This window comes from Amycolatopsis methanolica 239, assembly GCF_000739085.1.
Lineage (GTDB): Bacteria > Actinomycetota > Actinomycetes > Mycobacteriales > Pseudonocardiaceae > Amycolatopsis_E > Amycolatopsis_E methanolica.
The window spans coordinates 6,176,160-6,233,281 of the sequence record NZ_CP009110.1 but is presented as its reverse complement, the minus strand read 5'-3'; the positions used below and the strand labels follow the sequence as shown (position 1 = coordinate 6,233,281).

Genomic DNA, 57,122 nt, shown 5'->3' with positions numbered 1-57,122 from the left:
GCCCGGGCGTGCCTGGTGCTGGCCGTCACCGCGCAACGCCACGAGATCACGACGATCGAGGGGATCGCGCAGGACGGTGAACTCGACGAGGTCCAGCAGGCGTTCTCCGAGCAGCACGGCCTGCAGTGCGGGTTCTGCACGCCGGGCTTCGTCATGGCGACCCAGGAGTTCCTCGCCGAGGGACACCCCACCGACGACGCGACGATCCGCGACCAGCTCGGCGGCAACATCTGCCGCTGCACCGGCTACTCCGCGATCGTGCGGGCGGTGCAGTGCGCGGCGGACAAACGGGCAGCCTGCGGGTCCGCCTGCGGTGCCGCCGACAAGGGGACGCCGTCCGTGGACGGGGAGCGAACTGAACCGGAGGACGCAGCATGACCGCCACCCTGCCAGCCCATTCCGGCCACGTGGTCCCGGAAGTGGAGTCCGCGCCACCGCCGGGCACCTCCTGGGTCGGCCGCAGCGTCCGGCGTAAGGAAGACCGGCCGCTCGTCACAGGTACGGGCACCTACGTCGCCGACATCGAACTGCCCGGCATGCTCGAGGTCGCGATGCTGCGCAGCGGCGTCGCGCACGCCCGGATCGTCTCGATCGATACCAGCGCGGCGGAAAGCCTGCCCGGCGTGCACGCGGTGATCACCGGGACGGACATCGCGGACGCGGTCAAGCCGTTCAGCCGGTTCGTCGACCAGGAGCACACCCCGCCCGGACTCGCCGAGGCGGCGTCGCCGGTCACTCTCCCGTGTGACATCGAGGTGCTCCCGGTGGACCGGGTCCGCTACGTCGGCCAGGCGATCGCCGCGGTCATCGCGACCGACCGCTACGTCGCCGAGGACGCGCTCGGACTGATCGAAGTCGAGTACTCCGACCTTCCGGTGATCGTCGACCCCGAGGAAGCGATCGCCGACGGGGCCCCGTTGCTGCATGAAGACATACCCCGCAACACCCAGGCCTACTTCGAGGTCGAGGCGGGCGACGTCACCGCCGCCTTCGCTAAGGCGACGCACACCGACAGCTTCCGCTTCACCACCCAGCGGCAGGCCGGCGTACCTATGGAGACCCGCGGCGTGGTCGCAACTTTCGACCGAGTCGCCGACGAGCTGCAAGTCTGGAGCTCGACCCAGGCGCCGTTCATGGTCCGGACCCGTATCTGCGAGCAGCTCGACGTGCCCGAGCACAAGGTCCGCGTGACCGCGCCCGACGTCGGCGGCGGGTTCGGCCCGAAGGTGCAGGTCTACCCCGAGGAGGTGCTCATGGCGCACCTCGCCCTTACCTACCGCATCCCGCTGCGGTGGATCGAGGATCGCCTAGAGCACCTCACCTCCACCGCCCACTCCCGCGACCAGATCCACTTCGTCGACGTCGCCTACGAGCCAGACGGCACCGTCGTCGCCATCGACGACCGCTTCCTGCTGGACTGCGGCGCCTACAATCCGTTCTCCATCACCTGCGCGTACAACAGTGCCGCGCACTTCCGCAGCCTCTACCAGGTGCCGCACTTTCGCTCGCGCGGCGAGTGCGTGCTCACCAACAAGACGCCGAACGTCCCCTACCGCGGCGCAGGACGACCGGAGGCCATCTTCGCGATGGACCGGCTCGTCGTCGAGATCGCACGCAAGCTGGGCCTCGACCCAGTCGAGGTCATGCGGCGCAACCTCGTGCCCGTGGAAGACATGCCCTGCTCGCGGGGGATGCCGTACCGGGACGGCAACGAGATCGTCTACGACGCCGTCGACTTTCCTTCAGCCTTCGACAAGGCGCTCGCCGCCGTCGACTACGAGCGGCACAAGCACGACCAGCAGGCACTGCGCGAGCGCGGCGTTTGGCGCGGCATCGGTGTCGGCACCTACGTCGAGGGCACCGGCATCGGCCCCTTCGAGGGCGCCCAGGTCGAGCTCACGCCCGCCGGCGTCGTTCTGGTCGGCGCCGGCAGCGCACCGCACGGCCAGAGCCACCGCACTACGTTAGCCCAGATCGCGTGCGATGAGCTCGGGACGCACATCGACCAGGTCATCGTGCGTGCCGGGGACACCGCCGTGGTGCCCTACGGCTGCGGAACGTTCGCCTCGCGCAGCGCGGTGACCGCGGGCTCGGCCGTTCTGGTCGCCTCCCGCAGGCTCCGCGAGCGCATCGTCGCGATCGCCGCCACCATCCTCGGCGCGCCGCGGGAGACCCTCGAGCTCGCCGACTCGACGGTCTTCGTCGCCGACGAGCCCGATCGGATGGTGACCTTCGCCCAGATCGCCGCTGCCGCCGCGCCCGGCCCACACTCGCAGGTCCCGAAGGACTTCGAAGCCGGGATCAAGGAGACCTACTACTTCGTTCCGCCTACGGTGACCTTCGGCTACGGCTTCCAGGTCGCCGAGGTCGAGGTCGACGTCGAAACCGGCTTCGTGGACCTGAAGAACATGGTGATCGTGCACGACTGCGGGCGCATCATCCACCCCCAGATCGTTGACGGGCAGATCCAAGGGGGGGTCGCCCAGGGCATCGGCGCCGCCCTCTACGAGCAGCTGGTCTACGACCCGCAGGGGCAGCCGCAGACCACGACATTCATGGACTACCTGCTGCCCACGATGAACGACATCCCGGTGGCGCACCAGATCCACCTGGAGACCCCGTCCGAGCGCAACCCGCTCGGCGTCAAGGGAGTCGGCGAGGCGGGGACGATCTCCCCTCCCGCCGCGATCGCCAACGCCGTCGTCGACGCCCTAGCCCCGCTCGGCGTCTCGATCGACCGGCTCCCCGTCACCCCGTTCAGCGTGCACCAGGCCATCGAACGGGCACGCACGGCGTAGCTCGGTTCCTGAACCGACCCCAACCCCTACACCGACCAGAGGAGAATCATGGGTAAAGCATTCCACCCGCGTCCGCCGGACGTCGAGAAGCTCTCGCTCCAGGAGATCGCCGACACCTACACCGGCCGGTTCCGGGACAAGACCGCCGACTGGGACGCCTTCGCCGACGCCCGCATCGACGGGTATCGCCGCGCACAGCACCGGTTCATCGGCGCGGGCGGCTCGGGCAAGGTCACCGACCCCACCATCATCCCGGCCCGGGCGTTCACGCTCAGCATCATGTTTGTGCCGCCGGGTCAAGGCAACGCCCCGCACACCCACGAGGTGGAGGAGGTGTTCTTCGTCCTCCAGGGCCACCTCGAGGTGTTCGTCGAGGACGAGGAGGGCAACCGGATCACCCGCACCCTCGGCCCGTGGGAGACCGTGGCGTGCCCGCCAGGGGTAATTCACGGTTACGACAACACCAGCCTGGAGCCCGTGTACTTCCAGGTCATGCTCGGCAAGGGCAACCCCGAGCTGATGGGTTATGCCGACGCGGAAATGCTCAAGAACCGCGACGCGCACCTGACGACCCAGATCACGGCCTGAGACCACCGCCCGGGCTGCTTGACCGCTCCGGCGGCCCGGGCGGCGTTCCAGCCGCGGCCGCCCCGACCACCCCGCTCCCACTCTTCGTAGGGGCGCCCCCGGTCACCTGCTGTCAACGTCGACATTCCCGCTGGCCTGCGCCTGCCCCCGTTCGCGAAGAGAAGAGACGATCATGGCTACGATATTTCCCCATCCCCCGAACGACAGGCCGACGACGTCCGGCCTCGCCGACGCAGACCGGAGGGATGAGGCCCGGTGAGCACCAAGAAGACCGCCGACGGCGCGTCGGCCGCTGAGCCGTTGACGACCGACCCGGCCACAGAGCGAATGACCCCACAGGCCAAGAGCGCTGCGAAGGGCGCCTGGTTCGGCTTGTTCGTCGACTACTTCGACATCTATCTGCCGATCGTCGCCTTGGCCCCGGCCCTGGGCTACTTCATGGCGGCCGACCTGTCCGCGACCGAGGCGACCACCTTCGGGTTCGCACTGTTCGCCGCGGCCTTCCTCGGCAGGCCGATCGGTACGTTCGTCTTTGGCCACCTCGGCGACAAGATCGGCCGCAAGCGCACCACCCTGATCGCTGCGGGCGGTGTCACCGTCACCACGTTCCTCGTGGGGGCGCTGCCCGGCTACGCTGTCGCCGGCTTCTGGGCACTGATCCTGCTGCCCTTGCTCCGGCTCGTCGGCGGCGTGTTCATGGGCGGGCAATACACCAGCGCCAACCCCCTCGCCATCGAGGGTGCGCCGCGGCGGTTGCGTGGCCAGGTCGGTGGGATCATCGCCGGCGCCTACCCGCTGGCCTACGTGGCGATCTCGCTGGTCACCTTCGCCCTGATGCGGATGCTCAACGGGAGTAACGCCACCGGCCCATATCAGCAGTGGGGCTGGCGCATCCCGTTCGTCATCGGCGGAGTGCTCTCGCTGTGCTTCTTCTTCTACTACCGCAAGGAGGTCCAGGAGTCCGCGGTGTGGGAGGAGGCCCGCAAGTCTGGACAGAAGTCCACCGGGTCGCCGCTGAAGACACTGTTCTCCGGGGAGAACCGCAAGGCTCTCATCCAGGTGTTCGTTCTGATGACCGGCCTGTGGTTCGGCATCCAGATCCTGACCTCAGCCACCCCCACCCTGCTGATCTCCTACTTCAAACTGCCCGGCCAGTCGGTCACTTGGGGTCTGCTCATCGCCAACGTCGTCCTCGCGGTCGCCTACCCGCTGTGCGGCCTGCTCGGCCAGCGCTTCGGAAGGCGGCGGATGCTCTCGATCGCCGGCGTCGGTACCGTCACGCTCTCAGCGGGCCTTTATTGGCTGATGATCAGTGTGGTCAGCGGCGGCGGATCACTGCCGCTCACCATCCTGCTCGTCGGCCTGTGCCTGGTGATCACCGTCGCACCCAACGCGATGATCGTCGCGTACCTGTGTGAACGGTTCCCGACCAACGTCCGGTCCTCGGGCTACGGCATCGGCTACACCGTGGCCGTGGTGATCCCGTCGTTCTACAGCGCGATCATGCTCCAGCTTGGGGAGGTCATGTCCTACCGGCACGTGCCGGTACTCCTCCTCGTCGTGGCCGGGGTGCTGACCTTCGTCGGCGCCCGGATGGGTCCGGAGACCAACAAGGTTTCCATGGACGACTGACCCTGCCATCCCGACGTCGCGGTCGGCGGGCGCGGCGCTGTCGCGCCCGCCGACACGCGCCAGTGGCGCGACCCGACGACGAGAAACGCCGAGACGAACCCATCGCCCGTTCTCACTCCCGGCGACCGTGAGCTCATCTCCCTCGGCGAACGGTGGTCGCACCATGGCGGCGGCCTGCCGACCGAGATCGGCCCGGATCCCCGACGCACGAACAGGAAGGAACCAGCATCAAAGCCCGCCAGCTCCAGGACCCGGTGAGCACGCAGCCGAGCGCACGTTTCGCGCTGGCCTCGATGCTGGTCCTCACCTTCTCGACCGGGATCTCCGACGCCGTCGGCTACCTCGGCCTCGACAAGGTCTTCACCGGCAACATGACCGGAAACGTCGTCATCTTGGGGATGGCCGTCGCGAGCGCCGACGATCTCCCGGTGCTCGGCCCGCTCATCGCGCTCGCCGCGTTCATGGCCGGAGCGGCGATCGGCGGCCGCGTCCTGCGCGGCGCCGGGGCCGGCTGGGTCCCCCGAGCCACCGGCCTCCTCCTCGTCGTAGCGCTGACCTTCGCGGCCGGCGCCGGGCTCGCGGTCATGCCGGTCGAGGCGGGCAGTCCGCTGGGCCACGTCCTCACCGCGATGCTAGCCGCGCCGATGGGCCTTCAGGCGTGCGTTGCCCGTCACATCGGGGTCAAGGACGTTACGACGGTGGTCGTCACCTCCACCGTCACCGGTCTGGCGGCCGACTCATGGATTGCGCGTCGAAGCGGGCAGCCCTGGGTTCGCCGGGCAGTGGCCATCGTCGCGATCGGAGCTGGTGCCGGCGTGGGCGCCCTTCTCGTGCGGATCGGCCTGTGGCCGGGCATTGCGGCATCAGCGATCATCGCGCTCGCCGTCGGTGTCAGCCCGCTGCTGCAGCGGGCGGTCAACGTACGTCGAGCTCGGCGCCGCCCACCGGAGACGAGTTGACGCTTCATGCTCTCGCCTTGCGGTCGCGCGCGACGAGGACCGCCTGACTGGCACCTGTGTCGGGTTCGTGGGGCAACGCACCGCTCGCGATCTGGAGATCGATCTCTCGGTTCCGGACGAAGCGTCCAAGGCCACGGCGACGGAGCCCCTGGTGCCGTTGTCGCGGTCACCGGCGGCGATTCGGGTCGTGGACGTGGGCCAGCTCCCCGCCCCAGAAGGAGGAACTCCTGCGATCACGGGAGATCCCGCGAAGAGCACGACATCGACCAGGTGCTGGTTCGGGAGGCGTCGTTCAGGTGGTTCTCCGACCGGTTGACGGAACGTTGGAAGTCCCGGCCGCGCGACCAGTACCGCATGCTCACCGACGCCCGTGGATCTCGCCAACATGCGCGGAGACTTATCTGGTCGTCATTCCTTTTGCGTACAACGAGAGCACGATCTGAGCTGCGTTCGTTGGCCGACGTCGCCGGTTCTTCACGATCTGGCGCTCGAACGTGCCTTCCCGGTCCCGAGGTACGTCGATCCGCACTTCGCCGGCGGCCTCCGGCAACACTGTCTTCGGCCGAGTTCCGCTCCACGCATCGTTCGAATCACGGTCGGGGCCGGCCTTATTCTTCTCGTGACCGAGGTGCTCGGTCACTTCTTCGTTCACTGCCGTTTCCGGCGCGTGCTCGGTGAACAGCTTCAGCAGGCCGTCGGGGCCGGGCAAGGCCATTCCTCGCGCTCGGTCTCGGCCACCATCGCCGCCGCGGCGGCCTGCTCCGGCGACAGCCGCGCCGGCTTCTCGTCACGCTCACGTGGACTCACAAAGGCCGCTGTCATCACTCGCAGTGCCCATCCCGCCGGTCCTGTGCGCGTGCCAGGCCGGAAACACCGATCTTGAAACAGTCCCCAGGGTCGACGTAGCCGAGAATGCGCAGTACGCCAGTGTCGCGCAGGCGCTTCACCTGGGTCCGGACAGTCCGCTCTGCCACGTTCAGCTGTCGCGCGAGGTCTCGAAATGCCTTCGCCCGTCCAGCTGGAGTTGATCCAAGAGCCAGCGGTCCAGGGCATCGAGCTGCACCTGACCCGGAGGTCGTGCTGGACGGCCATCCCGCTCAGCCCGCACCTCGCTACTCATCGTCCACATTACGCCACACAACGGTGTTGTATCGGAGTCGTGTCGCGTACAGCGTACTCAGCATGAGATACGAATTACGACTTATAAGTGGACCCGATAGATATGCGTTGCGTACTGTCACCTCCAAGTTGTCCAGCACACTCTGGAAATCAGACTGAAGGAGACAGTCATGACCTTGCTGAACGTCGCTGATCAGGCGCGGACCGGCGAACTGGTCGAGACCCTGCCGGTGTCGTGGTACACCGATCCGGCGATCCTCGATATCGAGAAGAAGCACATCTTCGCCAGGACATGGCAGTACGTGGGGCCGGTGGACTCGCTGAAGAAGAAGGGCGACTACTTCACGACGAAGGTCGTCGACACCCCGATCATCGTCACCAAGTCCGCCGACGGCATCAACGCCATCGTCAATGTATGCCGGCATCGGTTCCACGAAGTCGCTTCAGGGAGCGGCAACACCCGCCGATTCAGCTGCCCCTATCACGCGTGGAGCTATGATCTGAGCGGAAACCTCTGCGCAGCACCGCGCGAAGACATGTTCGATGGTTTCGACAAGTCGGCCTACCCGCTGAAGAAGCTTCCCGTCGCGGTGTGGTCATCGATGATTTTCGTGAGCCTGGATCACGATGTGGAGCCGTTCGACTCCTACGTCGCCCCGCTCGAAGCTGTGCTCACCGAAACCGGCGTCAACCGGAGCACTCTCAAGTTCCGCGCGCGTAAGACCTTTGAGATCCGCGGCAACTGGAAGACCGCCGTCGAGAACTTCCTCGAATGCTACCACTGCACTCCCGCTCATCCGGCCTATGCGAAAACATTCGAGGTGAACACCTCCACTGGCTACCCCTTCGAGGTGAACGGAGCCGCATGCTCCGCACGGACACTCCCCCAGGAGCGATTCCGCGAGGATCCGCAGAGCGCCCCGTACAACATGGAGGGGGACATCAAGGTAAACCAGAATGACTTCCTGTGGCCCAACTTCATGACCGTGATCTGGCCTGGCGGAAGCAACTTCGCGGCACTGTCGTTCACGCCCGTCAGCGCCGACGAAACTCTGGCCCACTACGACTACTTCATGGGAGACGAGATCGACGAGGACACGGAGCAGAAGCTGGTCAAGTTCTTCAACGAAGTCGGCGAAGAAGACCTGTCGCTGATCGAGTCGGTCCATCGCGGGATGCGCAGTGGTGAGGTCGCCACCGGCGTCCTCGTTCCGGACGAAGGCCAGGTTGCCGCCTTCCAGAAGATGATCGGTGACGTCGTCCGCCATGCTACCGCGTAACAATGGTCACGCGTTCATCGATGGAGTGCCGGCTCATCACGTTCGGTGTCTGCGGTGAGTGACACCAGGAGCGACCTCCGGCTCACTGTCGTCGGTCTGACTCAGGAAGCCGAAGGCGTCGTTTCGGTTCTCCTGGGTCGCGACGACGGTTCGCCGTTGCCGAGTTGGTCCGCCGGCGCTCATATCGAGGTCCATCTCGCGCCCGGCCTGATCCGCCATTATTCGCTGTGCGGGCCCGCAGACGCGGCCGGCCTATGGCGAATCGCGGTGCTGCGGTCCGCCAACAGCCGCGGCGGCTCGGTGTACATCCATGATCAGCTGGGCATCGGCGATGCCATCGACGTGGTGGGGCCTCGGAACCACTTCACCATGGAGGCCGGCGCCAGTCAGCTGTTCATCGCAGGTGGCATCGGGATCACGCCGATCCTCCCGATGATCGCGGCCGCGGAGGCCGCCGGATCGGATTGGCGACTGCTCTACGGAGGTCGATGTCGGGCCAGTATGGCCTTTCTCAAGGAACTGGAGTGTTACCGCGACCGGGTCACCATCGCCCCTCAGGATGAGACCGGACTGTTGGACCTTCCGGCGGCCGTGCGGGCGATGCCAGGTGATGCCCACGTCTACGTGTGCGGTCCAGAGCCGTTGATCAACGCCGCCCAGCAGGCCTGTGCCCAATTGCCGCCAGGACGACTGCGTTTCGAACGCTTCACACCGGTGTCCACGGAGTCGGCCGGTCCGAGCACGGGCTTCGAAGTCGAACTCGCGCAATCGGCCCAGACCCTGTACGTGGCACCGGAACAGTCCATCGTCGAAGTCCTCGAAGCCGCGGGCATCGACATTCCGACCTCCTGCAGAGAAGGCATTTGCGGGACCTGCGAGGTTGCCGTTCTGGACGGAACGCCCGATCACCGTGACAGTGTCCTTGATGACGCCGAGAAGGCGGCGAACGACTGCATGATGACTTGCGTCGGCAGAGCGCTCACCCCGAAGCTGGTCCTCGACCTCTAGCAGGAATCCCGGCCTGCCATCCCGGCCGACCCGGTGGATCACCAGGCCCTCTGACGGTTACGGAAGATCACTCCGCCACCACGCTGACCATGACCGATGAGTCGGTGGCCCCAGTGCGCGCGTCGCACGATCTGCGATCCCGCACGCCTCCATCCGGTCGGGTCAGCGACCGGTACTCGCTGCAAGGGATGGCCACCGTCGACCATCCGATGGCGCCTCTGTCGAACACATCCTTTGAAACATCTGTACGGAGACACCATGACCGATACACCGGATACGCTCACCCAAGTCTCGCCGACCAGCCCGACACACCCTACCGCCAAATTGTCCGGGCGGCTGAACACGCCCAAGCTCATCCTCACCGTCTTGGCGTTGGCGTCGCCACTGGCGTCGGTGTCCGGCTGGATGCCGCTGGTGATCTCGGAGGGCAACGGAGCGGGATCTCCGCTGGTCTTCGTCTTCGTGACACTGGCCTTCCTTCTCTTCTCGGTCGGGTTCACCACGATGGTCCGCAACTTCCCGCGAACGGGAGCGTTCTACGCCTACATCACCGGTGGGCTCGGTCGTCCAGCTGGTCTGGGCGCCTCCTTCATCGCCATGCTCGCCTATCTGGCGCTCTTGGTCGGCAACTACGCCTTCTTCAGCACTGCTTTCGCAACACTGCTCACGTCGTTTACGAGCGCATTGGAATTCGTTCCGTGGTGCCTCTGGGGCCTCCTTCTCTGGTCGATTGTGTCGACCCTGGGCCACTTCAACGTGGAACTGTCCGGGAAGGTGCTCAGCATCATGATGATCATCGAAGTCGTCCTCGTGATGACCTTCAACGTCGCGGTCGCCGCTACCGGCGGCCCGAACGGGTGGCAGGTCCAGTCGTTCACGCCTGGAGCATTTCTGTCCGGGTCGCTCGGTATCGGAGTCCTGTTCGCCTGCGCATGTTTCACCGGCTTCGAAGCGACGGCCATCTACCGGACCGAGGTCAAGGACCCGCAGCGCACCATTCCACGCGCCACGTACCTGGGTGTGGCCCTGATCGGCATGTTCTACGTAATGTCGTCGTGGGCGCTAGTCACTTTCTACGGTCCCGCCGATGCGGCCGGCGCCGCGACCGACAACCCCTCGGGACTGTTCGAGGCCGGGCTCCGTTTCTACACCGGAAATGTGATGGCGGAGATCATGATCTGCATGGTGGTGACCAGCATCCTGGCGTCGACGCTGTCATCGCACAATCCGTTGGCCCGTTACATCTTCGCGCTCTCACGAGACGGAGTCTTCCCCGCCCGGTTCGGGGCCGTCCACCCCAAGCACAAGTCGCCGGCGAACGCTTCCTTGCTCGTCGCGGCCGTCGGCCTGGCCATCATCCTGATCGCCTTCCTGTCCCGGGTCGACGCCATCAAGTTCTACTCGTGGATGTTCGGCATCGCGGCCTACGCGCTGTTGCTGCTCATGTCTGCGACCTGCCTGGCAGTCATCGTGTATTTCCGGCGCAATGCCCATGACGAGAGCATGTGGGCCACGACCATCGCGCCTGGACTGGGATTGCTGAGTCTGGTGTCGATGCTGTGCGTGGTCGCGGTGTACTTCCCGCTGCTCATCGGCGGCAGCACCGTTCTCGGGTCGCTCCTGCAGCTGGGAATCGCCGCTATCGCACTCTCCGGTGTCGGGCTGGCGGTGTACCTGCGTCGCGCCCGGCCGCACGCATACACTCACATCGGCGGCGAGACGCCCGAGCTCGCCGCGGATCCGGTGTAACGAACCCGGCGTCTGGTCGCACGCACTGCGTCATCGAAGCGGCACATTTCAGCGTGACAGGAGTCACGCGCTTCTCACCGTCGATCGACCTCGATCGCGTTATCCCAGCCCACGAAGGAGATCACTCATGACGACAGCACCGGCGCCTACCGACTTCCCGACGCTCTTCAGCCCACTGTCGCTGGGGTCCATGACGTTGAAGAACCGGATCTTCTCCTCGGCGCACGACACCGTGATGGTGCACGACGGACAGGTCACCGACCGTCTGATCGCCTACCACCGCGCACGCGCGGAAGGTGGTGTGGGACTGATCATCACACAAGTGGCCGGAATCCACGAATCCGCCCGTTACACCTCGCACGTACTGATGGTGACCGACGACAGCGCCATCCCGGGGTACACACGACTGGCCGATGCCGTTCATGCTCACGGATGCAAGATCATCTCGCAGATCTTCCATCCCGGGCGAGAGATCATGGAGTCGTCAGACGGTGCGCTGCCCGTCGCGCTGGCACCGTCGGCCGTCCCGAACGAGCGATTCCACGTGATGCCCCGCGCGATCGCCCAGGACGAGATCGACGAGATCGTCCGCGGCTACGCCGATGGGGCGGTTCGTCTCGCGCGCGCAGGCTTCGACGGCGTCGAGATCGTCGCCAGCCACGGCTACCTGCCCGCCCAGTTCCTCAACCCCGCCCTCAACCGGCGCACCGACGCCTACGGCGGCGATCTGACCAGCCGGATGCGGTTCCTCGGTGAGGTCGTGTCCACGGTCAGGGCTGCGGTCGGCGAGGGCTTCGTGGTCGGTGTCCGTATTTCCGCGTCGGACAATTCGTTCGACGGCGTGTCGGAGGACGAGGTGGTCGAGATCTGCCGCCGCCTCGACGCCGTCGGCGGGCTCGACTACTTCAACGTGACCCAGGGAACGTCGGCGACGTTGGCCGGCTCGACACATATCGTGCCGCCGATGAGTCACGAGGCGGCATACACCGCGCCATCGGCCGCGCGGATCCGTGCCGCCGTCTCGGTTCCGGTTCTTGTGGCAGGGCGGATCAACCAACCACACGAGGCCGAGGCGATTCTGAGCAGTGGCTCGGCGGACGCCTGCGCCATGACGCGCGCGTTGATCTGTGACCCTGAGATGCCACAGAAGTCCCAGGACCAGCGGGTCGACGACATCCGGGCCTGCATCGCCTGCAATCAGGCGTGCATCGGCCACTTCCACCTCGGTTACCCGATCTCCTGTATCCAACGACCGGAAACCGGACGAGAGCTCGACTACGGGACGTTGAAGCCTGCAGACACCAGCAGGTACGTGATTGTGGTCGGCGGTGGTCCAGCCGGGATGAAAGCGGCATCGATCGCCGCACAACGAGGTCACCGCGTTGTGCTGTACGAGGCGGGCGGGCGAGTCGGTGGACAGGTGCTACTCGCCGAGAAGCTCCCCGGCCGGTCCGAGTTCGGCGGCGCCGCGACTAATCTGGAGCATGAGCTCAAGAGATTCGGGGTGACCGTCAAGACGCGCGTCAGCGTCGATGTGGACCTGCTCGTGCAGGAGCAGCCCGATGTGGTGATCGTGGCGACCGGCGCATCACCGTACCGGCCGGACATGCTCGAGCTCGATGACGCGATGCCAGTGGTCACCGCATGGGATGTCATAACCACCAACGCCGCGGTCTTGCCGAAGGGCCACATAGTGGTCGCCGATTGGCGCTGCGACTGGGGCGGTCTCGGTGTCGCCGAGCTCATCGCGCGGAGTGGTGGACGTAAGGTCACGTTGTGCGTGAACGGCTACAGCGCGGGTGAGACCCTCCAGCAATACACCCGCAACTCGATGCTCGCGTCAGCGTTGCGCGCGCGGGTGACGATCGTGCCCAACGCCCGTCTGTACGGTGCCGATGACGACACCGTCTACCTGCAGAACACGCTGACCTCCGAGCCGGTCCTGATCGAGGATGCCTCCGGGTTGGTGCTCAACCTCGGCCATGCCCAGAACGATTCGCTCTTGGCCGAACTCCGCGCGAAGGCGGCGTTCGAAGTGCACGGTGTCGGTGATTGCCTGTCGCCCCGCACTGTCGAGGAGGCGACACTGGACGCCCTGCGCGTGGCCGCCGAGATCTGACTCGGGTGCCGGTCCTCATCCTCATACCCGGCGACTGATGCGATAGGCGACGAGCGCGCTCCAGAACGTCGAGATGTCCGCCGAGCTTTTCGTGCTCCGGCCGGTCAACGCCTCGATTTTCTTGAGCCGGTACCCGAGAGTCTGACGATGAATCACCAGCTTCTCCGCGGTGTCGGACCAACGCCGGTCGCAACTGAGGTAGGTGTCGAGGGTCTCCACCAGGCTGGACTGGTTCTCGGCGTCGTAGTCGATCAGATCACCGAGGACGGCACGTGTGGCGAAGTGAGCCTCGCTCAGCGTGCGCGGCAGGAACAGCGGCGCCGCTGAGGAGTATTCCGCGACGCCACTGCCGCTCGCCCGCGCTGCGTGGAGCGCCCACCGTGCCTGCCGCAGACAATCGGCGAGGCGAGTGATGGTCGATGTCTGCGCGGAGACCCCGATAGAGTCAATGGTCGGCCGAAGCGCCTCGATGACGGAATCGAAAGCCGCCTCGGGGAGCACCAGGTAACCCTCTTCACCGACCGACACCGTCATCTTCGGGATCGAGCGATCGCCGACGAGTGCTCGGACGAAGCGCAAGCTCTCGGCGCCGAAGCACACCACCTTCCACTGTTGGTCGGCCAATCCGATCTGCGCCAGGAGCGGCTGTGCCACATCGGACCCCATCGAGCCGTCCACGATCTGACGAAGGAGTTTCTCCTCGGCGGCGTCGAGGCGCTCCCGTTCCCGTGTGTGGCGCTCCACTTCGATGGCTACGAGGCTCTGGCTGTGGAGCAGCACGAAGGCGTCGGCGTCGACCTCTCCGGGACCTTCGGCGATCAGCATGCATTTCCGGTGGGTCGACAGCGGGAACCCGGTGGCTACCAGCGTGCCGTCCACCACCACCCGTAACCGGGTGGGTAGCCGGTCCACACGCCCGTCGACCTCCGCTGTCACCGCATTGAGGACGCTCTGGGGCAGAGTCGTGCGGCGAGCGAGAACCTCCGTCGCCATCTCGACATCGACGACATGCATTTCGATTCCGAGTTCTCGCGAGATTCGATCGAGCAGCGTGGTGTGCCTGGAAGGCGACTGAATCGCTTCGTACAGTTTGCTCAATCGCGCGATTCGCGCGATCTGATCACTCTGTGCGCCGACGGCCACCGTGCGCCCGATGGCCGAGAACGGTGTGGAGTGGCCGACCGTGAGAACCGGGAAACCGAGTTCGTCGGCTTCGGCGAACATCTCGGGGTGCAGCGGAGGTGCCTGCAGGTCATCGCCGATCGCGATCCCTGCGACTCCACGGTCGGACAGGTGCCGGATGAGCCTCCGCTGTTCCTCGGGGGAGGCCGGGATGCAGATGCCCGTGGTCATCAGCAGCTCGTCGGCGCCGACCCAGTTCCACGGATCCGCCAACTCGCACACGTGTGCCCACACGACCTTGCGATCCAGTCCCGACTCACCTGCCTGCGGCGTGGTCGAGAGCTGACGCATAACGACCAGATCGCCGACAGTCAGGTTCGACATGAGGTCACCTCCCCGTCGGCGCCGTACAGTCGCGGCGCCTCATAGTCGTCGATAGACACGAGCGAGTTTTTGATACGAGAGTAGGTGTTCACTCCGCCGTCTGCAGGTCACAGAGCGCCTCACCAGGTCGGACACAATGGTCCGCATGGACCGGACGGTAGGCAATCATACTGGGGTATGGTACGCGGCCGGTTTTCGCTACCGCAGTCATCTACCATTCCGCGCGCCGCGAAGATAGAAAGAACGCAGTGGCGTTCACTGTGATCGTCGACAGCCGACGACGGCGTCGCCCAAGGAGAAATTTTGAGCGAGTTCAGCGTGGTCGATCCGTCGAGCGGTGAGATGATCGCCAAGTTCGAAAACCCCACGGATGCCGATATCGAGGCCCAGCTCGGCGCCGCCCATGCCGCTTTCCCGGTCTGGGCTGCTCTGGATGCCGGACGGCGAGCAGAAGTCGTGGCTCGGCTCGGTGAACTGCACCTGGAACGACGGGACGAACTCGCCGCCATCATCGGCAGAGAGATGGGCAAGCCCGCAGAACAGGCCTTGGGTGAGGTCGACTTCTCGGCAGCGATCTACCGATACTACGCCGACAACGCCGAACAGTTCCTGGCCGACGAACCGATCGACCTGCTCGACGGCGCCGCCGGTTCAGCCGTGGTCCACCGAGAGGCTCTCGGCGTGGTCATGGGCATCATGCCATGGAACTACCCGTACTATCAGGTAGCCCGATTCGCCGCACCCAACCTCGCGCTGGGCAACGCAGTCATCCTGAAACCCGCACCGCAGTGCCCGGAGTCAGCACTGGCGATCCAGGAGATGGTGACCGAGGCGGGAGCCACGCCCGGCGCTTACTCCACCGTCCTCGCCACCAACGACCAGGCGCTCGGAATCGTCGCCGACCCGCGGGTCGTCGGCGTATCGCTGACCGGGTCGGAGCGGGCCGGCGCTGCCGTCGCCGAAGTCGCGGGACGGAACCTGAAGAAGGTCGTGCTCGAACTCGGCGGGTCGGACCCGTTCATCCTTCTGGGGACCGACGATCTCGACGCGACGGTCGACGCAGCGGTGGCGGCACGTCTCGAGAACGCTGGCCAGGCATGCAATGCCGCTAAACGGTTCATCGTCGTCGATGAACTGTACGACTCGTTCCTGACCAAGTTCACGGACAAGTTGCTGGCCGCGGAGGTGGCACCACTGTCCTCCGAAGCCGCTGCGCGCCGCCTCGCGGCGCAGGTGCGACAGGCTGTCGACGATGGTGCCGAACTCACCTGTCGCGGCCGTCGTGATGGAGCCTACCACCCGCCCGCCATCCTGACCGACATCCCGTCGTCGTCCTTGGCCTATCGCGAGGAGTTCTTCGGCCCGGTCGCCGCCGTCCACCGGGTCGATTCCGAGGACGCTGCCGTTGTGCTGGCCAACGATACCCCCTTCGGTCTCGGCTCGTACGTCTACACCCGCGACCCCGAACAGGGCCGACGCGTCGCTCGCCGCCTCGACGCCGGGATGGTCTTCATCAATGCGGCGGGTACCGAAGGCGCCGAACTACCTTTCGGCGGCATCAAACGTTCGGGCTTCGGCCGGGAGTTGGGGCGGTACGGCATCGACGAGTTCGTGAACAAGAAGATGGTTCGCGAGATCTGGTGACCGCCAGCCGATCGGCCGGTCGCATCATGTGCGTCCAACACGGCTTGGCCCCTGGCCGACGGTGGAGCCTTGCCAGCCCCCTGAGTTCCCCTGCACAACCATCGACATACCGCCCAAGGAGATCCGATGCCCCCAGCTGACGCGTCCGTCGTCATCCCCCCGGCCCCGTGCCCGTGGGCGGACGGGGCCGAGTACAGCCAGTCGTTGCGGGTCGGCGAGTTCGTGTTCGTCTCGGGGCAAGGCGGCTTCGACCAGTCCGGGACCGTGGTCGTGGGTGGGATGGCTGCCCAGACGCGCCAGGTGCTGGACAACCTGTCCGTGATCCTCGCACAACATGGACTATCACTCGCTTCCGTGATCCGGCTGGGTGTCCACATCGCCGATCCCGCGGACTACGTCGTGTTCCAGAGCGTCCGCCGGGAGTACTTCTCGCCGCCATGGCCGGTATCGACCGCCGTGTGCTCGGGGCTGTTGGTGGAGGGCATGCGGATCGAGATCGATGCCGTCGCCTCCGTCACGGCGGCTCGGCATGGGACCGCGGGCACGGAGGATCCGACTGCGGCGGGCGGGGCGTGACGCCTCAGGTGGTCGCGATCGCGCTGCTGGTGTAGATGATCTCGCGGACCTCCGGGGTGGGGCCGGAGGAGGGGAACGCGTCGAGCTCGAAGGCGGGCGGCCTCGGCGGAGGGCGCGGTGTAGATCGGTTTGAGCGCGGCGGCGATCTTCCTGTGTTCGGTGTAGGACACGACGGCGCGTTTTATCCTGGGCCGCGATCGCTCTGGCTATTCAGCCGCTCTGCCGTCATCCGGGACTGGGCCACCAGCCTTGACGTGCCTGGACGACCCTGGCGGATCGCTTCCCGGCCCTGCCTTGACGCTCTGTGATTGATCGCTATCCGCTGTCGAAACGGTCAAACGAACAGGTAGAGTATGCGAGAGCTGGGTGGGGACCGTCGCCGGAGGATTCTGGCGGCCGTCGTCACGCGGGGAGGCACGGCTCACCGACCTTGCCGCCGAACTCGAGGTCTCCGTGGTCACGGTGCGCCGCGACGTCGAAGAACTCGCGCGCGAGGGCAAGGTCCGGCGCGGGCACGGGGTGGCGAAGTCGCTGGTCCGGCCCAAGGCGGCGCGGCCGATACGTGAGGCGGACGGCGGCGCGGTCGCACTCGTGATCCCGGAGCGGCACGCGTACCTGAACGAGGCCGTGCACGGCGCGAGGTCCGTGCTCGAGGAGTCCGGGATGCGGGTGGTCCTGCACATCGCACCCAGGGTCGAGGGCAGTGCCGAGCATGCGATCGTCGAACGTGTGCTGACGGACGACGTTCGCGGCTTGCTGATCGCACCCCGCTGGCGGACGGCCGAGGCAGGAAGAGGCGGGCTACGGCTGGATCGCCGACATGCCGGTGCCCACCGTGGTGATGGAACGCCGGCCCCGATCAGGACATGCCACCGCTGACCGAGACGGAGCTCGCGGACCTCGTCGGCGGGCGCGGCTTCACCGGCGCCGTCCTGCATGGTGACGTTGACGCGCTGATGCTGGTCGAGCGGCTGGCCGAGGCCGGATTCCAGGTGCCGCGTGACTGCTCGGTGGTGGTTTACGACGACGTCGTCGCGGCACTCGGCAGCACACCGCTCACCGCCATCGCACCCCCGAAGGCCGAGGTGGGGCGCGTGGCGGCCGAGCAGTTGCTGCGCAGGATGGCTGGTGGAGGCCCTCCGCGGCGCGTCCAGCTGATGCCGGAACTGAAGATCAGCGGCTCGACCAGAGCCATCTGATCGTTTGACCGTGTTAAGCGAAACTATCGACCGTAAAACGCTCAGGTGATCTGAATGCGATATCCGAATCGCAGGAGGCATCGATGCCTGGTCGACCGAGCCGACGGTCTGTTCTCGCCGCGAGTCTGGCCATCCCACTGGGAACGGCGCTCGGCGCCTGCACGTCGACAACAGCGCCCAAGACGGCTCCGGGAGGGCCGGTCAGCATCGTCTTCTGGTCCGCGTTGCGAGGCAGCCAGCAGGTCGTCGACGCGTTCAACAAGTCACAGAACCGGATCCGGGTGGCCTTCCAACAGATCCCGTCCGGCGACTTCGGCGGCTACGCGAAGCTGAGCAACGCGGCCCGCGCGGGCAATTCGCCCGACGTCGCCACGATCGAGTACCCGCAGGTTCCCGGGTACGCGATCGACGGCGTGGCAAGGGACATCACCGACCTCGTCAGCGATTCCGTACGCGCGAAACTCCTGCCGCAGGCACTGGACCTGGCCACGTTCGCCGGCCGGGTCTACACCGTCCCGCTCGATATCGAGCCGATGGTCCTGCACTACCGCACGGACCTGTTCGACAAGTTCGGCTTCGCGGTCCCGCGGACTTGGGACGGCTACGCCGAAGTGAGCCGCAAGGTCCGCGAGAAGCTGTTCTCCGGCGACTCGCCGTTCGCCGTGCTGGTCCTCGACCTGACCCCGGCGGGCGTCCGGGTGTGCGGCATCTACTCGGTGACCAACCCGGACAAGCTCACCAGGATTCCGCGGTAGGAGAGTGCCCGCCCGCCGTGTCAGCGGGCGTGTCAGCGCGGTGACCGGTCCGTGTCAGGGCAGCCGCCGAAAGTGGTCGTCATGACAGAGGCGATCACGGCTTCCGGGCTCCGGAAGTCCTACCAAGACAAAGTCGTGCTCGACGGGATCGATCTCAGCGTTCCGGCGGGCACCATCTTCTCCCTGCTCGGGCCCAACGGCGCCGGCAAGACCACGACCGTCAACGTGCTGACCACGCTGATCAAGGCCGACGGCGGCACCGTCCGCGTCGCCGGGCACGACATCGCCACCGAGGCCAAGGCGGTGCGCGCGGCCATCGGAGTGACCGGTCAGTTCGCGGCCGTCGACGAACTCCTCACCGGCCAGGAGAACCTGCAGCTGATGGTGGACCTGAACCGGGTCCCCGCCAAGCACGGCAAGCGCGTCGTCGACGAGCTGCTCGACCGGTTCGACCTGACCGGCGCGGCCCAGAAACCCGCGTCGACCTACTCCGGCGGCATGCGCCGGAAGCTCGACCTGGCGATGACGCTCGTCGGCAACCCGCGGATCATCTTCCTCGACGAGCCGACGACCGGTCTGGACCCGCGCAGCCGCCGCACGATGTGGGACATCATCCGCGGCCTGGTGGCCGACGGCGTGACCATCTTCCTCACCACCCAGTACCTGGAGGAAGCCGACCAGCTGGCCACCCGCGTCGCGGTGCTGGACAAGGGCCGCCTGGTCGCGCAGGGCACCCCCGACGAACTCAAGCGCCAGATCCCCGGCACCCACGTGCGGCTCCGGTTCGCCACGGCGACCGAACTCGACTCGGCCGCCCGGATCCTGCCCGACGCCACCCGCGACGACGACGCCCTGACCCTGCGCGTGCCCAGCGACGGCGGCACGAAGTCGTTGCGCGCCCTGCTCGACCGGCTCGACGAGCACTCGCTCAGCGCCGAAACCTTCACCGTCCACACACCCGACCTCGATGACGTCTTCCTCGCCCTCACGGGCCACACCACGGAGGTGGTCGCGAAATGAACAACCAGTCGCTCGTGATGCTGCGCCGCAACTTCAAGCACATCGCGCGGAACCCGGTCACCGTCTTCAACGCGGTCCTGATGCCGATCGTGGTCATGGTGATGTTCGTGTACATGCTCGGCGACGCGTTCAGCGTCGGTGTCGACTACGTCGACTACGCCACACCGGGCCTGATGCTCCTGGCCGTCTGTTATGGACTCGGCGGCGTCGCGACCGCGGTGAGCTCCGACATGACCAAGGGCATCATCAACCGGTTCAAGGTCATGGACGTCTCCCGCAGCGCGGTGCTGAACGGGCACGTCATCGCCAGCGTGCTGACCAACCTGCTCGCCATCGCGGCGCTCGTCGGCGTGGCGTTCCTGCTTGGGTTCAGCCCGTCCGCGGACTTCCTCGACTGGCTCGGCGTGCTCGGTGTGGTCGTGCTGCTCGGTCTCGCGACCGGCTGGCTGACCGTGGCGCTGGGACTGGCGGCCAAGTCGGTGGAGACGGCGGGGATGGCGGCGGTGCCGCTGGTCATGCTCCCGTTCTTCAGCAGCGCGATCGTCCCCGCCGACAAGATGGGGCCGGGACTGCGCGAGTTCGCGGAGTACCAGCCGTTCACGCCGGTCATCGAAACCCTGCGCGGCCTGCTCAACGGCTCGCCTGGCACCGGTGACCTGATCGCCGCCCTCGCCTGGTGCGCCGGGATCGCGCTCGTCGGCCACCTGTGGGCGTCCGCCACGTTCAAGAAGCGAGCGTAACCGCGATCAGCTCGCGCCAGCTCGCCTCCCGCCCCTCCTGAGCCGCCTCGGTGAACCGCGTATCACCGAGGCGGTTCCACGTTTCCTGCTCGATCCGCTGCGCGTCCGGCTGCAAGCGGTCCGGCAGGCCGCGCAGCGCGTCGCTCGCCGCGAGCAACCGGACGGCCTGCTCGGGCTTTCCGCCGCGCAGCGCCAGGTCCGCGGCACCGACCAGCGTCTGGGCGATCATGAGCGGATGCCCGGCCTCGGCCGCCGCTTCGACGGCCGCCGCGCGGTGTTCCCTGGCCTCGTCGAGGTCCTCGGCGAGGTAGCCGAGGAGGTCGTGCTTCATCACGCGGACGGGAGCCCGTCCCGCGTTGTCGCTCAGCATCTCCGTCGCGGTGGCGAGTTCCCGGCGTGCGTGCTCGGTGTCGCCGCGCCAGCGCGCGAGGTCCGCTTTCGCCAGGGCCAGCTCGGCCAGCGCTTCCGGCCACGCGATCCGGTCCGCGTACCGCTGCGCCTCGGCCATCGCGGACGTGCTGCGCTCCGCCTCGCCGAGCACCCAGTACAGCTGGGCTTGCCGCGACCGCATCCGCACGACGTCTTCGACGGCGCCGACCTCCGTGACGACCGCGATCGCCTGCTCGTAGTGCTCGCAGGCGCGGGTGAACTCGCCGCGCGTGGCGATCCGCTCCGCGAGCTCGGTCAGGGCAAACGAAATCCCCCAGCGTTCACCGATCGCGCGGAACTCGGTGAGCGCCGCCTCCAGGTAGGTGTCGGCCTCCCAGCCGCCGTGGCCGAGCTGCACCCGCATCTTCCCGAGTTGCAGCCGGGCCAGCGCACGCACCCACGGGTCCTCGTCGGTGATCTGGGGCTCGAACGCGGTCAGCATTCCGTCGGGCCCCGCCAGGAGGCGTTCCATCGCGCCGGCGAACCGCAGCGACGGCGGCGGGTTCGGCACGCGCTGGCTGATCTCGTACGCCTTGTGGATCCATTCCACCGCGTCGAACTGGTCGCTGCCGCGCCCGGAGGTCATGAACCCCGACACGAACGCGTACACCACGCCGCGGGTGTCGTCCGCCACCTCGCCCGGCAACGTGGCGGCCGCGAGGATCAGCTCATTGCCCTCCGCCTTGTGCCCGGCGAGCCACCAGTACCAGCCCGCGGCCGCGGCGAGCCGCATCGCGCCCGCCGCTTCGCCTGCCGCGATCGCGCCACGCATCGCCGCGGCGATGTTGTCGTGCTCGGCCTTGAGCACGCCGAGCCATTCCAGCTGCTCGGCGCGCAGGAGGTGCGGCTCCGCGGTTTCCGCGAGTTCGGTGAAGTACGCGAGGTGCGCGCGGCGCGTCGCCTCGGATTCGCCCGCTTCAGCGAGCCGCTCGTCGGCGTACTCCTTGATGGTGCCGAGCATCCGGTAGCGCGGGGCGCTGTCGCCTTCGGTGACCACCAGCGACTTCTCGGTCAGCGCGGTCAGCAGCTCCAGCACCTCCCACGATTCGATCTCGTCGGTGGCGCAGACGCGCTCGGCCGCTTCCAGGCTCGCGCCGCCGGAGAACACCGAGAGCCGGCACAGCACGGTCCGTTCCGCGTCGCTCAGCAGCTCCCAGCTCCAGTCGATGAGCGCGCGCAGCGTCCGCTGCCGGGGCAGCGCGGTGCGGCTGCCGCCGGTCAGCAGGCGGAAACGGTCGTCGAGGCGGTTGGCGAGCTGGTCGAGCGACATGGTGCGCAAGCGGGCCGCGGCGAGTTCGATGGCCAGCGGGATTCCATCCACCGCCCGGCAGATGCGTGCCATGGCCGACAACGTCTGGGCGTCGGTGCCGAGGTCCTTGCGCACCGCGGCGGCCCGGTCGCGCAGCAGCTGGACGGCCGGGGCGGCTTCGATCTTGCCGAGGTCGGCGTCGTCCGCGGGCAGCGCCAGCGGCGCGACCGGCCACAGCGCCTCACCGGTGATGCCGAGGGGTTCGCGACTCGTGGCGAGAATCCGCAGCCGGCGGCACTCGCCGAGCACCCGGTGGGCGAACTCCGCGGCGGACTCGACCACGTGCTCACAGTTGTCCAGGACCAGCAGCACCGTCCGCTCGCGGAGGGCGGCGATCACCCGGTCCGCCGGGTCCGCGTCCGGCGCGTCGCCGAGCAGCGCGTCCCGCAGTTTCAGCGCGGCCAGCGCCGCCTGCGCGACGTCGCCGTCCGCGCCGAGCGGGGCGAGCTCGACCAGCCAGGTCCCGTCAGGGAAATCGCCGAGCAGCGTGCGCGCGGTTTCCGTGGCCAGGCGGGTCTTCCCCGCGCCACCAGGGCCGATCAGCGTGGTGAGCCGGTGTTCGCCAATGAGGTCGCGGGCCGCGGTGACCTCGGCGTCCTTGCCGACGAAGCTGGTCAGCTCGGCGCGCAGGTTGGTCTTTTGCTTCTCCGTCGGCCGCTCCACCTCGCCCCGCAACAGCGCGACGTGCAACGCGGACAGCTCCGGCGAGGGGTCGACGCCCAGCTCGTCGGCCAGGGTTTCCCTGGTGCGCTCATAGACGAGCAGCGCGTCGGTGTCGCGGCCGGTCGCGACCAGGGCGCGCATCAACGCGGTGACCAGCCGTTCCCGCACCGGGTGCGCGGCCACCAGATCAGTCAGTTCGGTGACCAGGCCGGCGCCGTGGCCGAGGCTGATCTCCGCGTCGAACCGGTCTTCCAGCGCGGTCAGGCGCAGCCCCTCGAGCCGGGTGACCGCGGCGTCGAAGGCGCCGCTGTCGGTCAGGCCGACGTCCTGCACGGCGGGGCCGCGCCACAACGCGAGGGCCTCGCGCAGCCGCTGCGGATCTTCGTCCTCGCGAGCTTTGCCGACGAGGCGCTCGAACTTGACCGCGTCCACGGCGTCGGGCTCGATCCGCAGCCGGTAGCCGTCCGTCTGCCCCTCGACCGACCCGGCAGGCAGGACCTTGCGCAGCCGGGAAACCAGGCGCTGCAGGGCGTTCACCGCGTCCGACGGCGACTGTTCGCCCCAGATCCAGTCGATGAGCGCCGCCTTCGGGACGACGCGGCCCGGCTGCAGCGCGAGGGCGATCAGCAGCCCGCGCAGCCGGGCGCCCGGCACGTCGGCGAAGCCGCCGTCGTCCGTGCGAACTTCGAATGGACCTAGCATTCCGACCTGCACCCGGCCGATTCTGCCAGTCGATCGACCCGGGGTTCGGCGATTGGCGGATTTGGTGTTGGCTGGGACCGTGACTCGGCGGGGAACCGCGACGCTGCGCCCGGGCGGGCGCCCAACGCGAGAGGCGTGGCGGTGCCCACTGTCGGACCGATCCGGCTTGAACGAACTGGCGACTCCCACCGCACGCCGCGGGTGAGGGCCGACGGCGCGGCGATCGTCGAGGGGCGGCGGGCCGAGCGGATCAGGCACCTGGAGCGGCTCGCCGGTCAGCTGCCGCGTGCGGAGCGGGCCGCGATCGCCGCTGCCCTGCCCGCCCTCCTGCACCTCGTGGAACTGGGGGAACAGTGAAACCGACGCCCATCCACGTGCCCGACGAGGTGGTCGACGATCTCCGGCGGCGGCTGGAGCTGACCCGATGGCCGGACGACCTCGGCAACGAGGACTCCGCCTACGGCGTGAACCGCGCGCTGCTCCAGGAACTCGTCGAGCACTGGCGGTCCGGTTACGACTGGCGGGCGGCCGAGGCGGCGATGAATGCCTACGACCACTACCGCGTCGAGGTCGGCGGCGTGCCCGTGCACTTCATGCGCAAGCCGGGAACCGGCCCGGCCCCGACCCGCTGATCCTGCCGCACGGCTGGCCGTGGACGTTCTGGCACTGGTCGAAGGTGGTCGACGCGCTCGCCGAACCCGACGGGGAGTCGTTCGACGTGATCGTGCCGTCCCTGCCCGGCTTCGGGTTCTCGTCGCCGCTGCCGCGCGCGGACCTGAACTACTGGAAGATGGCCGACATCTTCCACGAGCTGATGACCGGGGTGCTCGGTTTCGGCAAGTACGCCGTCGGCGGGTGCGACGTGGGCGCGCTGATCGCCGGGCAACTCGGGCACAAGCACGCGGATTCGCTCTACGGCATCCACATCGGATCCGGGCAGAAGCTGAGCATGTTCAACGGCGAGCGCGCGTGGGACGTCACCGGCGGGCAGCCGATCCCGCCCGGGCTGCCCGCCGACGCGCACGCGCGGGTGCTGGAGCTGGAGCGGCGGTTCGCGGTGCACCTCACCGCGCACGTGCTGGAGCCGAGCACGCTGTCGTTCGGACTGACGGACTCGCCTGCCGGGATGCTTGCGTGGATCCTGCAGCGGTGGCTCAAGTGGAGCTCGCCGGAGACCGCGTACCGCAAGGACGACCTGCTCACCCACGCGACGATCTACTGGGTGACGAACACGATCGGCACGTCGATCCGCACGTACGCCAACAACAACCGCTACCCGTGGACGCCGTCGCACGACCGGCAGCCGGTGGTGGAGGCGCCGACCGGGCTCACCCTCGTGAACCACGAGAACCCGCCGGGCGTGTCGACGCCCGGCGAGCGGGTGCGGTACTTCGTGGCGAGCGAGCGGGGCGGTTGGTACAACCTGGTCAACGTGCGCGCGCACGAGCGCGGCGGGCACTCCATCCCGTGGGAGATCCCGGCGGAGTGGGTCGCGGACCTGCGCCTCACGTTCCGGCTGGCACGGGAGAGCTGAGCGTCGCGCGGCGGGTCTTGCGGCGGTGCCGCGTGTGCTGCAGCCACCACTCCGCGACCAGCAGGTTCACCAGCCAGCTCATTCAGGTGCCGACGCCGATCGCCTGCTGGAGAGCCACCACGTCGGACGGGTCGGCCACGCACACCGTCGTCCACAGGCGGTTCACCACGATCGAGAAGCACAGCGCGAAGCTGCGCACCATCCACTCGCGGTGCTGCGCGTACCGGCGCCGGCCGGGCCATCACGTAACCTGTCACCGTCGTGCCCAGCCACAGCAGGGCCAGCATCGTGTTCGCCGCGCGCTGGTTCAGCCCGGCCGCTCCCAGCGGCGCCACGACGAGCGCCACGAGGCCGGCCGGGATGGCCGCGAAGACATAGATCCGGCCGCTCCACCGGTGCACCTCGGGGTGCCTGTGCCGCAGCCACGGCCACAGTTGCAGCACGGCGGTCACCAACACCGCCGTGCCCAGGAAGATGTGCGTCACCAGCAGCGGGTAGTGGAACCACGTGTCGGACCGGCTCGGCACGCGGGGCCGCGCCGGGTCGAGCCCGAGGTAGGGCGGCAGCGCGTAGGCGAGGAAGGCACAGTGACGAGCCCGAGCCCGAGCCCGAGTCCGACGAGCGGCGGGCGGATCCGCGTCGAAGCAGTCATGCCACGAGTTTTCGCCCACGCGGCAACGAGATCACTGCGGCCCATCGGCCGATCACCGGTCGGGTTGTCCCTACCGCCGGACCAGGAACGGCTCCAGCAGACCGGGTTCCGCGGCGTCGGCGAGCGCGATGGCTTCCGCGGCCGGAACGTCGACGCCGGTGTAGTGCTGACGGCCGGCCGCCGTGGTCGCCGTCAGCGAGATCAGGCCCGCCCGACGCTGGAAGAACGACCGGTGGAACACCCAGCCGATCACGCCCTCGGTCGCGAGCACCTGCCGCCGCCGCACCAGGCTGCCCTGCCGGAACACCAGGTTGCCGCCGATCAGCGCGTGCCCCAGGTTGCGGTAGCGGTCCTCGGCCAGCAACGCGCCGACCGGGAACAGCGCCAGCGCGACCTGCCACAGCCAGGCAGGCCAGTCCGCGAACCACCACAGCAGCGCGCACAGCCCGGTCACGGCCGCCGCGAACAGGAACGCCCGCGTGTGCCGTCGCAGGTGGGCGCGCGGGCCGTGCTGGACCAGTTCGGCCGTGGCGACCGCCGGATCCTCCAGGACGTCGCCGGCCACGCGGTGCGCCACCGCGCGCGGGGCGGGCGGCAGCAGCACGGAACCGCTGTGCTCGCCACGCAACCCGGTGGTGATCGCCGAGCAGCGCGCCCCGCGGGCAGCGCGCAGCAGCAGCGGTTCGCTGATCTCGGCTCCGCGCAGGCGGCGCAGTTCGATCGTGGTCTGGCGGGTGGTCAGCAGACCGCGTGTCACGCGCAGCGTGCCTTCGCCCCGGGCGAGCCGGAAGTTCCAGAACGCCAGCACGTACGCGATCACCGACAGCACCGACACCAGCACGACGGTCAGCACCAGCAGCACGATCACGATGACCCACACCGGCGTCGAGGCGATCCGGCCGACGAGCGACTGCAGCGTCCCGAAGTCGTCCTCGTCGATGCGCACCTCGTTGAACAGGTTGGCCAGCGACCCGACGACCACACCGATCGCGGCGATGCCGGACAGCGTGAACGGCCCGAACCGCACCCACGCCGGCCGCAGCTCGGCCAGCACGTCCACCAGGCCCTCGGTCTGCTCGGTGCGGCGGTGCAGCAGCTCTTCACGCAACCGCGCGGCATCTGCCGTCGCCAGCGAGTCCAGCGTGACGCCCGTCGCGCCCTGCCAGTCGCCGCGGCCGGTGCCGATCACGACCCGGCTCAGCCCGAGGAGCCGTTGCAGCGGACGGGAAGTCAGGTCGACCGTGCGGATCCGGTCGCGCGGCACGGACAGCTCCTTGCGGCTGACCAGGCCGCGCCGCACGCGCACGTGCTCGGCGGTGATCTGGTAGGTCGTGGTGAACCAGCGCAGCAGCCCGGCCCCGATCGCGAGCCCGAGTCCGACGAGGCTCCAGATCTGCCCCTGGCCGCCGCGGCCGATGAACAGGACGCCGATCAGCACCGGCAGCAGCCGCACGACCTCCTGCACCGGGTGGACCGCGAGCATGCGCGCACTGAGCCGCTGCCAGTCCTCGCTCACGTCGCGTCCCCTGGCGTGGCTTGCGTCTGCGTCGCGAGCTCCTGGGTGAGGCGCTGCGCCACCTCGATGTCGAGGCCGTGGATCTGGACCGGTCCGCGCGCCGACGCCGTGGTGACGGTCAGGTTCGCCAGCCCGAACAACCGCTCCAGCGGACCGCGTTCGGTGTCGACGGTCTGGATCCGGGACACCGGCGCGATGCGGCGCTCCTGGTTGATCCAGCCGGACTGCGTGTAGACGACCTGGGGTGTGGTCTCCCAGCGGTGCACGCGGAAGCGCCACTGCGGCATGACGGCGAGGTGCGCTATCGCGACCACCGCGGTCACGACGAGCGCGACGACCAGCGGGGACCAGCCGGTCAGCCCCAGCCACACGCCCTCGCCGGCGAGCACGACGACCCAGCCGATCGCCGCGCGCGTGGCCCAGAACAGCACGGCTTTGCGGCTGACCAGGTTCGCGGGCGGCCGCAGATCCACCACGGAATTCGTCACGCCACCACTTTGCCAGTCAGGCCGTAGTGCTGTCCGGAACCCCGAGCCGGAGGTGCTCGATGTGGTACACGGCTTCGTCGAGCAGCTGGGCGACGTGGTTGTCGTAGAGGCTGTAGACGATGCTGCGGCCCGTGCGCTGCCCGGTGACCAGGCCGAGGTTGCGCAGCAGCCGGAGCTGGTGGCTGACCGCGGACTGTTCCATGCCGACCGCCTCGGCCAGCTCGCCGACCGCGCACGGCCCCTGCCGCAGCCGGGAGAGCATCAGCAGGCGGCTGGGGGTGGCCAGAGCCTGCAGGGTCGCGGCGACGGTCGCCGCGCTCTGCGCGTCCAGCGACGCCGCCCGCCTGTCCTTGCTGTCGACTCCGTGACCCACGAGACGATTCTAGTCGAAGAACACATGTAGACGTCTTCATGTGTTCGGGTATGCTCCGGCACGTGGTTCAAGTGATCGACAGAGCGGCCGCGGTCCGTCCCGCGCGCCGGCTGCTGCTGCCCGAGGTCCGGTGGGCGCTGGCCGCGCTGGTGTTGTTCCTGGCCGGGCTCGCGGCCGACTTAAGCGGCGGCCCCGCCTGGCTGTACTGGACCCTCTACCTGGGCTGTTACGTCGCCGGCGGATGGGAGCCGCTGCTGGCGGGGCTGCGGGCGCTGCGGGAGCGGACGCTGGACGTGGACCTGCTGATGGTCGTGGCCGCCGTCGGCGCCGCGGCGATCGGGCAGGTTCTCGACGGCGGCCTGCTGATCGTCATCTTCGCGACCTCCGGCGCGCTGGAGGCGGTCGCCACGCAACGCACCGCGGATTCGGTGCGCAGCCTCCTCGACCTGACCGGCGAGGCCGACACCTACGAGGTCGGCGACGAGTTCGTGGTCCGGCCGGGGGAGCGCATCGGCGGGGACGGCGTCGTGGTGGACGGCGCGAGCGAGGTGGACCAGTCGTCGATCACCGGCGAGTCGATGCCGGTGCCGAAGGCCGTCGGCGACGAGGTGTTCGCGGGCACGCTGAACGGAACCGGCGTGCTGCGGGTCCGGGTCACGCGCGATTCGTCGGACACGGTGCTGGCGCGGATCGTCGCGATGGTCGAGGAGGCGTCGGCGACCAAGGCGAAGACCCAGCTGTTCATCGAGAAGATCGAGCAGCGGTACTCGGTCGGGGTCGTGGTGGCGACGCTGGCGTTGTTCCTGGTGCCGCTGGTTTTCGGTGCCGAGCTGCAGGAGACGCTGCTGCGCGCCATGACGTTCATGATCGTCGCCTCGCCGTGCGCGGTGGTGCTCGCGACCATGCCGCCGCTGCTGTCCGCCATAGCCAACGCCGGGCGGCACGGGGTGCTGGTCAAGTCGGCCGTGGTGCTCGAACGGCTCGGCGCGACGGAGCGTGTCGCGTTCGACAAGACCGGCACGCTGACCGAGGGGTCGCCACGCGTGGTCGAGGTCCGCCCACTCGGAATGTCCGAAAAGGACGTTTTGCGCCTCGCGGCCGGTGCGGAGCAGGCGAGTGAGCACCCGCTGGGGTGGGCGATCGTCGCGGCCGCCGACCGGGTGCCGCGGGCGCGGGACTTCCGCGCCGAGCCCGGCCGGGGCGTGCACGCGGTGGTCGACGGGCGGCAGGTGTTCGTCGGCCGGGACGACGGCGAGGTGGTGCGCGAGGTCGAGGCGGACGGCCGGACCGCGGTGCTGGTCCGGGTGGACGGCGAACCGGCCGGTGTGCTCGGGCTCGCCGACCGCGTTCGCCCGGACGCGCGTGCCGCGGTGACCGCCCTGATCTGGGCTTCCCCCGTACTGCTGACCGGGGACAACTCGCGGGCGGCGGCGCGGGTGGCGGACGAGGTCGGCATCACCGACGTGCGGGCCGGTCTGCTCCCGCAGGACAAGGTCGCCGCCGTCCGGGAGCTCGGCGAGCGGGTCCTGCTGGTCGGCGATGGTGTCAACGACGCGCCCGCCCTGGCCGCGGCCGACACCGGCGTCGCGATGGGCCGGGCCGGGTCGGACCTGGCGCTGGAGACCGCCGACGCGGTCGTCGTGCGGGACGAGCTGACGGCGATCCCCGCGGTCGTCGCACTGGCCCGCCGCGCGCGGCGGCTCGTGCTGGCCAACCTCGCGATCGCGGGTGTGTTCATCGTCGGGCTGGTGCTCTGGGACCTGTTCGGCGAGCTGCCGCTGCCGCTCGGCGTCGCGGGTCACGAGGGCTCGACGGTGCTGGTGGCGCTCAACGGCCTGCGGTTGCTGCGCGAGAAGGCGTGGCGCGGTTGACTCGGGGACATGACGGGGCACATGACGCCGGAGGAGTTCCGGCGCTACGGCAAGCAGGTTGTCGACTGGGTGGCCGGCTACCTGAGCACGATCGAGGACCGGCCGGTGCGCTCGCCGGTCGCGCCGGGCGAGGTGCGCGACCGGCTGCCGGCGCACCCGCCGGAGCGGGGTGAGCCGGTCGAGGACCTCCTCGGCGATCTGGACCGCGTGATCATGCCGGGCATCACGCACTGGCAGCACCCGGACTTCTTCGCCTATTTCCCGGCCAACGCGTCCGGCCCGGCGATCCTCGGCGACCTGCTGTCCAGCGGCCTCGGCGTGCAGGGGATGGTGTGGGCGACGAGCCCGGCCTGCACCGAGCTGGAGACCGTCGTGGTCGACTGGCTCGCCGAGCTGCTCGGGTTGCCCGCGGAGTTCCGCACCGACGGCACGGGCGGCGGGGTCATCCAGGACTCGGCGTCGAGCGCGGCGCTGGTGGCGTTGCTCGCCGCGCTGCACCGCGCGAGCGGCGGAAAGATCCGCGACCACGGCGTGGCGGACACCTACCGGATGTACGTCTCCACCGAGACGCACTCGTCGCTGCAGCGGGCCGGGCGCATCGCCGGTCTCGGTGGGGGGAACGTCCGGGCGGTGCCGGTGGATCCGGTGACGTTTGCGATGGACGTCGGCGAGCTGCGGCGCATGATCGCCGGGGATGTCGCCGCGGGCGCGGTGCCGGCGCTGGTCTGCGCGACGATCGGGACGACGTCCACCACGGCGATCGACCCGGTCGCGGAGATCGGGGCGTTGTGCCGCGAGGCCGGCGTGTGGTTGCACGTGGACGCGGCCTACGCCGGATCGGCCGCGGTGTGCCCGGAGCTGCGGTGGATCAACGACGGAGTGGCCGAGTACGCGGACTCGTACGCGACGAACCCGCACAAGTGGCTGCTCACCAACTTCGACTGCGGCGTGCTGTGGGTGCGGGACCGGCGGCCGATGATCGACGCGTTGTCGATCCTGCCGGAGTACCTGCGCAACACGGCGACGGAGTCCGGCGAGGTGATCGACTACCGGGACTGGCAGGTCCCGCTCGGGCGGCGGTTCCGGGCGCTGAAGCTGTGGTCGGTGATCCGCTGGTACGGCGCGGAGGGGTTGCGCGCGCACATCCGGACCTGCGTCGAGCTGGCCGCGCGGTTCGCCCGGCTGATCGACGCCGACGACGGGTTCGAGCTGCACCCGGGGCACCCGTTCGGGCTGGTGTGCTTCCGGCCCCGGTGGCCGTCGTCCGTTCCCGACCCGAACGCGGAAACCCTCGCCGTGATGGAACGGCTCAACGCGTCGGGCGAGCTGTTCCTGAGCCACACCAAGGCGAACGGGCACGTGCTGCTGCGCCTCGCGGTGGGCTCACCGGCCACGCGGGCCGAGCACGTGGAGGCCGCATACCGGCGGATCGCCGCCGCGTGTCAGGAGCGCAGGTAGGTGTTGAGCGTGACGGCCAGCGTCTGCTCGACGTCGGAGGACTCGGCGAGCCCGCCACGCAGCCACAGCGCGGCTAGCCCGTGCAGCGACGCCCACAGCGACGCGGCGAGCGGACGCGAAGCGGTGCCCCGCCGCCAGCCGACCGCTTGCGCGCGGGTCACCAGGTCCAGGAACTGCTCGAACACCGCGCCGGACAGCCGGGCCAGCTCGGGTTCCCGCACGTCGATCAGGTCCGGCCGGAACATCAGCTCGAACATGGCCGGGTTCGCCAGCGCGAAGTCGAGGTAGTGGCGGCACGCGGTCAGCAGCCGTTGCTGCGGGTTGCCCTCCGGCAGGGCGGCCGCGCGCTCGTGCAGCTCCCCGAACCCGGTCGCGGCGACCGCGGCGAGCAGCTCGGCGCGCCCGGCGAAGTGCCGCAGTGGCGCGCCGTGCGAGACGCCCGCCTCGCGCGCGATCCGCCGCAGGGTGACGGCCTCGACGCCCTCGCTGGTCAGGACGGCGACGCCGTTGTCGATCAGGCGCTGCCGGGGATCGTTTTCCACGACGCCAGCTCGTCGGCGATGACGGGGAGCAGATCGGGGCGCTTCGGCGCGAAACCGTCGCCGGGCGACCGGCCGGTGAACCAGTTGCGGGTGCGGGTGACCACCACCGGCAGGACCTCGCGCCACACCCAGCGGGCGTGCGCGCGCAGGCCGGGGCGTACCGGGTCGCCGGGTAGCGGCTCCAGCCACGCCGGGTCGTAGTCGACGCCGAGGGTCGTGAGCAGGTGCGCGGCCAGCCTGCGGTGGCCGTACTCGGACAGGTGCAGCCGGTCCGGGCCGAAGTAGCGCAGGTCGTGCACGGCTTCCTCACCCCACAGGTCGACCACTTCGGCGCCGTGCTTCGCCGCGGACGCGTGGATCGCGTCGTTGAGGGCTTCCAGGCGGTGGCGGATGCGCAGCAGGCCCGGCACGCGCCCGGAGACGTCGCTGAGCGTGAAGACGACGACGGTGGGCGCGGCCCGGGTGAGCATCCGGATCGCCGCGTCCACCCGCTTCGCGACGACCTCGGCGCGGTAGGTGCGGGTCATGACGTCGTTCGCGCCGCCGAAGAGCGCGACGAGGTCTGGCTTGAGGTCCAGAGCCGCGGGGATCTGCTCGACGATGATCTGGTCGAGGCGGCGGCCGCGGACGGCCAGGTTGGCGTACCGGAAGGCGGGCTCGTGCTGGGCGAGCGTGGCCGCGGCCAGGTCGGCCCAGCCCCGGTAGACGTCGGTGCCCGGGTACGGGTCGTGCAGGCCTTCCGCGCAACTGTCGCCGAGGGCGACGAACCTCTGATAGCCCATTCAGCTCTCCGACATTCGGCGTTCACCTGGTGGTCACCTGTGTACCAAGATCTGTAGACGCTGTCTACTCGACCGGATGTCACAGGGGAGCGGCTGTTTCGTCTCGGGTGCCGAGCACACACCCGCAGCGAGGAGCTGATGATGGGCGAACCGCAGAAGGTCGCGCTGGTCACCGGAGCGAAGAAGGGGAGCGGGCGCGGCGTGGCCGAACAGCTCGCCGAGCTAGGCATGACCGTCCTCGTCGGCGGCCGGACCCGCGGCGCGCGGAGGGAAGCGGCCGCGGCGATCAGCGGGCACGCGATCACCTTGGACGCCACCGTCGCGGCGGGGGTGCGGCGGGCTGCGCGGCAGATCAAAGACCGCTTCGGCCGGCTCGATGTGCTGGTCAACCACGCCGCCTCGCTGACCCTGACCAGCGACCCGGACGAACCCTTCGCGGCGCTGCTGCCGTCCGCGGCGTACGGCCCGTCGAAGACGGCCTGTGCGCGCTGACCGTCCAGTAAGCCAACGAGTTGCGCAAGGACGGTGTCCTGGTCAACGCGGTCGTGCCCGGCTATGTCGACACGGACAGCAACAACCGCACCGGGTTCCTGACCGTCGCGCAGGGCGCCGGGGTCGTGGTGCGGCTCTCCACGCTCGGCCCCGAGGGCCGGCTTCTTCGCCGAGGACGGGCCGCTGCCGTGGTAGACCGGGTCGTGGTGGATCGCGCCGAGGAGTTCCATGAACTGCGGCCGCGATCGACGTGTCGCGCTGGCCGCCGACGTGCAGATGATCGGCGACGCCGGTGGCAAGGCGCCGCAGTGGGCGGAGCGGTTCACCGGGGCCGGTGCGGTGGCCGGCGTGCCCGCGACGCTCATGCCGCTGTTCGCCCGGATCAATGCCCACGTGTCCTGGTCCAGACGATCCGCACGGTCGACAACCCGGGCAAGCTCAGGCACCTGGCGCTCCTGGCGGACACGTGGGCTGCCCTCCGGGAAGCCGCGGACCGACCCCGCGGGCCCGGCGAGGGGGACGCGCCGGGCCCGCGTGCCTGCTACGGCCAGTCGACCTGCGGGGAGCGGTAGAAGCCGATCCCCTGGATCTCCCACCGCGGCGCCTGCTGCGCCAGCCGCTCGCGGAAGTCGTTCCAGTCGTGGGTCGACTTCGGCGACCACCCGATCTCCGCGATGCCTGGCAGCCGCGGGAAGGCCATGAACTCGATGGCGTCGCTGTCGGTCAGGGTCTCCGACCACAACGGCGCCTCGACACCCGCGACGGACGCCTCGCCGACGCCCTGCACCGCCGTCGACGGGTCCCAGTCGTAGGAGTCGGCGACCTCCACGTATCCGGCCCAGTGGAGGCCGAGCGGGCTGTTCTCGTTGTACTGCATGTCGAGGTAGGCCTTGTTGGCAGGCGAAACGACGATCTTGTTGCCCGCCGCGGCGGCCGCCGCCGTGTCGGCGTCGACGCCGTCGGTGTCCCAGAACTGCGGCACCGCGGACACCGGCGGGTCGGCCTTCGCGATCTCGTGCCAGCCCTGCGCCAGTTTGCCGTGCTTGGCGACGATCGGGAGCACCTGGCCCATGAACTTCTGGTAGTCCTCTGGGGTCGTGGCGTGGGCCTCGTCCCCGCCGATGTGCAGGTACCGCCCCGGGGTCAGGGCGGCCAGCTCGCCGATCACGTCGTCGAGGAACTCGTAGGTGATGTCCTTGTCCACGCACAGCGAGCTGAACCCGACCTCGATGCCGGTGTACAGCGGCGGCGCGACGCCGTCACAGTTCAACTCCGCGTACGACGCGAGCGCGGCGTTGGTGTGGCCCGGCATGTCGATCTCCGGGATCACCGTGATGTGCCGGGACGCGGCGTAGGCCACCAGGTCCTTGTACTGCTCCTGCGTGTAGTAGCCGCCGGGGCCGCCGCCGACCTCGGTGCTACCGCCGTACGTCGCCAGGCGCGGCCAGCTCTTGATCTCGATCCGCCAGCCCTGGTCGTCCGCGAGGTGCAGGTGCAGCCGGTTGACCTTGTACTGCGCGATCTGGTCGATGTAGCGCTTCACCTCGTCGACGGAGAAGAAGTGCCGTGCCACGTCGAGCATCGCGCCGCGGTAGGCGAAGCGCGGGTAGTCCACGATCTTCCCGCCCGGCACGCTCCACGGGCCGCTTGCCACCTGCCGTGACTCGACCTGCGCGGGCAGCAGCTGGCGCAGCGTCTGCACGCCGGCGAACAGGCCGTCGCCGCTGTTCGCGCGCAGCGTGACGCCCTTCTTCGTCACCGTGAGCTGGTAGCCCTGGTCGCCGACCCGCGCGGTCGGGCCGAGCTCGAGCGCGATGGACGGCGCCGAGGTGCGCTCGACGACCGGGAGGCGGTACCCGGTCGACGGGCGGAGCAGGCCGGCGAGGTAGTCGGCGACCTGCCGGGCGCCGCGGTCGGCCTCGATCGCGGTGACCGGGGTCAGCCGGAAGCCGGCCTTGGGGTCGGCGATCGCCGACACCGGAACGGGGATCACGTCCGCCAGCGCGCGGGTGTTCGGCGCGGCGGTGGGTTCGCTGGCGAGTGCGGGCTGGGTGAGGGCGGTCAGCGCGAGCGCGGTGGTGCCGAGCAGGCCGGCCAGGGGTCTGCGCATGGGTCACTCTCCGCGGGAATCGGGAGCGGGTCCCCTAAAGGTATAGACCAGTGTTCCGACGCGCGCAATGCCCCGGTTGCCGCCCACTGCTCCGGCCGGGTGAACAGCCGCGTTCGACTCGTTCGGGTGGCGATTCCCCGGCCGGACAGTGATTTCTGTCGGTGATCGGGTCTAGCTTGTCGGTATGAACATCAACGCCCTGCCGAACGTCCTCATTCGTCTCAAGTGGACTTTTTCGCGGTCAGCTCTCCCGCAGCACCGCGCGCAGCTTGTCGAGCACCGAAGGATCTTCGATGGTCGACGGCACCGGCTCGTCCCGGCCTTCCGCGAGTCCGCGCATGGTCTTGCGGAGGATCTTGCCCGATCGCGTCTTCGGCAGAGCGTCCACAACAGACACTTGCCGGAACGCGGCCACCGGGCCGATGTCCCGCCGGACGGCGGTGATCAGCTCGGCCTTCAGCGTCGCCTCGTCGATGTCCACACCGGACTTGAGCACCACCAGGCCGCGCGGCAGCTGGCCCTTGAGCGAGTCGTGCACGCCGATCACCGCGCATTCGGCGACCGCGGGGTGCGCCGCCAGCACGGCCTCCATCGACCCGGTCGACAACCGGTGCCCGGCCACGTTGATGACGTCGTCGGTGCGGCCCATGACGAACAGGTACCCGTCCTCGTCGAAGTAGCCCGAGTCGCCGGTGAGGTAGTAGCCCTCGTAGCGCGACAGGTACGCCTCCACGTAGCGCTCGTCGTCGCCCCACAAGGTCGGCAGGGTGCCCGGCGGCATCGGCAGCTTGATGCAGATGGCGCCTTCCTGCCCGGCGGGCAGCGGATTGCCGGCCTGGTCGAGGATCCGCACGTCGTAGCCGGGCACGGGGACGGTCGCCGAGCCCGGCTTCACCAGCATCGGTTCCAGTCCGCGCGGGTTCGCCGCGATCGGCCAGCCGGTCTCGGTCTGCCACCAGTGGTCGATCACCGGCACGCCCAGCTTGTCGGCGGCCCAGTTCAGGGTCTCCGGGTCGAGCCGCTCACCGGCCATGAACAGGGTGCGGAACGACGACAGGTCGTACTTCGCGAGCTCGGTGGCGTCCGGGTCGACGCGTTTGATCGCCCGCAGCGCGGTCGGCGCGGTGAACAGGGCCTTCACCTTGTGCTCGCTGATGACGCGCCAGAACGCGCCGGCGTCCGGGGTGCCGACCGGCTTGCCCTCGTACATCACGGTCGTGGCGCCGATCAGCAGTGGCGCGTACACGATGTAGGAGTGGCCGACCACCCAGCCGACGTCGGATGCGGTCCACCAGATGTCGCCGGGCTGGATGTCGTAGACCGCGCGCATCGAGTACGCCAGGGCGACGGCGTGGCCGCCCGCGTCGCGGACGACGCCCTTCGGTTTCCCGGTCGTGCCGGAGGTGTAGAGGATGTAGAGCGGGTCGGTCGCCGCGACCGGCACCGGGTCGACCGGGCTCGCCCCGGCGACCAGTTCCCGCCAGTCGACGTCCCGGTCGCCCAGTGTTGCATGCGCCGCGTCGCGTTGCAGCACCACGACCTTGTCCGGCTGGTGCTCGGTCGCGGCGAGGGCCTCGTCGATGATCGGCTTGTACTCGACCACGCGGTTCGGTTCGATACCGCAGGACGCGGCGACGATCACCTTCGGTTTGGCGTCCTCGATGCGGGCGGCGAGTTCCTTGGGCGCGAAGCCGCCGAAGACCACGGAGTGCACAGCGCCGATCCGCGCGCACGCGAGCATCGCCACGGCGGCCTCGGGAACCATCGGCAGGTAAACGATGACGCGGTCGCCCTTGCCGACGCCGAGGGACCGCAAAGCCCCCGCGAAGAGGGCGACCTCGTCCCGCAGTTGCGTGTAGGTGTAGGTCCGTTTGCTGCCGGTGACCGGAGAGTCCCAGATCAGGGCGGGCTGCTCCCCACGCCCGCGTTCGACGTGCCGGTCGAGGGCGTTGTAGGCGGTGTTGAGCTCCCCGTCCGGGAACCAGCGGAACAGGGGAGCCCCCGAGGAGTCCAACGCCCGCGACGGCTCATGGGTCCAATCGATCGCTTTCGCCGCGGCGAGCCAGAACCCTTCCGGATCGGTAAGGCTGCGCTGGTGTTCCTCCACGTGACGGCCCATGGGGCAGACCTCCTCGTCGTCGAGCTCGTGCCCCACATCATGACGCAATCCAAGCGCCCCGACCGCCCCACGCCGCCCACCGCGGCGCGCCAGCGCCGCCTGACCGCCCCACGCCACACCGAGAGGTCCGCGCGCTCGATCGCCCCGCGCTGCGTCGAGAGGGCCTGCGTGCACCCTAGCTACCCGCGCGCCCTGGCGCCCAGCGCCGGACCCACCGCGCGCCCGCCCGCCCCTCGCCGCACCGAGAGGTCCGCGCGCCCAAGCGCCCCACGTGCCCGAGCGCCCCCTGCGCGCGCCCAGGCGCCCAGCCCGGCCCAGAGGCCCGCGCGCCCGCCCGCACTGCGCGGAGTGATCCGCGTGCCCGAGCGCCCCCTGCGCGCCCGGGCGCCCAGCACCGACCCAGAGGTGCGCGCGCTCGCCTGCCTGCGCTGCGCCGAGTGGTCCGCGTGCGCGACCGCCCGTGCACGCCCAGGCACCCAGAACTGGACCCAGACGTGTGCGCGCGAGCGTCGCCTCGCTCCGCGGCGAGTGGTCCGCGTGCCCGAGCGCCACGGGCCGCCCGCCGCGCCAGCGCCGCCCCGCTTCAAAAAGCCCGGCCTCAGAAGGCCCGCCCAGACACCCCCGCCTCGGAAGGCCGCGCCCCAGAACCCCGCCAAACCCCTCAGAAGGCCCGATGAGTTCCGAAATATGCCCACCGATCTGCGCCACCGTCCCGCTCACCTCGGACGCCTGGGACAGCAGACCCTTGACCTTCTCCCACCGAGTGCGGACCACCTCGGGCTCCACGTCCTCGGCCGTGTCCGGATCCTGCGCCTTCCGCGCGTCCTCCAGCAGGCCGGTCAAGTTCCGGTCCAGCGCCTTCCGGTCCGCGACCTCCAGCGCGGCCGTCTCGGCACGCAGCTGCTCCAGCAGTGTGACCAGCGGCGGCTGCTGCTGGTTGATGTTCGCGCCGCTCATCGAGCCGTTGTTCGTTCCCGTGTTGATCGGGCCGAAGTTGCCGCCGCTGATGTTGACGCCGGGCATGTCCTAAATCCCCCGTGGCCGTGTGGACGTTCGCGCCGTCCATCGAACCGGTGTTGGCGCCGGTGTTGATGGATGCGTAGTTGTCGCCGTGGATGGTGATCTCCTTGTGGATCACGGTCACGGCCTGGCGCTCGAAGCCGGCCGGCGAATAGCCGCAGTCGCGCAGGACGCGGCTTATCGCGGGCATCAGCCTGTTGTGCAGGATCTTCTCGTAGCGCTCCACGTCGACCAGCTGGAAATAGCTGCCGACATCGTCGGCCGCCGCCATCTCGCGCAACGTCCGCAGCGAGCCGTACGCGTCCGGGTTGATCAGGCCGTGGTCCTGCCGCGGCGGCCGGATCCACTGCACCGTGTGCCTGGCGCGACCCCAGATCGTCACCGGCAACCGCAGCAACCGCAGCAGCGCCTGCCCGATCGGGGCGGCCACCCCGGCAGGCAGCTTGTCCACCGCGCGGTACCGGTCCCGCACCGGCGGCAGCACACACGGCGTCCACTCCAGGTACAGGGTGCTGGCGTCGACAGCCGCGTGCAGGTAGCTCGACATCACCAGGTCCCGGTCCCACGTCTCGACCTGGAAACACAGGTAGTAGCGCGCCCACTCCCGCGGCTGCCGGCGCAGCGCCGCGACCTCGCCCGGCGGCAGGTACCGCTCCGGCGCCCGGTCCAGGCCCCGCAGGTAGACAACCGACTCCGGCTGGTGCACGTGGTCGATCAGCTCCGCGGACGACGCGAACACCGCCTCCCGGATCGACAGCTCACGCAACCGCCGGTCCGGCGACAGCGACTCGCTCTCCTGCAGCACAGCCATCGCCGCGCGGACCCGTTCGTACAGCAACGGCGTGGTCAGCTCGTCGAACGGCGTGCCGTCCGGCTTGTGGTCCTCCGGCAGCCGGTCCAGCGGCAACGCCATCGACCAGGACTCGCGGTGCAGCCGGGCGCCGACGAACGGGTTGTATCCGCGGTGCACGAACAACGGCACCGCGTCCTGCGGGCTCTGCTCGGCGTCCCGGTAGCGGTGCAGCTGCCGCACGAACCGCGGCGGGCACAGGCCGAGCAGCGGGCGTTCGGTGGTGAACGGGTCGGCGGGCGGCCGGTTGCGGGCGCGGTAGCCGAACCGCTCGACGAGCAGCGACCGCACCACCAGCCGGTCGGTCACCAGGACCGCGAGCATCAGCACGACCAGCGCGATCGAAACGTAGGTCCAGACCTCCTCGTCGCCGTCGGCCGGACCGTAGTAGTCCCCGTAGTAGCCGCCGGTGAAGTCCTCGGTGGCCTGCGGATCGATCGCGCCGATCAAGTAGATCAGCAGACCGGCCAGCGCGAAGGCGCCGAGCACCACGACGATCGCCGCCTTGAGCGCCACGTTGAACGTCCTGCGCCAGATCGACGGGATCACCAGCGCCACCGCGAGCACGAGCCACGTGAACAGCACCACGCTCGGGCCCGAGGCCCAGACGAACAAGCCGAACAGCACCGCCGGGATGCCGTCGCGCAGCTTGCGGCGGCCGCGTGACGCGATCGCCTCCACCAGCACGCGCGCCGGGTCGAACCCGGGCGAGTGCGGCAGCGGCCGGGTCGGCTCGGTGAGGAACTCGCGGATCGCCCGGTCGGCGTATCCGGAGTCGAGGTGCGCGGCGGCGCACGGGTACCGCGTCGTGTCGTCCTGGGCCCGCACCTCGTGCGGGACGGTCCAGGCGGGATCGCGTTCTCCGTCATGGCGGTGAGGATCGGGACCATCTCGGGCCAGTCGGCGGCCTTCGACGAGGCGTACACGAAGTACTCGGTGCCGGAGGCGCGCCAGTACTCGGCCTTCACGTGCCGCCTGCCCTCCGGCGCCGTCCACTCGAACTCCCACACGATCGCCTCGTACCCGCGGAGGGCGTCTGGGCGAGCTCGACGCGGGAGTAGCCGGGCCGGGCGGCGGCGAAGTCGCTTTCGGCATCGAGGTGGGAGTCCAGGATCGAAGCGTTTGGTACGGCCGAGCCGCCGTAGCGGACGTAGCGGGAGCTGTCGGCCGGGTCCGTGGCCTGCACGCTGCCCGCGGACTGGGGCGGCGTGACGGTCCAGCCCTCCGGGATGACCGTGCGGATCCCGGCCGGGCCGGTCACCTCGCTCCCCGGCACCACCGAACTGCTCGTCGTGGTCGTGGTGGTCGTCGTCGAGGTGCGGCGGCTGCTCGACGTGCTCGTGGTCGTCGCGGCCGAACTCGGCGTCGCCAGCTGGGTGGTCCCGCCGTCGCCGCTGTCGCGAACGAGCAGCAGCGCGGTGCCGACCGCGCCGAGCACGACGAGGTTCGCCACACCCGCGAGCAGCGCCAGGCGCGCCGAACTCGGCTGGCCCCAGGAGGCGGCATCGATGTCCCCTCGCGAACCGCTCGTGCAGAAGCGAGCACTGAGGGTAGCATTGGGCGCCCCGACCGGGTTACCCCTTTTGGGAGATTCACGTGACCGAACAGACCGACCCGATGTCCGCTGTTCAAGCGCTCGAGCAGCAGCTCGCGGCCGCTCCGGCGGATGCGGCCCTGCGTCTGCGGCTCGCACACGCGCTCGAAGTGTTGACGGTGTCTGCACGCAGCGTGACCAGGAGAGGGGTTGCTCGTGGTGACGTCGGCGCGCCAGCGTGAGCTGCGCGCGTGGGCGGCCCGCCGGATCCTCGAACTGACCGTGCCCGACGCCCGGCTCACCACCGGTGCGCAGGCGCTGCTGGCCGAGCTCGACGCGGGACGCCGGTGGGTGTGGCACGCCCAAGGACAGCTCGCCATCGCCGCGGTGGTGGTGCTGGGCCTGGTCGCGGTCGTGCTGGGCGGGCTGGCCGGCGTCGTCGCGGTCGTGGTCGCCGGTGCGGTGCTCAGCAGCGTCCTGCTGTCGCTCCTGGTCCTGCGCTTCCGGCGGGAGCGGTGGCGCGTCGAAGCGGAGCGGCTGGCGCCGGTCATCTGGCGGTCCGGCATCTGAGGAAGTCTCACTCCGCAGGGCGACCACAACCCGCCCGGCCCCTGCCGCGTCCAAGGTGCGAATAGGGTGGGAGACCAGAAGAAGACCCCGACCACGAAGGGACCCGGGCGGTGAACGCGTTCGCGGACTGGCTGCTGTCCCTCGCGCATGCCCTGTTCAACCCAGGGTTCTGCCCCGGTGACTGGGTGTGGGCCACGGTGGCCGCGGGAGCGCTGACCGCCTTGTTCCCGGTGGCCGGCGCGGTTCTCGTCGCGCTCATGCGGAAGTTCACCGGCAACCGGTACGACACCGGCACGATCTCGGCCATCGGCGTCATCGCGTTCGTGTTCTCGTTCGGGCTGCCGTGGATGGCGTTCAACGGCATCTCGGGCATCTACCGGGCCGCGGCCGAGGGCACCTCATCGCTGTCGAAGGCCGACCTGGCCACGCTGAACCGCGAGTACTGCTCGTTCATCGGCACCCAGAGCGAGTACCTCGGCGGCGGGCAGAACATCTTCGAGACGATCTTCTACCCCTCCGGCAACGTCCTCGCCTACGGCTACTACCTGGGCGCGCTCGTCGGGCTGCCGCTGCTCGCGCTGCTGTTCATGATCCTGCAGGCGCGCACCGCGATGCGCCGCGGGCCGAAGTGGCCTGGCCGTCTGCTGTGGGTCGGGTTCGTGATGTTCGTGGTGTTCTCGGTGGGCGTCTCGGCCAACGCGGGCGTGTTCCTGTGGCTCGGGTTCATCCCGATCGCGATGCTCGGGATCATCCCGATCGCCCTGGTCGGGCCTCCGCCGTGGTCGGTCATCAACAAGCCGGAGCGGCCGCGCCCGGAGCCGCGGCGCGAGCCCCCGCCGCAGGTGCCGCCGCCTCCGCCACCTCAGCAGCAGCCGCCGAAGCAGTACGCGCCGACGGCCGTCGCGCCGGCCGCGCAGGAGCTGGCCGCGGCGCCCGGCCCGGTCCCGGTGCCGCCGGGGTTGACGGCCAACGGCGGCGGCCGGTACCGGCGGATCAAGCGCCTCGGCCACGGCGGGTTCGGTACGGTGTGGCAGGCCGTGGACAACCAGCTGGGCCGCACGGTCGCGCTGAAGATCGCCCACGCGCCGGACCGGGACACCGAGGAGCGCATGCGCCGCGAGGCGAGGGCGCTGGCGATGGTCGACCACCCGAACTGCGTGCGGGTCTACGACCTGGTCGAGGAGCCGGACGGGCTCGCCCTGGTCATGGAGTACCTGGAGGGCCAGTCGCTGGCCACCGCGGTGGACACGATGGGGCCGCTGGACGACGTCGCGGCGGGCCGCCTGTGGGCGACGATGGCAGGCGCGCTGGCGGCGGCGCACGAGAAGGGCGTGTTGCACCGCGACGTGAAGCCGTCGAACGTGATCCTGGACCCGCAGGGCATGCCGCACCTGATCGACTTCGGCATCGCCCGCAGCCGCGGCGACTCGACGATGACCGCGACCGGGATGATGATCGGCACGCCCGACTTCGTCGCCCCGGAGCAGGCCGCGGGTGCCGCGGCGTCCCCGGCCTCGGACGCGTGGCAGCTGGCGGCGACGGTGAGCTACGCGCTCTCCGGCTACCCGCCGCGCGGCACCCGCGAGACGCCGATGGCCGCCCTGATGGCGGCGGCCCGCGCCGAGCCCGTGTCGAAGCTGCCGCAGCGGTCCGCGCACGCCCGGCTGCTGATCGCCTCGCTCGACAACGAACCCCGCCGCCGCCCGACGCTGCACACGGTGGTGCGTGAGGTGGAGGGCTTCCTGTCCCGGTCGGGCAAGTCGATGGACGGGCCGGTGACGCGGATCGTGCCACGCCACGGCGGCACGACGCGGGCGATGCCGCCGCGCTGACGCCGCGGTGGCGTGGGGCATGGGTGCACCGGGTGGTGCGCTTGTCGTCTTGCACGAGTGCCTGGGGGCTGGACGGTCGGGTGAGGCGGGTCGTGCCGCGTCGCGGTGGTGCGATGCGGACGGTGTTGCCGTGTTGATCCGGGGTATGTGGCGCGGGGTGTTCCGGTTCGAGTCGGTGGACGGACTTGGACCGGATGGTGCCTTGTGACCAGTGGCGCCGCCGCGCTGATCCTGGAGTTCGTGGCGCGGATGTCACGCCTGGCGCCACTGGTAAGCCCCGCAACCGGGCCTCGGGCGCTACCGGTGGGGCAGCGCGGAGCGCCGGCTGGTGTGCTTCCGGCCCAGCAGGATCGCCTGCGGGTGCTTCGCGCCTTCCAGCTCGACCCGGGCGGCGATGTCGAAACCGGCCCGTTTCAGCAGCTTCGCGATGTGGTCGGGCGGCAGCAGGTACGCGTCGTAGTCCACCGGGTGGCCGTAGGCCGTCTCGGGTTGCAGCTGGGCGTTTCCGGCGTGGAAGCCGATCACCACGTGCCCTTCCGGCGCCAGCGCGCGGGCGAAGCCGGCGAACACCCTCGGCAGCACGGCGGGCGGGACGTGGAAGATCGACCACCACGCCACGACCCCGCCCAGCGACCCGTCCGCCACGTCGAGTGCCGTCATCGAGCCCACCTCGAACCGCAGGTCCGGGTACGACCGGCGGGCGATCTCGACCATCCCGGGTGACAAGTCGACGCCAAACGCTTGCGTGCCGAGTCCCGCCAGGTGCGCCGTCACGTGGCCGGGTCCGCAGCCGACGTCGGCGACCGGGCCGGTCACCAGCTCGGCGAAGGCGCTCAGCATTCCGCGGCCCACCGCGTCCGCCGCGAACCGCGGGCGGACGAACTCGGCGTAGTCCTCCGCCACCCGGTCGTACGACTCCCGGGCGCGGCCAAGGTACCCGGTCATCGCCAGGATGGCAGCCAGAGCTCAGCCTGCCAGCGGGCATTGCTGATCGGGTCGCCGTTCAGGATCGGCCACAGCCACGCGAAGTTCGCCACCACGAGGCCGACGTACAGCGCCACCACCAGCAGCCCCGTCCCGCGGCGTTCGAACCCGCGCCGCGCGCTGCCCAGGGTCTGGCCCAGCGCGAGCGTCAGCCCGAGCGCCAGGAACGGCGCCATCGGCGTGGCGTAGAAGAAGTACATCTGCCGGTCGATGTTCGTGAACCACGGCAGGAACCCGGCGAAGTAGCCGACCAGCACCGCGGCGTAGCGCCAGTCGAACCGGAACAGCCAGCGCCAAAGGCCCCACCCGAGCATCGGGATCGCGAGCCACCAGGTCGCGGGCGTGCCGATCAGCATCGTCGCCCGGATGCAGTCCGATGCGCCGCACGTGCCGTTGCCCGACTCGTAGTAGTAGAGCATCGGCCGCAGGCCCATCGGCCACGTCCACGGCTTCGACTCCCACGGGTGCGGGTCGTCCTTCGGCGTGACCAGGCTTTCGTGGAAGTGCAGCACGTTCATCGAGTAGTCGCCGAGCGACCGCAGCGCGGGCGGCACCCACCTCCAGAACCCGGGGTCGATGCCCTGCAGCTCGGTGTAGTGCCGGTCGGTGGCGGACTCGCTCGCGAACCACGCCCACCAGCTCGCCAGGTACATCAGCGCGGGGATGGCGATGATGGCCCACAACGCGGGCAGCACGTCCCGGCGCAGCGTCCCGACCCACGGCCGCGGCACCCCCGCCGCCCGGCGCGCGGCCACGTCGAACCCGACGCACAGCAGCCCGAAGAACGCCATGTAGTACAGGCCCGACCACTTGACCGCGAAAGTCAGGCCGAGGCACACCCCGGCCGCGAACCGCCACCAGCGGAAGCCCAGTCGTGGCCCCCACGGCGACTCGTCCGCCCAGCCCTCGGTGACCGCCACCGCCAGCCGCTGCCGCACCTGGTCGCGGTCGCACAGCAGGCACGCGAACGCGGACAACGCGAATACGGCGATGAAGATGTCCAGCATGCCCATCCTGGCCTGCAGGAACAGCACGCCGTCGCAGATCACGAGTATCCCGGCGATGCCGCCGAGCAGCGTCGAGCGGGTCAGCCGTCGCGCGATGCGGATGGTCAGCAGCACGATGATCGTGCCCGCCACCGCCGCGCTGAAGCGCCAGCCCCAGCCGTTGTACCCGAACATCCACTCGCCGAGCGCGATCAGCTGCTTCGCCAGTGGCGGGTGCACCACCAGCTCGTAGCCCGCGTTGTCCTCGAACCCGCCGTTGCGCAGCATCTGCCACGCCTGCGGCACGTAGTGCTTCTCGTCGAAGACCGGGGTGCCCTTGTCGGTGGGGGAGCCGAGGCTCTGGAAGCGGGTGACCGCCGCGACCAGCGTCAGGACGATCGTGACCACCCAGCCACGCAGCCGGTCGGCGGGCATCGGCCGTCCGAGCAGGGTGGCGGCACGGTCCGTCGGCGGGCGGAGGTGGTCCACCTGGTCCGGTCGCGTCAGCAGAGCGGTCACGGGGGTGATCCTAGGGACCCACGGGTGAACTCGGAGTTCCCGCGCGGCTAATAGGGTGAAGGCCATGCCACTCGTCCTCGCCGCGACCCCCCTCGGTGACTCCCGCGACGCTTCGCCGCGCCTGGTCGCCGCACTGGCCGAGGCGGACGTGATCGCCGCCGAGGACACCCGGCGGCTGCGGTCGCTGGCCACCGCGCTGGACGTGACGCCGCGCGGGCGGGTGGTCAGCTTCTACGAGGACGTCGAGACGTCCCGGCTGCCGAAGCTGCTGGAGGCGCTGCGGGCCGGGGAGACGGTCGTGCTGGTCACCGACGCCGGCATGCCCAGCGTGTCCGATCCGGGGTACCGCCTGGTCGCCGCGTGTGTCGAGGAGGACCTGCCGGTCACCTGCCTGCCCGGTCCGTCGGCGGTGACGACCGCGCTGGCGCTGTCCGGGCTGCCCAGCGACCGGTTCTGCTTCGAGGGGTTCGCGCCGCGCAAGCCGGGTGAGAAGGGGCGCTGGTTCCGGGAGCTGGCGACCGAGCCGCGGACGGTCGTGTTCTTCGAGTCGCCGCACCGGCTGGCCGCGACGCTGACCGAAGCGGCCGCCGCGTTGGGTGACGAGCGGCGGGCGGCGGTGTGCCGGGAGCTGACGAAGACGTACGAGGAGGTGCGGCGCGGGACGCTGCCCGAGCTGGCGGCCTGGGCGGCGGACGGCGTGCGCGGCGAGATCACGGTGGTGCTGGAGGGCGCCCGGCCGCGGGCGGTGTCGGTGACGGACCTGGTGGCGGAGGTGTCGGCCCGCGTGGCGGCAGGCGAGCGGCTCAAGTCCGCGGCGGCCGAGGTCGCCGAGGCGACCGGGGTGTCGAAGAAGGAGCTGTACGACGCGGTGCTGGCGGCCCGGCGCGCCTGAGCGGACGCGTCAGGCGGGGTCCTTCCGCATCGCCCAGGTGGTCGGGCCGCCGTCGGGGAGGGCGACCTGCGCGGTCACCTCGAAGCCCAGCCCCTGGTAGAAGCCCACGTTCGACTCCAGCGAGGTCTCCAGGTAGGCCGGGTGCCCCTCCGCGGCGGCGGCACGCAGCCCGGGCGCGAGGACCGCCGGGCCGAGGCCCTCGCCCTGGCGGCCGGGCACCACGCCGACCGCGGCGAGGAACCAGGCGGGCCCGGTCGGCCGGTGCGGGGCCATCGCCTTCTCCGCGGCCGCCGCGGCTGCCGCGCGGTCACCCGCCAGCTCCCGGAGCCGCGGGGCCAGTGCGTCCAGGTCGGGCTCGCCCGACGTGGGCGTCATCCAGACCGCCACCGCTGCCAGGTCGTCGCTCACCCAGACCCGCTCACACGGTAGCCCGACGTGTTCCAGGAACAGCCGTTGCAGGCCGGTCACCCGCGCGACGTGGTCCGCCGCCGCGACGGTGTGCCGCGTGAACGGGTAGTCCGCGAAGGCCGCGCCCAGGGTCGCCGCCGCGGCGTCGAGGTCGGCTGCTGTGCCGAGGCGGATCAGGTGAGCAGCGCTTCCAGCGGGGCGGCTTTGTGCAGACATTCCTGCCATTCTGCCTCCGCGTCCGAATCCGCGGTGATGCCGCCGCCGACGCCGAGCGCGATCGAACCGCCGTGGACCTCGAACGTGCGGATCGCGACGTTCAGCTCCAGCCCGGCCACCGGCGACGCCAGCCCGACCGCGCCTGTGTAGATCCCGCGCGGCCGTGGCTCCAGCTCCGCGATCAGCTCCAGCGCCCGGATCTTCGGTGCGCCCGTCACCGAGCCGGGCGGGAAGGTCGCGGCCAGCAACTCCGCGTCCGGGGTGACCACCCGCCCCTCCACGGTCGACTCCAGGTGCCACACGCCGGGCGCCGGCCGCACCCGCAGCAGCTCGGGCACCCGCACGCTGCCCACCGCGCACACCCGGCCGAGGTCGTTGCGCACCAGGTCGGTGATCATCACGTTCTCGGCCACGTCCTTGACCGACTCGCGCAGCCGTCGCGCCAGCACGTCGTCCGCCGGGCCGCGCCGGGGCAGCGTGCCCTTGATCGGCGTCGAACGGACCCGGTCGCCGTGGCGGGCGAGGAACAGCTCAGGCGACAACGACACGACACTGCCCCACTCGCCGGTGAGGAACGCGGCCCGGCGCGGCTGCAACCCGCGCACCCCCTGCGCGAACAACGCGGCGGGCGATCCCTCGAACGTTCCCTCGAAGCGCGTGCAGATGTTGGCCTGGAACAGCTCCCCGGCCTCGATGGCGTGCACGCAGGCCTTCACGGCGTCGCCGTGTTCGGTGGGCAGCGGGCGGTGCAACGGCCCCGCCCGCCAGGCCGGGGACGGCGCCTCCCGGGTCAGCAGCTCCGCGAACTCCGCCGCCAGGTCCGGGCCCCCGAGCGATTCGAACCACCACCAGCCGTCCGCGTCCAGCCGCAGGACGTGGTCCGCCCAGCCCCACACCGCCTCGGGCAGCGCCGTGCGGCGGCCGGACGGGTCGGTCAGGTCGTAGGAGAGATATCCGAACCAGCCGCCGCCGACGACCCCCTCCGGAGCATCGACCCGCGGTTGCCGGTCCGGCACCTCGAACGGGTCGGTGACCGGGCGGAGCTGGACCTCGGGTGCCAGCACGGCCTGGGAGCCGAACCACTCGCCGCACAGGCCGGCCGCCGTGCCGATCCCCCGGGAGCGGGCGCGCTCGTCGAGGAGAAGCAGCACCTCATCCGGTGTTCTTCCCCGGCCCAGCCTCGTTCGTGTCGCCCGCACGGGGACATTGTGACCTACCGTCGGACGTATGCGTGTGGTCGAGACGGAGCAGATCTGCAAGGTGACGGGCGCCGATTCGATCAACCGGACCGATCGGTTCGCCATCCACGGCACGGATCTCGGCATCCTGTGGGACGGCGGTGACGGTCGGGTCTTCGTGTTGTTCGGCGACACCTTCGGCGAGGGCTGGGGCGGCGACGGCGGCGGCCCGAACAGCGCCGACTGGCGCAGCAACGTCCTCGCCTTTTCGACCAGCAGGGACCTGGCCGCCGGTCTCATGCTCGACGGCGTCGTCACGCGGCCGGACGGGACCGCAGCCCAGGTCATCGCGCGGGACGAGCGCCGGGACGAGGTGACCGTCATCCCGAACTCGGGCCTCGCGGTCGACGGGCTCCAGGTCGTGCACTACATGTCCGTGCGGCAGTGGGGCCCGCCGGGGAAGTGGACCACCAACTACTCCGGCCTCGCCGTCTCTGACGACGGCGGGGTCACCTGGGCCAAGCCGTGGAGCGCGCGCTGGATCAACCGCGCCGAGCGGGACGACCCGTTCCAGATGTGCGCGCTGGCCCGCGAGGGCGACCACGTCCACCTCTTCGGCACCACCAACGGGCGGCACGGCGACGCCTACCTCGCCCGCACGGCGATCCCGCACCTGCTCGACGCGTCGTCCTACGAGTACTTCGACGGCCGCGGCTGGACCCGGGACGAGTTCGCCGCCGCGCCGGTCATCCCGGGCCCGGTCGGGGAGCTGTCCGTGGCCTACGACGTCCACCTCGGACGGTGGCTGGCCATGCACCTGGACGACCCGGGCGGCGCTATCCTGCTGCGCTCCGCCGACCGGCTCACCGGTCCGTGGTCACCCGGTCAGGTCGCCGTGCCCGGGCACCAGTACCCCGGCCTCTACGGCGGTTACCTGCACCCGTGGGCGCTGGACGGCCCGGACGTCTACTACCTCATGTCGCAGTGGGGCCCGTACAACGTGTTCCTGATGCGGAGCAGGCTAGAGCAGTAGGTCGGCCAGCGTGAACGGGTAGACCAGGGCGTCCATGCCGATGGGGCCGGACACGCCGGGCATCGGCGGCGCCGAGCTGTGCTCGTGCAGCGCGAGGCGCGGGTGGAACCAGCCGGGGCGACCCGGGATGTCGTTGTGCCGCGCCACCCACAGCACGACTTCGCGGTCGGCCCACTTCTGCGGGTGCAACCGGCGCAACCAGAGCCCGTAGTCGGCGTAGATCACGACCCGCTGGATGCCCGCGGACTGCCGCACGGTCTTGATCCACGCCTTCACGAACCGGTCGTCGACGCCCTCTGCCTCGACTTCGAGCGTCGGCGCGAGCGAACCCGGCCCGAACACCCCGAGCCCGCGACCCGCGCGCACGCACAGCTCGGCCTGGTCGTGGGGCGCGCCGGGGCGCGCGTAGTGGCGGATGCCGGTGCGGATGCCGGCCCGCTGTGCCGCTTCGATCTGCTTCCCGGCGCCGCGGTCGAGCCAGTTCGTGTTCTCGGTGACGGTGATGGAGGCGAACGAGACCGCGCCGGACCGGACCGCGTCCCAGTCCGCCACGGTCGCGTGCAGTGCGAGGTTGATCCCGCGCTCCGTGCTGCCCTCCGTCAAACCGCCGCCTTCATTCCGCGCAAATGCGTTCGCCAAGACACTGCGTAGTCACCATAAGCGCGAAAAGCCCCGGTTGCCGTATCGACGCACCCCCCGAAAAGGGTGTGACACACAGCAAGTACACAGCGCGGCCTCAGACGGCTCCTCGGCGCGGGCTACGGGATCTACGCGGGATGGCTCCAGCCGAAGAAACGGCTCAGGTGCAGGGGCGCACCACGACGGTCACGACGGGGAAGGTCACCGAAACCGTATCGGCGACCGGGACGGTCGCGAGCGCCTACACGGCGGACGTCGATTTCCGCACCTCCGGTGAGGTCGAGTCGATCGACGTCGCGGTGGGCGATGTCGTCACGAAGGGGCAGAAGCTCGCGGCGCTCGACTCGTCCGAGGCGGACCAGCAACTCGCGGTGGCCAAGAGCAACCTCGAAGTGGCGCGGGAGAACCTGGGCAACGCGGACTCCGGCGACAGCCAGCAGGGTGGCGCGTCGGAGAGCACCACGTCGCTGCAGGCGAAGGTCGATTCCGCCGAGCTGGCCGTCCAGCAGGCGCAGGACTCGGTCGACGCGACCACGTTGACCGCGCCGGGTGACGGCACCGTCACCGCGGTGAACGGCGCGGTCGGCGAGCAGGCGGGCAGCGGGTCGACCGGATCGAGCGGGTCCAGCGGCCAGTCCGGCTCCAGTTCGTCCACCACCAGTGGCGCGTTCATCGTGCTCACCGACCTGACGAACCTGGTCGTCACCACCTCGGTCGCGGAGGTCGACGTCAGCAAGGTCAAGACCGGCCAGGCGGCGACCGTGACGGGCAATGCGATGCCCGGCACCGCCATCCAGGCCACCGTCGCCTCGGTCGACCTGACGCCGACGACCAGCGGCTCCGTCGTCTCGTGCGGCGCGAAGCTCACGCTCACGGACCCGCCCGAAGGTCTGCGCCCCGGCCAGTCCGCGAGCGTCGTCATCACCACCGCGGAGGCCGACAACGTGCTCACGGACCCGGCCGCCGCGGTGCAGACGAGCGGGGACACCAGCACGGTCACGGTCGACCAGAACGGGCAGCAGGTGCGCAGGCGCGTCGAGATCGGCGTGCGCGGGAAGTCCACAGTGGAGGTCAAATCGGGGCTCACCGCGGGCGAGAGGGTCGTGCTGACCGCGACCGCGCAGACGCAGAGCACCGGCAACCGCCAGCAGGGCGCGACGATGCCGGGCGGCGGCCCCGGCCGGTGAAGCCGGTCCTGCGGGTGTCCGGCGTGCGCAAGTCCTACGGATCCGGCGACACCGCGGTGCACGCGTTGCGCGGGGTGGACCTGACGGTGCTGCCCGGCGAGTACGTCGCGATCATGGGCGCGTCCGGTTCGGGCAAGTCGACGTTGCTGAACATCCTCGGCTGCCTGGACGTGCCGACCGCCGGGCAGTACCGGCTCGACGGGTTCGGTGTCGGCGAACTCAACGAAAGCCAGCTGTGCATGCTGCGTAACCGCAAGATCGGGTTCGTGTTCCAGTCGTTCAACCTGCTGCCCCGCGCGACCGCGTTGTCCAATGTGGAGTTCCCGCTGGTGTGCGCCGGGTTGCGCCGGAAGGCGCGGCGTGAGCGCGCTGGCCGCGCTCGACGTGGTGGGGCTGCGGGACCGCGCCGCGCACAAGCCCAGCGAGCTGTCCGGCGGTCAGCAGCAACGGGTCGCGGTGGCCCGCGCGCCGGTGACCGGGCCGGCGCTGGTGCTGGCCGACGAGCCGACCGGCAACCTGGACCACGCCAGTACGGCCGAGGTGCTGGCGGTGTTCGACCGGCTGCACGCACAGGGCCGCACCATCGTCGTCCTCACCCACGGGGACGAGGTCGCGGCGCGCGCGGAACGGGTCGTCCGGGTCAGCGACGGCCGCATCGTCGGCGACGATCGGCTGGTGCCGGCGTGAACGCGCTGGAGACGATCCGGTTCGCGGCCGCCGGCCTGGCCGCGAACAAGCTGCGCTCGGCGCTGACGCTCGGCATCACGATCGGCGTCGGCGCGGTGATCCTGCTGGTCGCGGTCGGCAACGGCGCGTCGGCCTCGGTCGCCGCGAGCATCCAGGGCCTCGACACGAACGTCATCACGGTCAGCCAGAGCCGCGGTGGCCCGATAGGCGGCACGAGCAGCTCGCTCACCGCGCAGGACGCGAAGGCGCTGGTCGACCCGGTCGGCGCGCCCGACGTCGAGGCGGCCTCCCCGGTGGTGAGCACGTCGGCGACCGCGACGAACGAGCAGACCACCTACGACGTCTCGGTGATCGGGACCGACACCATGTACTTCGAGACGAAGAACCGCGAGCTCGCGCTCGGCTCGCTGTTCACCGACTCGGACGTCTCGGTCGCGCGCAAGGTCGTGGTGCTCGGCTCGTCGGCGGCCGGGCGCCTTCGGCACCACCGACGCGGTCGGCAGGCAGGTGCTGCTCGACGGGATCCAGTTCAACGTCGTCGGCGTGCTCACCGCGGCGGGCGACTCGTCGGACAGCGACGACTCCGCGATCGCGCCGCTGTCCGCGGTGCAGGGCTCGCTGACCGGTTTCGGGCCGGTGAACCAGATCGCGGTGCGGGCCACCTCGGCCGGGTCGGTGTCGCTGGCGCAGTTGGAGATCACCGCGATCCTCGACGCGCGCCGCCGCATCACCGACTCCGGCGACCGCGACTACCAGGTCTCCAACCCGGCCGAGCTGCTCGAAGCCAGCTCGTCCACGGCAGGCACGTTCACCGTGCTGCTGGCCGCCGTCGCCGGGATCTCCCTGCTGGTCGGCGGGATCGGGGTCTCCAACATCTGCTGGTCACGATCACCGAGCGGACCCGCGAGATCGGCATCCGCAAGGCCCTCGGCGCGCCCCGCTGGGCCGTCCTCGGCCGGTTCCTCGCCGAGGCGACGATGCTGAGCGTGCTCGGCGGCGCACTCGGGGTCGCGGCCGGGGTGATCGGCAGCCGCTTCACGATCGCCGGGATCGAGCCGGTGCTGGTGCCCTCGTCGATCGTGCTGTCGTTCGGGGTCTCGGTGCTGATCGGGCTGTTCTTCGGCAGCTACCCCGCCAACCGCGCCGCGTCGCGGCGCCCGATCGCGGCCCTGCGTCATGAATAGGAGTGCGATGACCGCGGAGCAGACTCAGGAGATCCTGGCCGCACCGCTGCCGGACGCGGACCTGGCGGCCGAGGTGGAGCGAGCGGGCCGGCCCGTCGGCAAGGTCACCCTGGCGCTGGTCGCGCTGGTGCTGCTGGCGGCCGGCTTCGCCGGGGGCGTGTGGGTGGGCTCGTCGGCGGGCGGGAGCAGCCCGGCCGCCGGCCCGCAGCAGACGCAGCAGACCAGCGGGCGGGTCGGCGGGTTCCCCGGCGGTCAAGGCGGTTTCCAGCCGGGCACGTTCAACCGCGGCTAACCGCCGATACCGGAATTCCGGGCGGCTTCGACGATCGTGGCCGCGTCCTCGGGGAGCAGGTGGCCCGCCGTGACCGAGGACTGGACGGCCGCCTGCACCTTGGCCACGTAGTCCGCGTTGGTCGGGTACAGGCGGCTCAGTACCGGCTCCGCAGCGGGCGGGAACGACGGGTCGGACGGGTCGTCGTCGTGCTGGTCCCACGGGTCCGCGTCGCCGTTCCACGGGTGCGTGTCGGCACCACGACGTCGGGCAGCCGGATGCCGCCGGTGGCCGGGTCGCGGCGGTCGGCGTCGAGCAGCGCGCCGCTCGCCGGGCGCGGTCCGCCCTGCTCCCACGTGGTCAGCGCCCGCAGCGCGGCGTTCATGGAATGGTGGCCGGGCCCGTCGTTGTAGGGCGCGGACCCCGCGGCGCAACCCGGTTCCGGCGCGGCCGATCCCGCGGACTTCTGCACTGTCGGGCCGCCGAGGTCGACGGCCCACTGGTCGCCGTGGGCGGTTCCGGCCAGCTCCCAGTGCACGACGCGGTCGGTGCCCGGCTGCCGTGCCACCGCCGCGCCCGGCACGTCGGTCTCGGCGAGCACCACGAACACCGGAACCGCGGTGTCGGTCCGGATGCGGCTCGGGTTCGTCAGCACGTCGACGAGCCTGCCGCTGATCGGGGCCGCGACCGCGCTGTTGCTGTGGATCATCAGGCCGTCGTAGACGCGTGCGAGGGGCTGGACGGCGTTGGCGTAGGTGGTCATGAATCCGGCCTACTGCGATTCCCCGTCGGCGAGCAGCGTCCGGATCTCCAGGCCGCCCAACGGGTCCGGCCCGTTCGGCGCGCGCAACGCCTGTCCCGGCTGGGAGAAGATGTCGTAGGCGCAGGCGTCACCGGGGTGCACGAGGCTGCCGTAGCGCGCCGGTCCCAGCCGCGCAGGCCCGCGATGTCGCCGAGCCCGCCGTCGACGCCGACGGACTGCGCCGACCCACGCGTAGCCCTGGCGCAGCAGCTCGTCCCGCATGAACCAGTAGTCCGGCGACAGTTCCAGCTGGGCGCTGACGTTGAGCCACTCGACGACGACCGTGCCGTTGAAGCGCGCCGGGTCGTTCGGCCGCCGGACCAGCAGCAGGGTCCGGTATGCGGCCTGAGTGGCCGGCGGGAATCCGTGGCTTCCCGCGGGGTGGTGTGGTGATCGTCGGGTTCGCCGCCGCGGCCGCGGCGTCAGGCGTTCTCCTTCTGGAAGGTCCGCGTGCCCCAGAACACCGCCAGCACCGTCATCACCACGAGGATGATCGAGCCGGTCATCAGCGCGTCCATCGTGAGGTCGCCGCGGAAGGTGGCCCGCTCCGCGTCCACGACGTGGGTGAACGGGTTGATCCGCGAGATGGCGTAGAGCCAGTCCGGCGCGAGGATGCTGGTGATCGGCAGCAGGATGCCGGACAGCAGCAGCACCGGCATCAGCACGGCGTTCAGCAGCGCCGGGAAGGCCTGCTCGCTCTTCAGCGTCAGCGCCACCGCGTAGGACGCCGAAGCCAGTGTCGCCGCGACGAGGCCGACGATCACCAGGCTCAGCAGCACCCCGCCGATCGGCGCGTCCAGTCCGAAAGCGACATACGCGAGCACCGTGATCAGCACAGCCTGGATGACCGCCTGGATCACGTTGTTCACGACCTTGCCCAGCAACAGCCCCACCCTGCTGGCCGGCGTCACCCGCAGCCGTTCCAGCACGCCGCTGCGGTAGTCCATCAGCAGCGAGAACCCGGCGAACGACGAGCTGAACAACGCCAGCTGGATGATCAGCGCCGGCGTCAGGATGGTCCAGCTGGTGCCCGGCGGGAAGCCCGGCGTGCTGCTGACGACCTTTTCCATCAACGGCCCGAACAGCACCAGGTACAGCACCGGCTGCATGATGCCGATCATCACCCACGCGGGGTTGCGCATGGACAGGGTCCAGTCCCGCTTGAAGATCAGCCACGTGTCACGCAACATGGGCGGCCTCCTGGTGGTGCTGGGACTGCTCGGCGTCCCGCAGCGAGCGTCCGGTGAGCGTGAGGAACACGTCGTCCAGCGTCGGCCGGTTCACCTGCATCGACGTCATCGCGATGCCTTCGGAGTCCAGGCGCCGCAACAGTTCCGGCAGCGCGGTGTCCCCGCGCGGCACGCGGAACCGCACCTCGGCTTCACCGGTGGTCACCTCGTGCGCGCCCGCCAGGCGCCCGGCGACCTCGGCGGCGGCGCCCACGAACTCCGGGGACACCCCGATCGTCACGCCGTCGCCGGACACCCGCGCCTTGAGCGAGTCGGGCGACCCCTCGGCCACGATCTCACCGTTGTCGATCACCAGGATCCGGTCGCACAGCGAGTCGGCCTCGTCGAGGTAGTGCGTGGTGAGGAACAGCGTCACGCCGTGGTCCGCGCGCAGCCGCCGGATGTGCTCCCAGAGGTTGGCGCGGCTCTGCGGGTCCAGCCCGGTGGTCGGTTCGTCGAAGAAGATCAGCTTCGGGTCGTGGATCAGGCTCAGTGCGATGTCCAGCCGCCGCCGCTGGCCGCCGGACAGCGTCTTCGTCAGGCGGTCGTCCAGGCTCACGAGGTCGAGCTGCTCGATCAGCTCCCGGCCCCGCCGCAGCGACTCCTCCTTCGACATCCCGTGCAGCCGGCCCTGCAGCTCGATCTCCTCGAGCACCTTCATCTCCGGGGTGACGCCGCCGCCCTGTGCGACGTACCCGATCTGCCTTCGCACGCCGACCGGGTCGGCGAGCAGGTCACGTCCGGCCACCTGCGCCTCGCCCGCGGTCGGGCGCAGCAGCGTGGTCAGCATCCGCAGCGTCGTGGTCTTGCCTGCGCCGTTCGGGCCGAGGAACCCCACCAGTTCACCCTCGGCGACGTCGATGTCGACGCCCTTCACGGCCTCGACGCTGCGGCCGCGCGCGGTGAAAGTCCGCGCGAGGCCGCGTGCCTTGATCATGAGAATTCCCTTGACCCAGTAGTCAAATTTGACTAGTGATGGCGGCCACTCTGCCCCAACTATCGCGCCGTAGTCAAATTTGATTACTTGATCTCGGGAGGAGCGCCGAAGTGGCGCCCCGGGTCGTCGGCCATGACGTACTCGCCGTCCTGCAGGCGCTTGATCAGGCCCCGCAGCCACTCGATGGTCGCCTCGACGTTCGTGCCCCACAGCCGGTACAGCTCGCCGACGTGGTCCGGGTGGCGCCAGTCGGCGCCGCCGTCCAGCACGCTCCGGGTGGTCGCGAGCTGGCCCTCCAACCGCGTCAGCCGGTGCCGCAGCAGGGACAGGGCCCGGTCGCGGGGCAGGGCGGGCAGGAAGGTCAGCGCGGCGGCGAAGGCGAACGCGTCCTGCGCCCCGTCGCCCTCGGTCTCCGCGATCATCTGGGCCAGC

At 70.0% G+C, this 57,122-nt stretch carries 52 protein-coding genes and 4 pseudogenes (2 of these 56 cut by a window edge); 32 read left to right on the top strand and 24 right to left on the bottom strand.

Annotation, left to right across the window (positions count from 1 at the left end; all coding sequences use genetic code 11):
* The 5 genes from AMETH_RS30230 to AMETH_RS30210 all read left to right on the top strand — a co-directional run.
* On the top strand, positions 1-378 hold the 3' portion of the coding sequence (locus AMETH_RS30230; protein WP_017984966.1) for a (2Fe-2S)-binding protein. The gene continues 192 nt to the left of window position 1, outside the view; 378 of the gene's 570 nt are visible here — the last part of the coding sequence; its start codon lies off the left edge, out of view; the stop codon is at positions 376-378.
* The gene (locus AMETH_RS30225; protein WP_017984965.1) at positions 375-2,798 is read left to right on the top strand and encodes a xanthine dehydrogenase family protein molybdopterin-binding subunit; all 2,424 of its coding nucleotides are present in this window, start codon (positions 375-377) and stop codon (positions 2,796-2,798) included. Before AMETH_RS30230 ends, AMETH_RS30225 begins: the two co-directional genes overlap by 4 nt.
* Positions 2,799-2,846: 48 nt before the next feature.
* A complete protein-coding gene (locus AMETH_RS30220; protein WP_017984964.1) occupies positions 2,847-3,386 on the top strand; it encodes a cupin domain-containing protein in 540 nt (179 codons plus the stop codon).
* A gap of 255 nt (positions 3,387-3,641) precedes the next feature.
* Positions 3,642-5,018, top strand: a complete 1,377-nt coding sequence (locus AMETH_RS30215) for an MFS transporter (RefSeq protein ID WP_017984963.1) — start codon at positions 3,642-3,644, stop codon at positions 5,016-5,018.
* Between the two features lie 254 nt (positions 5,019-5,272).
* Positions 5,273-5,977, top strand: a complete 705-nt coding sequence (locus AMETH_RS30210) for a YoaK family protein (RefSeq protein ID WP_017984962.1) — start codon at positions 5,273-5,275, stop codon at positions 5,975-5,977.
* 397 nt (positions 5,978-6,374) lie between these two features.
* Here AMETH_RS30210 and AMETH_RS30205 read toward each other — a convergent pair whose 3' ends face one another.
* The gene (locus AMETH_RS30205) at positions 6,375-6,686 is read right to left on the bottom strand and encodes a transposase (protein ID WP_209436826.1); all 312 of its coding nucleotides are present in this window, start codon (positions 6,684-6,686) and stop codon (positions 6,375-6,377) included.
* 112 nt (positions 6,687-6,798) lie between these two features.
* Positions 6,799-7,017, bottom strand: coding sequence for a winged helix-turn-helix transcriptional regulator (locus tag AMETH_RS42820; protein ID WP_156131880.1), 219 nt, complete (start codon positions 7,015-7,017; stop codon positions 6,799-6,801).
* Between the two features lie 249 nt (positions 7,018-7,266).
* Between AMETH_RS42820 and AMETH_RS30200 the strand changes: the two genes are divergently transcribed.
* The 4 genes from AMETH_RS30200 to AMETH_RS30185 all read left to right on the top strand — a co-directional run bounded on the left by AMETH_RS30200 (position 7,267) and on the right by AMETH_RS30185 (position 13,252).
* Positions 7,267-8,376 (top strand): aromatic ring-hydroxylating oxygenase subunit alpha, encoded by a 1,110-nt coding sequence (locus tag AMETH_RS30200; RefSeq protein WP_017984960.1) that lies wholly within the window; start codon positions 7,267-7,269, stop codon positions 8,374-8,376.
* A 54-nt stretch (positions 8,377-8,430) separates the two neighbouring features.
* Positions 8,431-9,384, top strand: coding sequence for a PDR/VanB family oxidoreductase (locus AMETH_RS30195; RefSeq protein WP_017984959.1), 954 nt, complete (start codon positions 8,431-8,433; stop codon positions 9,382-9,384).
* 258 nt (positions 9,385-9,642) lie between these two features.
* Positions 9,643-11,133, top strand: coding sequence for an APC family permease (locus tag AMETH_RS30190; RefSeq protein WP_017984958.1), 1,491 nt, complete (start codon positions 9,643-9,645; stop codon positions 11,131-11,133).
* 127 nt (positions 11,134-11,260) lie between these two features.
* Positions 11,261-13,252 (top strand): oxidoreductase, encoded by a 1,992-nt coding sequence (locus AMETH_RS30185; RefSeq protein WP_017984957.1) that lies wholly within the window; start codon positions 11,261-11,263, stop codon positions 13,250-13,252.
* Between the two features lie 21 nt (positions 13,253-13,273).
* Here the strand turns inward: AMETH_RS30185 and AMETH_RS30180 are convergent, their stop codons facing one another.
* Entirely contained in the window at positions 13,274-14,758 is a 1,485-nt protein-coding gene (locus tag AMETH_RS30180; protein ID WP_017984956.1) for a PucR family transcriptional regulator, read from the bottom strand.
* Between the two features lie 303 nt (positions 14,759-15,061).
* Here AMETH_RS30180 and AMETH_RS30175 point away from each other — a divergent pair, with 303 nt between their 5' ends.
* The 7 genes from AMETH_RS30175 to AMETH_RS30150 all read left to right on the top strand — a co-directional run bounded on the left by AMETH_RS30175 (position 15,062) and on the right by AMETH_RS30150 (position 20,692).
* The gene (locus AMETH_RS30175; protein WP_017984955.1) at positions 15,062-16,402 is read left to right on the top strand and encodes an aldehyde dehydrogenase family protein; all 1,341 of its coding nucleotides are present in this window, start codon (positions 15,062-15,064) and stop codon (positions 16,400-16,402) included.
* Positions 16,403-16,528: 126 nt separating this feature from the next.
* Positions 16,529-16,978: a RidA family protein gene (locus AMETH_RS30170; RefSeq protein WP_017984954.1), complete on the top strand. Its 450-nt coding sequence runs from the start codon at positions 16,529-16,531 to the stop codon at positions 16,976-16,978.
* Positions 16,979-17,344: 366 nt separating this feature from the next.
* Entirely contained in the window at positions 17,345-17,857 is a 513-nt protein-coding gene (locus AMETH_RS41015) for a DeoR family transcriptional regulator (protein WP_156131741.1), read from the top strand.
* The gene (locus AMETH_RS41010; protein WP_156131740.1) at positions 17,845-18,177 is read left to right on the top strand and encodes a substrate-binding domain-containing protein; all 333 of its coding nucleotides are present in this window, start codon (positions 17,845-17,847) and stop codon (positions 18,175-18,177) included. Before AMETH_RS41015 ends, AMETH_RS41010 begins: the two co-directional genes overlap by 13 nt.
* 224 nt (positions 18,178-18,401) lie before the next feature.
* Positions 18,402-18,932 carry an ABC transporter substrate-binding protein gene (locus tag AMETH_RS30160; protein ID WP_017984953.1) on the top strand — a complete coding sequence of 177 codons (531 nt, stop codon included), beginning with the start codon at positions 18,402-18,404 and terminating at the stop codon, positions 18,930-18,932.
* Positions 18,933-19,013: 81 nt separating this feature from the next.
* Complete coding sequence (locus AMETH_RS30155) at positions 19,014-19,952, top strand: daunorubicin resistance protein DrrA family ABC transporter ATP-binding protein (protein ID WP_017984952.1); 939 nt, start codon at positions 19,014-19,016, stop codon at positions 19,950-19,952.
* The gene (locus tag AMETH_RS30150; RefSeq protein WP_017984951.1) at positions 19,949-20,692 is read left to right on the top strand and encodes an ABC transporter permease; all 744 of its coding nucleotides are present in this window, start codon (positions 19,949-19,951) and stop codon (positions 20,690-20,692) included. The genes AMETH_RS30155 and AMETH_RS30150 overlap by 4 nt, the downstream gene beginning before the upstream one ends.
* Here AMETH_RS30150 and AMETH_RS30145 read toward each other — a convergent pair.
* The gene (locus AMETH_RS30145) at positions 20,676-23,807 is read right to left on the bottom strand and encodes an ATP-binding protein (protein WP_017984950.1); all 3,132 of its coding nucleotides are present in this window, start codon (positions 23,805-23,807) and stop codon (positions 20,676-20,678) included. The genes AMETH_RS30150 and AMETH_RS30145 overlap by 17 nt on opposite strands.
* A gap of 189 nt (positions 23,808-23,996) precedes the next feature.
* Here AMETH_RS30145 and AMETH_RS30140 point away from each other — a divergent pair, with 189 nt between their 5' ends.
* Genes AMETH_RS30140 through AMETH_RS30135 form a run of 3 tightly spaced genes read left to right on the top strand, consistent with a single transcriptional unit; the run spans position 23,997 to position 25,329 of the window.
* Complete coding sequence (locus AMETH_RS30140; protein WP_017984949.1) at positions 23,997-24,152, top strand: hypothetical protein; 156 nt, start codon at positions 23,997-23,999, stop codon at positions 24,150-24,152.
* Positions 24,149-24,427, top strand: coding sequence for an epoxide hydrolase N-terminal domain-containing protein (locus AMETH_RS41005; RefSeq protein ID WP_223842974.1), 279 nt, complete (start codon positions 24,149-24,151; stop codon positions 24,425-24,427). Before AMETH_RS30140 ends, AMETH_RS41005 begins: the two co-directional genes overlap by 4 nt.
* Positions 24,428-24,471: 44 nt before the next feature.
* A complete protein-coding gene (locus AMETH_RS30135) occupies positions 24,472-25,329 on the top strand; it encodes an alpha/beta fold hydrolase (RefSeq protein WP_267283459.1) in 858 nt (285 codons plus the stop codon).
* A gap of 239 nt (positions 25,330-25,568) precedes the next feature.
* On the opposite strand, the pseudogene AMETH_RS42815 reads toward AMETH_RS30135, so the two are convergent.
* From AMETH_RS42815 to AMETH_RS30120, 4 genes and pseudogenes are all read right to left on the bottom strand, one after another.
* Positions 25,569-25,814 (bottom strand): annotated as a pseudogene (locus AMETH_RS42815) (DUF2306 domain-containing protein); the annotation flags it as partial.
* Positions 25,815-26,051: 237 nt separating this feature from the next.
* Positions 26,052-27,497 carry a PH domain-containing protein gene (locus AMETH_RS30130; RefSeq protein WP_017984947.1) on the bottom strand — a complete coding sequence of 482 codons (1,446 nt, stop codon included), beginning with the start codon at positions 27,495-27,497 and terminating at the stop codon, positions 26,052-26,054.
* Positions 27,494-27,985: a PH domain-containing protein gene (locus AMETH_RS30125; protein WP_223842973.1), complete on the bottom strand. Its 492-nt coding sequence runs from the start codon at positions 27,983-27,985 to the stop codon at positions 27,494-27,496. The genes AMETH_RS30130 and AMETH_RS30125 overlap by 4 nt, the downstream gene beginning before the upstream one ends.
* A gap of 16 nt (positions 27,986-28,001) precedes the next feature.
* A complete protein-coding gene (locus AMETH_RS30120) occupies positions 28,002-28,358 on the bottom strand; it encodes an ArsR/SmtB family transcription factor (RefSeq protein WP_017984945.1) in 357 nt (118 codons plus the stop codon).
* Positions 28,359-28,429: 71 nt separating this feature from the next.
* On the opposite strand from AMETH_RS30120, the gene AMETH_RS30115 reads away from it, so the two are divergent.
* Together AMETH_RS30115 and AMETH_RS30110 are read left to right on the top strand one after the other, a co-directional pair.
* Entirely contained in the window at positions 28,430-30,229 is a 1,800-nt protein-coding gene (locus tag AMETH_RS30115; RefSeq protein ID WP_020486743.1) for a heavy metal translocating P-type ATPase, read from the top strand.
* A 21-nt stretch (positions 30,230-30,250) separates the two neighbouring features.
* Positions 30,251-31,687 (top strand): pyridoxal-dependent decarboxylase, encoded by a 1,437-nt coding sequence (locus AMETH_RS30110; RefSeq protein ID WP_017984943.1) that lies wholly within the window; start codon positions 30,251-30,253, stop codon positions 31,685-31,687.
* Here AMETH_RS30110 and AMETH_RS30105 read toward each other — a convergent pair.
* Both AMETH_RS30105 and AMETH_RS30100 read right to left on the bottom strand, forming a co-directional pair.
* The gene (locus AMETH_RS30105) at positions 31,672-32,229 is read right to left on the bottom strand and encodes a TetR/AcrR family transcriptional regulator (RefSeq protein ID WP_017984942.1); all 558 of its coding nucleotides are present in this window, start codon (positions 32,227-32,229) and stop codon (positions 31,672-31,674) included. The two genes, AMETH_RS30110 and AMETH_RS30105, sit on opposite strands and share 16 nt — an antisense overlap.
* The gene (locus AMETH_RS30100; RefSeq protein ID WP_017984941.1) at positions 32,202-33,011 is read right to left on the bottom strand and encodes an SGNH/GDSL hydrolase family protein; all 810 of its coding nucleotides are present in this window, start codon (positions 33,009-33,011) and stop codon (positions 32,202-32,204) included. Before AMETH_RS30100 ends, AMETH_RS30105 begins: the two co-directional genes overlap by 28 nt.
* A gap of 141 nt (positions 33,012-33,152) precedes the next feature.
* Between AMETH_RS30100 and AMETH_RS41000 the strand changes: the two genes are divergently transcribed.
* Complete coding sequence (locus tag AMETH_RS41000) at positions 33,153-33,503, top strand: SDR family NAD(P)-dependent oxidoreductase (RefSeq protein WP_017984940.1); 351 nt, start codon at positions 33,153-33,155, stop codon at positions 33,501-33,503.
* Between the two features lie 541 nt (positions 33,504-34,044).
* Here the strand turns inward: AMETH_RS41000 and AMETH_RS30090 are convergent.
* The 4 genes from AMETH_RS30090 to AMETH_RS39455 form a co-directional block, all read right to left on the bottom strand.
* Positions 34,045-35,613, bottom strand: a complete 1,569-nt coding sequence (locus tag AMETH_RS30090; RefSeq protein ID WP_017984939.1) for a beta-N-acetylhexosaminidase — start codon at positions 35,611-35,613, stop codon at positions 34,045-34,047.
* 241 nt (positions 35,614-35,854) lie between these two features.
* Positions 35,855-37,732 carry a propionyl-CoA synthetase gene (locus AMETH_RS30085; RefSeq protein ID WP_026153499.1) on the bottom strand — a complete coding sequence of 626 codons (1,878 nt, stop codon included), beginning with the start codon at positions 37,730-37,732 and terminating at the stop codon, positions 35,855-35,857.
* A gap of 661 nt (positions 37,733-38,393) precedes the next feature.
* The gene (locus AMETH_RS30080) at positions 38,394-40,430 is read right to left on the bottom strand and encodes an AI-2E family transporter (RefSeq protein ID WP_017984937.1); all 2,037 of its coding nucleotides are present in this window, start codon (positions 40,428-40,430) and stop codon (positions 38,394-38,396) included.
* A 136-nt stretch (positions 40,431-40,566) separates the two neighbouring features.
* Positions 40,567-41,055 (bottom strand): hypothetical protein, encoded by a 489-nt coding sequence (locus AMETH_RS39455; protein WP_017984936.1) that lies wholly within the window; start codon positions 41,053-41,055, stop codon positions 40,567-40,569.
* A 143-nt stretch (positions 41,056-41,198) separates the two neighbouring features.
* Between AMETH_RS39455 and AMETH_RS38300 the strand changes: the two genes are divergently transcribed.
* The 3 genes from AMETH_RS38300 to AMETH_RS30065 all read left to right on the top strand — a co-directional run bounded on the left by AMETH_RS38300 (position 41,199) and on the right by AMETH_RS30065 (position 43,538).
* A complete protein-coding gene (locus tag AMETH_RS38300) occupies positions 41,199-41,378 on the top strand; it encodes a hypothetical protein (protein WP_156131739.1) in 180 nt (59 codons plus the stop codon).
* On the top strand, positions 41,356-41,706 hold the full coding sequence (locus AMETH_RS30070; RefSeq protein WP_156131738.1) for a hypothetical protein: 351 nt from the start codon (positions 41,356-41,358) through the stop codon (positions 41,704-41,706). Before AMETH_RS38300 ends, AMETH_RS30070 begins: the two co-directional genes overlap by 23 nt.
* Positions 41,707-41,816: 110 nt before the next feature.
* On the top strand, positions 41,817-43,538 hold the full coding sequence (locus AMETH_RS30065) for a serine/threonine-protein kinase (protein ID WP_017984934.1): 1,722 nt from the start codon (positions 41,817-41,819) through the stop codon (positions 43,536-43,538).
* 297 nt (positions 43,539-43,835) lie between these two features.
* Here the strand turns inward: AMETH_RS30065 and AMETH_RS30060 are convergent, their stop codons facing one another.
* Both AMETH_RS30060 and AMETH_RS30055 read right to left on the bottom strand, forming a co-directional pair.
* Positions 43,836-44,483 (bottom strand): class I SAM-dependent DNA methyltransferase, encoded by a 648-nt coding sequence (locus AMETH_RS30060; protein WP_017984933.1) that lies wholly within the window; start codon positions 44,481-44,483, stop codon positions 43,836-43,838.
* Complete coding sequence (locus tag AMETH_RS30055) at positions 44,480-46,027, bottom strand: dolichyl-phosphate-mannose--protein mannosyltransferase (protein WP_017984932.1); 1,548 nt, start codon at positions 46,025-46,027, stop codon at positions 44,480-44,482. The genes AMETH_RS30060 and AMETH_RS30055 overlap by 4 nt, the downstream gene beginning before the upstream one ends.
* Positions 46,028-46,091: 64 nt before the next feature.
* On the opposite strand from AMETH_RS30055, the gene rsmI reads away from it, so the two are divergent.
* Positions 46,092-46,919 carry a 16S rRNA (cytidine(1402)-2'-O)-methyltransferase gene (rsmI, locus tag AMETH_RS30050; protein ID WP_038533558.1) on the top strand — a complete coding sequence of 276 codons (828 nt, stop codon included), beginning with the start codon at positions 46,092-46,094 and terminating at the stop codon, positions 46,917-46,919.
* Between the two features lie 9 nt (positions 46,920-46,928).
* On the opposite strand, the gene AMETH_RS30045 is transcribed toward rsmI, so the two are convergent.
* Both AMETH_RS30045 and AMETH_RS30040 read right to left on the bottom strand, forming a co-directional pair.
* Positions 46,929-47,543, bottom strand: a complete 615-nt coding sequence (locus tag AMETH_RS30045) for a GNAT family N-acetyltransferase (RefSeq protein WP_017984930.1) — start codon at positions 47,541-47,543, stop codon at positions 46,929-46,931.
* A complete protein-coding gene (locus tag AMETH_RS30040) occupies positions 47,501-48,694 on the bottom strand; it encodes an aminodeoxychorismate synthase component I (protein ID WP_017984929.1) in 1,194 nt (397 codons plus the stop codon). Before AMETH_RS30040 ends, AMETH_RS30045 begins: the two co-directional genes overlap by 43 nt.
* A gap of 76 nt (positions 48,695-48,770) precedes the next feature.
* Here AMETH_RS30040 and AMETH_RS30035 point away from each other — a divergent pair, with 76 nt between their 5' ends.
* Positions 48,771-49,754, top strand: coding sequence for a DUF4185 domain-containing protein (locus AMETH_RS30035; protein WP_017984928.1), 984 nt, complete (start codon positions 48,771-48,773; stop codon positions 49,752-49,754).
* Here AMETH_RS30035 and AMETH_RS30030 read toward each other — a convergent pair.
* On the bottom strand, positions 49,743-50,357 hold the full coding sequence (locus tag AMETH_RS30030) for a glycoside hydrolase family 25 protein (protein ID WP_017984927.1): 615 nt from the start codon (positions 50,355-50,357) through the stop codon (positions 49,743-49,745). The two genes, AMETH_RS30035 and AMETH_RS30030, sit on opposite strands and share 12 nt — an antisense overlap.
* A gap of 200 nt (positions 50,358-50,557) precedes the next feature.
* Here AMETH_RS30030 and AMETH_RS30025 point away from each other — a divergent pair, with 200 nt between their 5' ends.
* From AMETH_RS30025 to AMETH_RS30010, 5 genes and pseudogenes are all read left to right on the top strand, one after another.
* A complete protein-coding gene (locus AMETH_RS30025) occupies positions 50,558-51,580 on the top strand; it encodes an efflux RND transporter periplasmic adaptor subunit (protein ID WP_017984926.1) in 1,023 nt (340 codons plus the stop codon).
* Positions 51,577-52,267 (top strand): annotated as a pseudogene (locus tag AMETH_RS30020) (ABC transporter ATP-binding protein). The gene AMETH_RS30025 and the pseudogene AMETH_RS30020 overlap by 4 nt, the downstream one beginning before the upstream one ends.
* Positions 52,264-53,251, top strand: a pseudogene (locus tag AMETH_RS42275) (ABC transporter permease). The pseudogenes AMETH_RS30020 and AMETH_RS42275 overlap by 4 nt, the downstream one beginning before the upstream one ends.
* Positions 53,143-53,451: an ABC transporter permease gene (locus AMETH_RS42965; protein WP_223843269.1), complete on the top strand. Its 309-nt coding sequence runs from the start codon at positions 53,143-53,145 to the stop codon at positions 53,449-53,451. The pseudogene AMETH_RS42275 and the gene AMETH_RS42965 overlap by 109 nt, the downstream one beginning before the upstream one ends.
* Positions 53,452-53,458: 7 nt before the next feature.
* Positions 53,459-53,743: a hypothetical protein gene (locus AMETH_RS30010; protein WP_017984921.1), complete on the top strand. Its 285-nt coding sequence runs from the start codon at positions 53,459-53,461 to the stop codon at positions 53,741-53,743.
* Here the strand turns inward: AMETH_RS30010 and AMETH_RS42810 are convergent.
* From AMETH_RS42810 to AMETH_RS29990, 5 genes and pseudogenes are all read right to left on the bottom strand, one after another.
* Positions 53,740-53,850, bottom strand: coding sequence for a hypothetical protein (locus AMETH_RS42810; RefSeq protein WP_017984920.1), 111 nt, complete (start codon positions 53,848-53,850; stop codon positions 53,740-53,742). The genes AMETH_RS30010 and AMETH_RS42810 overlap by 4 nt on opposite strands.
* Positions 53,851-53,879: 29 nt before the next feature.
* Positions 53,880-54,851: pseudogene (locus AMETH_RS40980) on the bottom strand (alpha/beta hydrolase domain-containing protein).
* 95 nt (positions 54,852-54,946) lie between these two features.
* Complete coding sequence (locus AMETH_RS30000) at positions 54,947-55,714, bottom strand: ABC transporter permease (protein WP_017984917.1); 768 nt, start codon at positions 55,712-55,714, stop codon at positions 54,947-54,949.
* Positions 55,704-56,690, bottom strand: a complete 987-nt coding sequence (locus tag AMETH_RS29995) for a daunorubicin resistance protein DrrA family ABC transporter ATP-binding protein (protein WP_017984916.1) — start codon at positions 56,688-56,690, stop codon at positions 55,704-55,706. The genes AMETH_RS30000 and AMETH_RS29995 overlap by 11 nt, the downstream gene beginning before the upstream one ends.
* An 83-nt stretch (positions 56,691-56,773) precedes the next feature.
* Positions 56,774-57,122: the 3' portion of a PadR family transcriptional regulator gene (locus tag AMETH_RS29990; RefSeq protein WP_017984915.1), read on the bottom strand. Its footprint extends 257 nt past the window's final position; the window shows 349 of its 606 coding nt (coding positions 258-606); its start codon lies beyond the right edge, outside the window; its stop codon occupies positions 56,774-56,776.

Coding starts and splice junctions, on each gene's coding strand:
- AMETH_RS30150 (WP_017984951.1), top strand. CDS start 19,949: ATGAACAACCAGTCGCTCGTGATGCTGCGCCGCAACTTCAAGCACATC.
- AMETH_RS41010 (WP_156131740.1), top strand. CDS start 17,845: ATGCCACCGCTGACCGAGACGGAGCTCGCGGACCTCGTCGGCGGGCGC.
- AMETH_RS30185 (WP_017984957.1), top strand. CDS start 11,261: ATGACGACAGCACCGGCGCCTACCGACTTCCCGACGCTCTTCAGCCCA.
- rsmI (WP_038533558.1), top strand. CDS start 46,092: ATGCCACTCGTCCTCGCCGCGACCCCCCTCGGTGACTCCCGCGACGCT.
- AMETH_RS30155 (WP_017984952.1), top strand. CDS start 19,014: ATGACAGAGGCGATCACGGCTTCCGGGCTCCGGAAGTCCTACCAAGAC.
- AMETH_RS29995 (WP_017984916.1), bottom strand. CDS start 56,690: ATGATCAAGGCACGCGGCCTCGCGCGGACTTTCACCGCGCGCGGCCGC.
- AMETH_RS30045 (WP_017984930.1), bottom strand. CDS start 47,543: ATGTCTGCACAAAGCCGCCCCGCTGGAAGCGCTGCTCACCTGATCCGC.
- AMETH_RS30220 (WP_017984964.1), top strand. CDS start 2,847: ATGGGTAAAGCATTCCACCCGCGTCCGCCGGACGTCGAGAAGCTCTCG.
- AMETH_RS30035 (WP_017984928.1), top strand. CDS start 48,771: ATGCGTGTGGTCGAGACGGAGCAGATCTGCAAGGTGACGGGCGCCGAT.
- AMETH_RS30170 (WP_017984954.1), top strand. CDS start 16,529: ATGCCCCCAGCTGACGCGTCCGTCGTCATCCCCCCGGCCCCGTGCCCG.
- AMETH_RS30100 (WP_017984941.1), bottom strand. CDS start 33,011: ATGGGCTATCAGAGGTTCGTCGCCCTCGGCGACAGTTGCGCGGAAGGC.
- AMETH_RS30190 (WP_017984958.1), top strand. CDS start 9,643: ATGACCGATACACCGGATACGCTCACCCAAGTCTCGCCGACCAGCCCG.
- AMETH_RS30060 (WP_017984933.1), bottom strand. CDS start 44,483: ATGACCGGGTACCTTGGCCGCGCCCGGGAGTCGTACGACCGGGTGGCG.
- AMETH_RS30090 (WP_017984939.1), bottom strand. CDS start 35,613: ATGCGCAGACCCCTGGCCGGCCTGCTCGGCACCACCGCGCTCGCGCTG.
- AMETH_RS30200 (WP_017984960.1), top strand. CDS start 7,267: ATGACCTTGCTGAACGTCGCTGATCAGGCGCGGACCGGCGAACTGGTC.
- AMETH_RS41000 (WP_017984940.1), top strand. CDS start 33,153: ATGGGCGAACCGCAGAAGGTCGCGCTGGTCACCGGAGCGAAGAAGGGG.
- AMETH_RS30110 (WP_017984943.1), top strand. CDS start 30,251: ATGACGCCGGAGGAGTTCCGGCGCTACGGCAAGCAGGTTGTCGACTGG.
- AMETH_RS30180 (WP_017984956.1), bottom strand. CDS start 14,758: ATGTCGAACCTGACTGTCGGCGATCTGGTCGTTATGCGTCAGCTCTCG.
- AMETH_RS30000 (WP_017984917.1), bottom strand. CDS start 55,714: ATGTTGCGTGACACGTGGCTGATCTTCAAGCGGGACTGGACCCTGTCC.
- AMETH_RS30225 (WP_017984965.1), top strand. CDS start 375: ATGACCGCCACCCTGCCAGCCCATTCCGGCCACGTGGTCCCGGAAGTG.
- AMETH_RS30010 (WP_017984921.1), top strand. CDS start 53,459: ATGACCGCGGAGCAGACTCAGGAGATCCTGGCCGCACCGCTGCCGGAC.
- AMETH_RS30085 (WP_026153499.1), bottom strand. CDS start 37,732: ATGGGCCGTCACGTGGAGGAACACCAGCGCAGCCTTACCGATCCGGAA.